Raw genomic sequence first — 54,385 nt, forward strand, 5'->3', positions numbered from 1 at the left:
GTTGAAGGGGATGCGAGCGCTGTGGATGGCCAGCGAGGCCCCCAAAATACACAACACATCGGGCGGCACCTTGTCGTCCACCGAGAGGGTGGTGGCCACGATTTGCACATCGTCCCGCAGCCATTCTGGGAACAAAGGCCGCAGGGGCCGGTCTATAAGACGAGAGATCAGGGTGGCCCGCTCCGGTGGCCGACCTTCCCGCCGCAAGTAGCCTCCTGGGATCCGCCCGGCAGCGTAGAGCCGCTCCTCATAGTCCACCAGCAAAGGCAAGAAATCGACACCGGCACGACCGGCTTGTCGCGTAGCCGTGACCAAGACCGAAGTTTCCCCAGAAGTCAACCAGACTCCGCAACCTGCCTGGGGAGCCATCAACCCAATATTGATGTCAATTTCCCGCCCGTAAAAGGAAATCGACCGAGTATATTCCGCCATGTAACGCTTCGCCTTCTTTTTTCTTGCCGCTATCGTAGCATTCTCTTTTTGCTTTGTTCTCTGGTGGGAGAGAGTTGGGGCGTCGCCAAAAACTGTTCTTCTGGCTCTGGCCGGGGAGCTGCAGCAAGGCTAGGGTAGGCCAGATGCTCGCTTGCCGCCAACCCAACCGCCTCCCGTGCTGATGCTAGAGCCGCTGACGCCTGCCCAAATCAGGGCCTACCTGGAGCGCATTGGCTACGTCGGCCCCACCCAGCTCACCCCGCAAACCCTGCGCCAGATCCACCTGGCCCACCTGCTGCGGGTGCCGTTTGAAAATCTGGATATTCACTGGGGTCGCCCCATTCGCCTGGAGCGGGATTTTTTGTTCCAAAAAATCGTCCGAGAGCGGCGGGGCGGCTTTTGCTTTGAGCTGAACAGCCTGCTGGCCGCTGCTCTGCAGGGGATGGGGTTTTCGGTCCATCTGCTCTCGGGACAGGTGAGCCGGGCCGTTCACGCTACTCGGACGGAGCCTGATGGCCACTTTGGCCCCGAATGCGACCATCTGGCCCTGCAGGTGAACTGCGGCAATGAGGCGTGACATCCTCTCCCGCTAAGCCCTGACGGGCTGTAGACGGGAGCTTCCGAGAATCACTTCTCGGAGTTGCTGCTTCAACGGACTGGTAAACCAGGATCCTCCACAGCCAGAGAGCGGCAGTCCCACCGCCCCCCTATATCCCCCCGTATACGGGGGGACCTGAGTCCTCGCTTCAAAATCTCGATAGCAGCGTTCAAGTCTCTGTCCCAGGACCCACAACGAGGGCAATCATGCACCCGTTCCGACAAGGTCTTGGGAACACGCTCCTCACAAACACAACAATTTTGGGACGTACCACGGGGATCCACTCTCAACACCTGTTTGCCGCGTTTGACCGCCACTGCTGTCAGAATGTCAAGAAATTGTCCCCAAGCCGCATCCAAAATCGATTTAGCCAACCGAGTCCGTGCCAGCCCTCGGACGTTGAGATCCTCCACCACCAACAGGTCGTATTGCCCCACCAGCCAGTGCGCCACTTGGTAGTGGAACGCTTTGCGTTGTCGGGCAACGTGCAACTGCAAACAAGCAACTTTCGTGGCTTGTCTCTTCCAGTTGGCGGATCCCTTCACCTTGCGGCTCAGTTGCCGCTGCTGTCGAGCCAAGTGTTTTTGGGCTCGGCGGTAGTACCGCGGGATAGGCACCACCTCCCCATCGCTGGTGGTGAGAAACCTATCCAATCCCACATCAATGCCCACCGCCTTTTTGATCGGCACAGGCTCTGGGAGAGGAACGCTTTTGTCCTCCAAGGTGATGCAGACATACCACCCATCGGCCTTGCGCACCACTGTGCAGGTTTTGGGCACAAACCCCTCCGGCAAGGGGCGGTGCAGCACCACAGGCAGCGAGCCAATCTTGCTCAGCCGCAGAGTCTCCCCTTCCAGATGCGCTCCCGCCTTGGGGCAATTGATGCGGGGGAATGTGAAGGATCTCAACTCCCCCGCTTTTTTGAAGCGAGGCCGCCCCCGCCGCTTGCCTGTGCTATCCGGCTCCCGCCACGCTTTCCACGCCTTGTCCAGCCGCATCAAGTTTTGCTGCAGCACCTCGGCGTAAATGCCCCGGTAAGCCGGGAACAGTTGCTTGATTTGTTTGAGGGATCCCGCCTGCCGATAATAATTCGGCTCCAGCGGAGCTTCTGACACAGGCAACGGACAAGAGACAAGACTGCAGCGGTCAATTGGACAACGGGTTGCGGTCAGCCAATCCAGTCTCTGCCCCAGAGCGTCGTTCCACTGCCGCCGCAACAATTCCAGCCACTCGGTCATCAGAGCGGCTTGGTCGTCGCTGGGCAGGATCCGGTACTCGTGGGTGATAATCATGAGACGGTTCTAGCATTTAGCGCAACAAGCTACAACATAGGCCATCGTTCTGTTTACAGCCTACAAATCCACTTGGTGCTGGTGACAAAGTACCGTCGTCGGGTGATAACTGCTCCAATGTTGCAGAGGCTGGAAGATATATTTCGAGCGACCTGCCAAAAGTGGCGCTGTTCCTTGGTGGAGTTCAAGGGTGAGGCGGATCATGTGCATCTGTTGGTGAGTTTTCCACCGGATGTCCAGGTCTCGAAGCTGGTGAACAACCTGAAAACAGTCTCCAGCCGGTTGATTCGCAAAGAGTTCGCCACAGAGGTGGCACGGTTCTACAGCAAGCCTGTATTTTGGACAGGGACCTATTTTGTTGCCTCTTGTGGTGGGGTCACCGTTGAGGAGTTGAAGAAGTATGTCGAGCAGCAGGCAACGCCCAGATTGTGAGACTCAGGGGCATTGAACCCCTTCGTCTCACCGCCTATCCCCCATCCCGCCAAGCTGCGCTGTGGCGGGAGTACCCCGGAGGTTCTGATGGCTGGTGGATGTGGGCTATGGAGATGCCTTTCGGGAGCCGTTGCGGCTGGGGGATCCCGGCATCCAAGCCCAGGCGGAAGGGCGCTACCGCCTCATCCCCTGGCCCGCAGCTCCCGCACGCTACTGGCGGGTTCAACAGGAACGACCGGATCGCACCTGGAAAACCCTCTTCCTGCTGGATCGGATCCCGCGTCAACTGCAGGAGTTCGAGCCCATGTGCCGCTTCCACCAAACGTCGCCGGCATCCAGGTTGACCCGCCTGCGCCTGTGCAGCCTGGCCACCCCCAGCGGACGGATCACCCTCACCGCCTCCGCCAATGGCTCCGTTTTTAAATGGATCGAAACTACCCCAGAAGGCCGCCGGGAACGCCTGCTCAAGGACGAGAAAGAATACGAACACCTGCTCGCTTGCGCCTTCGGGATCCGCCTTCCCACAACCTCTTCTGCCCCTGAGAGAAAGATGGCAAGACCTACAGCCGCTCCGACAGAAGCCCGCCAGCTCTCTTCCAAACCCGATCCAAAACCCTATCCAGCAGTGCCAGAATAAGATGTCAAAATAAAGAACACTGTCTCGTTGTCCGACAAAGATTATGGATGCTGCGGCGGTTTCCACATTTGATGGCCAAGCCCTGGATCACGTGCTCATTTTCGACACCACCCTGCGCGACGGGGAGCAGTGCCCCGGCGCCACCCTCAACACCGAAGAAAAGCTGGCCATCGCCCGGCAACTGGCCCGGCTGGGGGTCGATATCATTGAAGCTGGGTTTGCCTATGCCAGCCCCGGGGACTTCGAGGCGGTGCAGAAGGTGGCCGAACAGGTGGGCACCCCCGATGGCCCTGTGATTTGCAGCCTGGCCCGCGCCCTCAAGGCCGACATCGAAGCGGCAGCCGAAGCCCTCAAGCCCGCCGCCAAGCCCCGCATCCACACCTTTATCTCCACCTCCGACATTCACCTCAAGTACCAGTTGCGCAAGACCCGCGCCGAAGTGCTGCAAATTGCCGAGGAGATGGTGGCCTACGCCAAGTCCTTCGTGGACGATGTGGAGTTCTCCATGATGGACGCCACCCGTTCCGATCCGGAGTTTCTCTACCAGGTGATCGAGGCAGCCATTCGGGCGGGAGCCAAAACCATCAACATCCCCGACACCGTCGGCTACAGCATGCCGGAAGAATTCGGCCAACTGATCAAGGGCATCCGCGAGAATGTGCCCAACATCAAGCAGGCCATCATCTCCGTCCACGGCCACGACGACCTGGGGGTCTCGGTGGCCAACTTTCTGGAGGCCATCAAGCAGGGGGCGCGGCAAGTGGAAGTGACCATCAACGGCATCGGCGAGCGGGCCGGCAACGCGGCGCTGGAAGAGTTGGTGATGGCCCTGCATGTGCGCCGCAGCTACTTCAACCCCTACTTTGGCCTGCCGGTCGACTCGGAAAAACCCCTCACCCACATCAAAACCCAGGAGATCTACCGCACCTCCCGCCTAGTCTCCAACCTCACCGGCATGTTGGTTCAGCCCAACAAGGCCATTGTTGGTGCCAACGCCTTTGCCCACGAATCGGGCATCCACCAGGACGGCATGCTCAAGAACCGCCAGACCTACGAGATTATGGACGCTCAGACCATCGGCCTGCAATCGAGCACGCTGGTGCTGGGCAAACACTCGGGCCGCAACGCCTTCCGTACCCGCCTCCGGGAGTTGGGCTTCGAGCTCTCAGAGCAGGATCTGAACAAAGCCTTCCTGCGCTTCAAAGAGCTGGCAGACAAGAAGAAGGAGATCACCGACCTGGATCTGGAGGCAATCGTCAACGATGAGACCCGCCCCGTGCCCGATCTCTACCGTCTGGAGCACGTGCAAGTGGTGTGCGGCAACCACGAGACCCCCACGGCCACGGTGCGCCTGATCACCCCTGAGGGCGAAGAGCGGGTGGACGCCGCCGTGGGCACAGGCCCGGTGGACGCGGTGTACAAAGCCATCAACCGCATCGTCAACATCCCCAACAAGTTGATCGAGTTTTCCGTCCAGTCGGTTACCGCCGGCATCGACGCCATGGGGGAAGTCACCATCCGCCTGCGCCACGAGGATCGCGTCTTCTCTGGCCACGCCGCGAATACGGACATCATCGTCGCCTCGGCCCAAGCCTACATGAACGCCCTCAATAAGCTTTACGCCGCTCTGCACGCAGCCCGCTCGACGGCTGAGCAACGGCAGGCCGCCACCCAGAAGATCTGATGGGCTACCGACAGGAGCGCCCCTCTAGGACCCGGCCGCAGGGATCCCTTCCGCAAACACCCGCCTGATTACTTCCTCAATCGGCGGGTCTGTTACCGTCAAGTCCAGCACCTCCAGATCTGCCAGGAGCTGGGCAACCGTTTGGGTGAGGTGTTCCCGCCGCACCCACAGCCGCACCTCACAGCCGCTGCCGGGATCCCCCTCGCTGCGCAGCTCTCCATAGACTTGCAATTGGGCGAGGGGGCAGGGGCGGGCCAATTCCAGCTTCACCTCGCGATAGGGGGCAAAGCGCTGCCGCAGCTCCTCGAGGCCGCCATCGTAAATGAGTTGCCCGGCGCTGATCACCAGCACCCGTTCACAGAGCGCCGTAATGTCGGCCATGTAGTGGCTGGTCAACAAGACTGTCGCCCCGTAGCGGCGGTTGTAATCCCGCAGAAATTGCCGCACGGCGGCCTGAGCGTTGACATCCAACCCCAAGGTCGGCTCATCCAAGAACAAGATCTGCGGCCGGTGGATCAGGGCCGCCAGCAGTTCCGCCTTCATCCGCTCCCCCAGAGAAAGCTTGCGCACCGGCTGCTTCAGCTTGCCCTGCAGGTCGAGGAGCTCCGCCAACTCCCCCACCCGCTCCCGAAACTCCTTTTCCGGGATCTCATAAACGGCGGCGTTAATCCGCAGGGAGTCCATTGCTGGCAGATCCCAGATAAGCTGTTGCTTCTGCCCCATCACCAGGGTAATCTGCTGCAGAAAAGCCCGCTCCCGCCGGTAGGGCACATGGCCGACCACCTGCAGCGTGCCCCCGGAAGGATAGATGAGACCCGCCAGCATTTTGAGGGTAGTGGTCTTGCCTGCCCCGTTCGGCCCCAAAAAACCCACCACCTCCCCCGGCTGAATCTGGAAGCTCATCGATTGCACCGCTGGGATGTAGTGATAGGTACGGCGAAAAAAGTGGCGCAATGTACCGATCACTCCCGCTTCCTTAATGGCTACCGGGTAAACCTTGCTCAGGTCGCGGGCAACGATGATCGGCTCAGGTCGGATTGGCACGTCAGACAACATAGCTCCTCACCCCCCCTAAAAAATCAGATCCGCTAGCCCAACTTCAAGGGCAAGCCTCCTGAGGCTGGGCATGTCGGATCTGGCTGGGGGTATTCTCAGGATCGGAGGAGAAACAGCGAACAGGCAGGGGAACTACAGCAGTCCTACGTCTATCCCAGGCTTGCCGGCGACCAGCTCCACCTTCAGGATGCGGCCACCCGACTTTTGGATACGCTGCTGCTCCCGAAACCAGTTGTCGTAGGGCACCAGCTTCGTGAAGTAGGTATTTTGCAGCTCCCGCTGGGTGCGAATGCGGGTTTGGCTGGGCACACAGGCCGTGATCTTAAACATGCGCATGATAAAGGATCCCTGCTGACAGCAAAATGAACTGGCTTGACCAACAAAACAGGCGACTCACCTCAGAAAGCTCGCGTACCCCAGTTAGCACACCAGATCCCTGCGGCAAATCGCCTGTCATGCTCGCTAGACAATGAACCTTAGCTCAGGCCGGAGCAGATGTAGTCGAAGTACACACCCATTTCCTTGCCAGCTTCAGGCCCCACCAGGGCGGCGGTCACTTCTTTCATGGCTTGGATGGCCTGAATGGTGGCTCCAATCGGCACCCCCAGCGAATTGTAGGTCTCCTTGAGCCCGTTCAACACCCGCTCGTCGAGGATGGAGGGATCCCCGGCCAGCATGGCGTAGGTGGCGTAGCGCAGGTAGTAGTCCATGTCGCGGATGCAAGCAGCATAGCGACGGGTGGTGTACATGTTGCCACCGGGACGGGTGAGATCGGAGTAGAGCAACGCCTTGGCCGCCGCATCTTTGACAATGGTGGAGGCGTTGGCCGCGATGGTAGCAGCTGCCCGCACCCGCAGCTCGCCCGTGGCGAAGAAAGCCTTTAACTTCTCCATGGCCGAGCTGTCGAGATACTTGCCCTGGACGTCGTAGCTATTGATCACAGCGGTAATTGCGTCTTGCATGATGAGCTTCCTAAATCTCTAATGAACGTTAAACAGTTGCGCGGTCAGAACAATGAGGGATTAACTCATTGCCCCCACCACAAAGTCAAAGTAGTAGCCGGCCTCAGCCGCGTCCTCAGGAGACAACAGACCCATGGCCACCTGCTTCATTTGGCGGATGCTCTCGGCCACCGCCGGAATAGGCGTGCCCAAAGAGTTGTACATCTCCCGCACCCCCACCAAGCCGATCTCCTCGATCGGGGTGACATCGCCAGCAACGATCCCATAGGTGATGAGGCGCAGGTAGTAGTCCATATCCCGCAGGCAAGTTGCCGTCATCTCCTCTCCGTAAGCATTGCCACCTGGGGAGACGATGTCAGGACGCTTCTGGAAGAGTTGATCGGCAGCTTGCTTGACGATGCGCTCACGAGACTCGGTCAAGACTTGAGCGATGCGCAGCCGCTTCTCGCCGGAGGTAACAAAGGACTTGATCCGATCCAGCTCCCCCGGGCTGAGGTAGCGGGCCTCTGCATCCGCATTCACAATCGATTTCGTGACAACACTCATGGACATCCATCCTCAAGTCAATTTTTTAAAGAGTATGGCGAGCATACCCGCAAGCTATTTTCCGACATGCTTGCCGTCTGCCATCTCAGATCTTCACACTTCTTAAAATGTCTCCCAGGAAAGGAGCACTCCCTTCCCGCCAAGGGGGAGGTTGGTTAAGCGTAAAACAGCCCCCCATGGTCTGGCCGGAGTAGCCCCAGGCAGCCGCAGATTGACCAACCCCTGCTCAGCTTTTCGGAGTGGTCAACAGCTTGAGGATGGGCAGTGTGGCAAGGGATGGCGGTCGGCGCTGGGGAGTTAAGTTTTGCTTTTCAGGTGTCGCTAGGGCAGATAGGGCTGAAAGTCCTGAGTGACCGTCAGGGTCAAGTTGGCGTTGGGATCGATCACCGCCACCTCTGGCGCCGTCACATTGCCGATTACAGCCCCCGCTGCCGCTCCGCCCAGCACCTTCTCCGTCGAGATCACCCGGTCGCCAAACAGGCCGCCCAAGATCGCCCCTGCCGCCGCCCCGATCAGGGCATCCTGCACAACTGCCTCTGCAGAAGTGTGGCGGGGATCCTTGCGCAGCGGGATCACCTGGCTTTGGGCGTAGAGAGGATAGGATTGGCCGTTGAAAATCAAAGCTCGCGAGACAAACTGGGTGCCGCCGCTCACCGGTTGGAATTGGCCTTCTAGGATGGCTCCCGCCGGGACGACCGTGTTGCCGTAGATGTCCCGCAGAGGAGTATCCAAGCTAAGGCTGACGGCACGGGTTTCCCCAGGGGCAATCAAGAGGGTTTCTGGAGAGCGATGCACCGCCTGGATCAGATCCCCAGAGCGCAGCAGCAGGGTGGTTTGCAGTTGAAAGGGCTGGCCAGGTTGCAGGGGTTGAGGGCCAGGGGGGAGGGGACGAGGATTCACAGGGCGCCATCCCTCGCCGGGGGGCGGTGGTGGCAAGGGCCCCATTTGCGCCAAAACCGGGCTGGCCGCCGGTAGCCAGAGAAACCCACCGAGCAGAGGAGCCAACAGACGACGGGCTGGGTTGGTCATGGTCTTACCCCCGATCTACCACTTCTACGTTAGCTGTAAGCTGGCCAAAGCTGGGAACAAAAGCCTCGTCTGGCCTTTATCCCCATCAAAGCCAGTTGGATGTAGGACGGGCTACTCTAGGCGAGCAGATTCCGCTACTCTTCAACCCAGGTAGAAGTACGGAAAAGCGCCATCGCCGCCCGTCTTGGGCTCCCTAGTGTCCATGCTAGATTAGCTCGTGGGGGTTCGGGGGGTAGATACCCCCGCGCCAGTCGCAGGCTGGTAATGATAAAACAGAGCTGGTTGTATAAAACGGCGTTGCCGGAATCTAATACAACTACGCGGTAGGGCATTCCGTGTCTGCATGCCTAAGGCACGGCACAGCCGAACGCAGAGGGTTCTTGCAATGGCTCCCCGACGAAGCGAGAAGTTCGTCCTCTAGCCAAGTTGTGTTTACTCAACAAGGTTGAGTGGCGGGAGTCTGTCATGCCCTAGGTTTCGCCCCTCGTGTGAGGGCCAAGGTATTCTTCCGATTCCAACCCCTATTCTTCTGTAGCTATGCAGCGCAGCACATCCATGCCGGGCCAGCCTTCTCCCCGTTCAGAAGCTTCTGCTCAACCTGCCCGTTCGCCTCAGCAGGACGGAGTTCGTTCTCTTTTTAAGCCTTTTGCCGTTCTCAAGTCTCTTCTCTCGCCGGTGCTGCTGGTGCTCTTGGGCATTGGGCTGGGAGCGGCTCTGGTGGGAGGCAAGGGGGTATCTGCCCAAACGACGGCAACCCCGCCCCAACTGAACCTGAATTTTATTGCCGAGGTGGCGCAAAGGGTGGGGCCGGCGGTGGTGCGCATCGATTCCGAGCGGACGGTGAGCGTCCCGGGCGCCTTCCCAGAGGAGTTTTTCAGCGATCCCTTTTTCCGGGACTTCTTTGGCCAGGTGATCCCCCCCATTCCGCGGCAGCGACGACAGCAGGGCACCGGCTCCGGCTTCATCATCAGCCCGGATGGCCAGATCATCACCAATGCCCACGTGGTCGAGGGATCCGACAAGGTGACGGTGACGCTCAAGGATACCCGCAGCTTTGACGGCAAGGTAATCGGCACCGATCCGGTGACGGATATCGCCGTGGTGAAGATCGAGGCCCAGAACCTGCCGACGGTGAAGCTGGGTCGCTCCGAGCTCCTCGAGCCGGGCCAGTGGGCCATCGCCATCGGCAACCCGCTGGGGCTGGACAACACCGTAACCGCCGGGATCATCAGCGCTTTGGGCCGCTCCAGCGGCGAGATCCGCGTGCCCGACAAGCGGGTGTCCTTTATCCAGACGGATGCGGCCATCAACCCCGGCAACTCCGGCGGCCCCCTGCTCAACGCCCAAGGGGAGGTGATCGGGGTCAACACGGCCATCATCCAAGGGGCGCAGGGGCTGGGCTTTGCCATTCCCATCGAGACGGCCCAGCGGGTGGCCAACCAGTTGATCGCCCGCGGCAAGGTGGATCACCCCTACCTGGGCATTCGTATGCTCACCCTCACCCCCGACCTGAAGGAGCGCCTCAACCAGGATCCCAACAGCCGCATCTTCGTGACGGTGGATCAGGGGGTGCTCATCGGCGAGGTGATCCAGGGATCCCCGGCAGAGCGGGCGGGCCTGCGCGCCGGAGACATCATTCTCGCCATCAATGGTCGCGCCGTCACCACCGCCGACCAAGTACAACAAGAGGTAGAGCGCACCGAGGTGGGCAGCACCCTGGAGCTGGAGATCGAGCGAGCTGGGCGGCGGCAGAAGATCCGGGCCGTTACCGGCTCCTTCCCGGCCTCCGGCAGAAGCTAAGGGGATATTGCTGGGGGTGAGGGTTGGCAGTTCCAGCTCAGGGAAATTAATGGTTTAATGGTGGCCTAACAGTCGAAACTTCCTGGCCCAGGCCGGAATGCTCTCGGCGGGGCCGCTTGTCTTGAGTTGGGGATCCCTTCTCACCTTGCCTATGCTGAAAACCACCCGTCGCCTGGCTCTGCTGGCCCTGTCGGGGCTGGCAGCCCTTGTTCTCGCCCCTCAAGCGGGCTTTGGCAAGCCGATTGTCGTTGGCTCTAAGGACTTCACCGAGCAGTTTATCTTGGGGGAAATGTACGCCTTGGCCCTGGAGGCGGCGGGGTTGGCGGTGGAGCGCAAGCTCAACTTGGGGGGAACGCCGGTGGCCCATGCCGGCCTGTTGAGCGGCGAGATCGATCTCTACCCGGAGTACACCGGCACCGGTCTGCTGACGGTGCTCAAGCTGCCCACCAGCAGCGACCCGGCCCAGGTATACGCGACGGTGGCCCGCGAGTACGAGCGTCAGTTCCAACTGATTTGGCTGGATCCGGCCCCCATGAACAACACCCAGGCCCTGGCCATGACCCGCGCCAGAGCGGCAGAGTTGGGCATCGCTACCATCTCAGACATGGTGGCCAGAGCGAGCGAGCTGGTGATGATCGGGCCGCCGGAGTTCCAGGCCCGCGAAGATGGCCTGCCGGGGCTGCAAGCAGTCTACGGCAACTTTCGCCTCAAGGCCTACAAGGCGGTGGATCCCGGCCTGCGCTACCAGGGCTTGGTCAATGGGGAGGCGGATGTGGCGGTGGCCTTTGGCACCGATGGGGAAATTGCCGCCTTTGACCTGGTGGTGCTCAAGGACGACAAGCAGCTTTTCCCCCCTTACCAGGTGGCGCCGGTAGTGCGCAAAGATACCCTGGAAGCCAACCCCGGCATCGCCACCGCTTTGAACGCCCTTTCTCCCCTGTTGACGGACGAGGTGATGCAGCGGCTGAACTACGAGGTAAGCGGCAAGCGCAGGGAGCCGGCAGAGGTGGCGAGAGCCTTCTTGGTGGAGGCCGGCATCTTGAAAGAGTAGCCCGTTGCACGAGGCCCTGGCGTGAGCACTCTTGAGTTCGAGCGGGTATCGCTGCGCTTTCCCCACAATTCCCGTCCGGCCGTGGAGGAGTGCAGTTTTTCCGTGGCCTCGGGCCAGTTGGTGGTCATCCTCGGCCCTTCCGGCTGCGGCAAAACCACCCTTCTAAAAATGGTGAACCGGCTGCTGGAGCCCACCCAAGGACAGATTCGCCTGGATGGGCAGGATATCCGCCGCTTTCCGGTGACGGCGCTGCGCCAGCGCATCGGGTATGTCATCCAGCAGGTGGGGCTGTTTCCCCACATGACGGTGGCCCAGAATGTGGCGGTGGTGCCGCGACTTTTGGGCTGGCCAAGGGAGCGCATCCGCGAGCGGGTGGACGAGCTGCTCAGCTTGGTCAACCTGCCCCCCCAAGAATACCGACGTCGCTACCCGGCTCAACTCTCGGGCGGCCAACAGCAGCGGGTGGGGCTGGCGCGGGCGCTGGCCGGGGATCCGGATCTGCTGCTGATGGACGAGCCCTTTGGTGCCCTCGACGCCATCACTCGTGGCAAGCTGCAAGACGAGATCCTACACCTGCAACGGCAACTAAAAAAGACTATCCTCTTCGTCTCCCACGACGTGGAAGAGGCGCTGCGCCTGGCAGATCGCATCCTGGTGATGCAGCAGGGGCGGGTGGTACAGTTCGACACTCCCTTGCGGCTGCTCACCCAGCCGGCCACCCCCTTTGTCCGAGAGCTGCTGGGGGCAGACGACATGGTGCGTCAGTTGAGCGTGCTGCGGGTGGAAACGGCGATGGAGCGGATCCCGCACAACCACCAGATCCAGGAGGGGGCGGTGGTGAAACCCCAGGAAACCCTGCGGCGGGCCTTGTCGCTGCTGTTGCGCACGGGGGCAGCAGCTCTCACAGTGTGGGAAGACGGGCGGGCCATTGGCATCGTTACCCTGGATCACATCCGCCATCTGGCCATGCTGGAGGGGGGATCCGCATGAGCTATCTTCTCAGCAACCCCGGCCTGGTGTGGCAGCTTACCCAAGAGCACCTGGCGATGGTGGCAACAGCCTTGGGGATTGCCCTGGTGCTGGCGCTGCCGTTGGCTTTGCTGGTGCACCAGGTGCGCTGGCTGGCCCTGCCGGTGATGGGGATCCTCAGCATCCTGTACACAGTGCCCAGCCTGGCCCTAATCATCTTGTTGGTTCCCTACTTTGGCCTCAATGCCCGCTCGGTGGTGGTGGCGATGGTGCTCTACACGCAGGTGATCTTGGTGCGCCATTTTTACGTGGGCCTGCGCTCGGTGGAGCCTGCCATTCTGGAGGCGGCCAAGGGCTTGGGGATGAACTTCTGGCAGCGGTGGTGGCAGGTGCAGGTGCCCCTCATGCTGCCGGTTGCCCTGGCCGGCTTGCGGCTGGCGGCAATTGTGGCCATTGCCATCGCCACGGTGGGGGCTAAGTTTGGGGCGGGAGGGCTGGGCACCCTGCTTTTTGAGGGCATTGCCCAGGCCGGTCGCTACGACAAGATCTGGGCCGGATCTTTGGCCGTGGGATCCTTGGCCTTGCTGGTGAACACGGCCCTGTGGGGGCTGGAGTGGGCGGCCCGCCGCGGCTAAAGAGAGCCAGAGCCTTTTTCAAGTCGCTGGAGACAGCCCCCCTCGCAAGACGGAACAACGGTCTGCCCCTGCCATTTTACGAAGAGCTATAGCATGGACGAGAAGCCAAGTACTTCTCCAGGCGAGACGATTCCAGCCTCCTGCTATTCGGTGCCGCTTGGAAAGACCGTAGCTTTATAGAGTGGGCCTGACGCAACATGGGTGAGCAACCTCCGCTAAGGGATTGGCCTTCTCGCAGCGATGGGGAACTGATGGAGGCTATCCGAGAGAGGCAAGGGGCAGCGCTGGGGGTGCTTTACGACCGCTATGCCGGCTTGGTCTATGGGCTGGCCCTCCAGATCCTGGGCCATGTGGCCGAGGCGGAAGATCTGACTCAGGCGGTGTTTGTCGAACTGTGGCGCAAAGCCAGCTATGATCCGCAGCGGGGATCGGTGAGCAGTTTTCTCTGTCTGTTGACCCGTTCGCGTGCCATCGACCGTCTGCGTTCCCAAGACAGCTCTCAACGTCTTTTGAAGCACTGGCAATCTCTGCTCGCCGCCGAGAACAGGGCGCCGGCCCCCTTTGAGCAGCTCTCCCTCGAGGAGCGACGGCAAGCCGTACAAGAGGCCCTCGGCCAACTGCCGGAAAGCCAACGGCAGGTTCTAGAGTTGATCTACTACCAGGGGCTGAGCCAGGCGGACGTTGCCCGACACCTGGGGATCCCGCCGGCAACCGTTAAAGCCCGCGCTCGCCAAGCCCTCTGCAAGTTGCGGGGATCCCTGCGCGCGCTCCTTGAGGTTTGGAGTTAGGTTCTGTTGTCGGCCTGGCCATGTTTGCATCCCATTTGCCCCTTGCATCGGAAGAACAGGAAGAACTGGCCGGCTATCTGCTGGGGGATTTATCTCCTGAGCAGGCAAGCGCCCTAGAGGCACGCCTAACCCAAGACCCACGGTTGCTGGCGGAATTGCAGGCTTTGCAAGAAACCCTGCACCTGTTGCCCTACGGCTTGCCGGGGGTGATCCCGCCGGCCAGCTTGCGGGGCAAGGTGATGGCAGAGGCGGGCATTGAGCAGGTGCCGACACCTCTTCAGCCGGCCCTGTCCTCTCTGGGGTTCGGTCGCCTCACCGCTGAGTGGCGCTGGCTGGGGGGGTTGGCGGCAGTGGTTTTGGCCCTGCTGGTTTTCGACAACTGGCGACTGCGGCAGGCGCTCCAACTGGCCCGCCTAGAATCGGTGCAGGCGCTGGCCCATTTGCTGCAACAGCCGGGATCCCGCCTGGTCAATTTGCAGGGAGAGGCGGCAGCGGCTAACCTCCTCTATCGCCCAGGAGAGTGGCAGGAGGTGGTCTTGGCGGCGAGGGATCTGCCCCAACCGGCCCCTGGGGAGCGTTACCATCTCTGGCTCAAGCTGGAGGACGGCGAGACCCTCCACTGCGGCAACTTTCAAGTGGATGCCCAGGGATCCGCGCTTGTCGCCTTACGTCCGCCGCGCCCGCTGCCAGAGGACGCTCGCCCCCAAGAGGTGCTGGTTACGGCCCAAGCCGCTGCCGTCCCTCGCAAACCCCAGGGCAAGGTTCTTCTCAAAGCCAGGGTGTTCTAGGAGAAGTGAGGGGAAAGCTAGCGCTGCGGGGATTGGCCTTATCGGTGGGGTTGGCCCTGGCCCTGCTGGCTTTGTGGTGGATGGATCCCACCCCAACCACCCTGAGCCAATACACCACTTCCTTACAGGAGCGCACTCTCCCACAGCTCCACAACATCCGCCAAGCAGTCCAAAGCCTGGATGGGGTTTACATTCAGCCGGGGGCGGTTTTTTCTTTCAACCAGGTGGTGGGGCCGCGCACCCTGGAGCGGGGCTATCTGCCTGCGCCGGTATTCATGGTGGCCGAAACCCTGGATTCGGTTGGCGGCGGGATCTGTCAAGTCTCCTCCAGCCTTTACAATGCGGCTCTGCTGGCGGGGCTGGAAGTGGTGGAAAGGCACCCCCATTACCGGCAGGTGGAGTCGGTGCCGCCAGGGCTAGATGCCACGGTTTGGTACGGCTTGGCCGATCTCAGGTTGCGCAATCCTTTCCCTTGGCCAGTACGCCTGCGCTTTCAGATCCGCGGCCAAACTCTAATCGTGTCGGTGCTGGGACGGGGATCCCACCCTGCTCCAGCCATTCCACCCATCCGCGTAGAGCAGCGGCGACTGGATCCCCAGCATTTGCAGGTAAGCGTCTATCGCGGTAACGAGCGCCTCTCCCAAGATCGCTACGTTGCTCCCTAGCTGCCAAAACCGTCTTGGCGAAGTCCGCTGCACCTTCTGGGGAACCGCATCCTAAGCTGCCTCTTTAAGGAGCAAGGGGACAAGCCGTTTGGATCATCTTCCAATCACCAGCACCCCCATCATGCCACCGGCTAGGGGATAAAACTTGGCAACAGAAAACCCTACCTGCAAGGCCATTTGCTGCTGCTCTTGGCCAGATGGGAAACCATCCAAACTGGGATCGATGTAGGCATATTCAGATGCCAATCCCAGAGCTTGCGCCCGGGCGACGACCTGGGTGTTCAGGTACCAGCGCTGGAAGTCCGCAAGGAAAGGGATCCCTGTGGGGCGATGAAAGTCCAAGAGAGCGGCGCGACAGCCGGGCTTGAGCACCCGGTAAATCTCCCGCAACGCTTGAGGGATATCGGTTACGTTGCGCAGACCGTAGCCCATTGTAACGGCATCAAAGCTGGCGTTGGGAAAAGGCAAGGCCAAAGCATCTCCCAATACCCACTCTAGGGAGTAGCCGGGGAAAAGACGGGAGCGCCGCCGAGCAATCTCCAGCATGGCCGGGGAGAAATCCAGGCCGACCACCTGTCCGCTTCGTCCCACCCGCCGGGCCAGTTGCAGCGCCAGGTCGCCGGTGCCGCAGCAGAGATCCAACACCTGCCCGCCAGGGCCGGCGCCCGACCAGCGCACAGCCATGCGCTTCCAAACCTGATGCAGGCCCAGGCTCAGGGTTTGGTTGAGGGCATCGTAGTGGGGGGCGATGCGGTCGAATAGCTCCCGAATCTGCTCAGGGCGCTCAAAGGTTGGGCTGGGCACCGCTTCTCAACTCCGCTTTGCATCAGTCGTGGCCGCAGTCACCAGACGGGACTACTGCGGCACCGGGATCCCGCTCACCCCGACTCGGTGGCGGCGGCTGGGATAATCGGCCAGGCTCAAGGACAAAGACCGGGATCCGGCCAAGCTGGAGGCGGGGATGCGAACAGTTCCCTGGAAGACTTGGCTGTTGGGAGGCAGCTCCCCAGGCAGGCCTTGGGTGAGGGCGTTGATCGACCGTCCGGTGTCGTCGGTAACGTTCAGGAAGCTGTAGAGAAAACGCACCGTCTCCGCCGAATTGTTCTGCATCGCCACGTTCAAAACCACCTGCCCTCCCTCGCGGCGAACCGAGAGCACCTGCATAGCAACCTGCCCGCCGGCAGCCACTTGCCGAGGTGGAGGAGGTGGTGTAAACACCGGTGGCGGCGAGGGGCGCGGCGGTTGGGGAGAGGGAGAAGCAGGCCGCGGGGTGGGGGATGGGGCTGCCGCCAACTCAGGAGACAAGCGGGGGGTGGGCGTCGGGGTAGGTCTAGCCACGGGAACGGATGTAGGAGTGGAGAGAGGGGCGGGGGTGGGGGGTGGGCGCAGGCTCGCTTCCGCTGCTGCAATCACCGCGGCCTCGTTCAAGAGGGGCACGGTGCGGGGATCGCGAACGCCACGGGAGGAGGAAGCATTGCCGGCTGTGGTGACGGGAGAGGAGACCCCCGACAGGGCGCGCTGGCCGAAGAGGTAGCCCAAACAGGCGCTCAACACGGCTGTGAAGAAAAACGCACCCAGCCAAAACAGCGCTCCCAAGAATGGGGAGGTGAACTCTTGCGCTGGCCTGACCGATCTTCGCAAAGGATGCTCACTCCTGCTACCGGCTTGCTCTACCTATGATACGAAAGCGACGAGGAGCTAGGGATTCTCCGCTGGCCCAGAATCTTTGCGCTCTTGCTGCTGGGCGCAGAGAGCAGCGCTATCTAGGTTGGGCAGCCGTTCCCCCAACCACCAGCCTGGATCCTCCCAGCTCAGGGATCGCAGCCACTTGGCGGCGCGATCCGCCAAGACCAGCCCCAACAAAACAGGAGCGGTGGTGATCCCCAGCGCTAGGCTTAGCCAAAGGGGAGGAAAGGTTGGCGAGGTGGCTGAAGCAGCACTTTGGCCAGGGGAAGATGCTGGCTTGGGATCCGTCATGTCTCTTGTAAAACTGCCCTTAATTGATCCTTATCCTAGCTCCAAACTCACGGAGCCAGGAGCTTTTGCTTAAACTCAGCTAGTGCCGAAAGAGTTTCTTGGTTCAGGGGGCAACAAAGAAGAGGCGCTGCTTTACGTATGGCTTCAAGAGGCCAGTCCCACCAGCTAAGCTGGCTGAGCTGCTCGATTACCTCAGGTGAGAAGCGATAGCGAACTACTTTGGCTGGCACACCCGCAACAATCGCGTATGGTGGGACATCCCTAGTCACCACGGCACCCATTCCAACAACTGCTCCATTTCCAATTGTCACTCCTGAGCGAATCATGGCACCGTGGCCAATCCAAACGTCATGGCCAACCACAATGTCCCCGCGGGTCAGAGGGTGGCCTTCCAGGGCGCGCAGCTCGCTCCAACACTCAGGTAGATGAGTGAAGGGATAGGTAGTGGCCCAGTCAGTGTGGTGCTCATAGCCTGCAAAAAAATGCACCTCTCGCGCAATCGAGCTACAGCGGCCAATCTTTACCTGCGAAGGCTCTCCCATCCAATGGATAAAGAACTCATATCCATAGCTTAGGGAGCCAATAGTAACCAAGGGAAATGGTGCTAAGCCTCTGTAGGCAAAGTATGTTTTCTCCTCCAGTTGGGGACTATGTTCGATGCGGATGGGCATAGAACCTTAGGTCGCTAGATCGGGGCTTCACCTGCCAGAACGCAAGCCTCGGTAGAATGGGCTCAAAATCCGCCTAGGAGCTTCCAGATCTTAACCTAATTACGAACGAAGCCAGAAGAGGTAGAAGCTGCTAACCGCTAAGCTAACCTAGCGATAAACTTCTTCTTGACTGATGTCTAATGCCGATTGTACTTATCTGCGGCCCTGCCCGCTGCGGTAAAAGTCGGCTGGCGGAGAGCCTAGCTGCCGCTTCCGGCCTGCCGGTCGTCTATCTGGCCACCGGCCCCAAGCCCGATCCCCAAGCCGACCCAGAGTGGGCGGAGCGGGTTCAGCAGCACCGGCAACGGCGTCCTCCCACTTGGCAAACCTGGGAAACCGGGCCCGACCTGGGGGCCGACCTGCAAAAGCTGTCTCAGCCCTGTTGTGCCCTGGTGGACTCTCTAGGCGGCTGGGTGGCGCAGGGTCTGGAGTGTTCCCCGGAGGAGTGGGATCCCTTGGTGGACGCTTTCTTGTCGGCCTTGCAGAGCTGGGCAGGAAAGGCGATCTTGGTCTCAGAAGAGGTAGGCTGGGGAGTGGTGCCCGCCTATCCGCTGGGGCGTCGGTTTCGCGATCGGATGGGGGAGCTCACCCAGAAGCTGGCCCCGCTGGCAGACCAGGTGTTCTTGGTGGCGGCAGGCTTTGTTCTCGACCTAACTCGGCTGGGGATCCCGCTGGCAGGGGTGAATAGCCCAGAGCTGAGATAAGCTGCAAGGGGTTGATGCTATCCACAGCCCTGACCAGGATTCAAGGCGTTAAGGTAACTGCTTGTCGCCGTGCCAATTACCTTCCACCTACCTGCCAAAGCCATCCAGGCCTTGGATTTGACCCCGGGCCATGAATTGGTGAAAACCTTGATGGCGGATCCCGTTGGCGCCGCTCAGCAGGTACAGTGCGCCATCGATTGGCCGCGCAGCCCCGACGATCCGCGGGAGCTGTCGGAGATCCCAGAAGTGCGCCTGTGGTTCATCCGCTGGGATACGGTTTACCCCTGGATGCCCTACTTTCTCGATTGGCGCAGCGGCGAGCTGGCCCGCTACGCCGCTATGCTGGTGCCCCACCAATTCAACCCCCGCGAAGGGATCGTCTACAACCCGGAGGCGTTGGAGATCTTCGTCTACCAGAAGATTTTTGTGCTGATGCGCTGGTTTAAGCAGCAGAAACTGGGATCTGTCTCGATGCTGCGGGACATGGCCTTGGTGTTTGGCTTTGAGGTGCAACCCGAGTTTCTGAGCCTCTGGGAAGCCGAGACGGGGGAACCATGAGAGTGATGGTAGCAGACACCTGGCCTGGAAGTCGGGCAGCACCAGGAGTGGCAGAGGCCTGGCAGCAAGCGGTGCAAGCTCCTTGGGGCCTGCTCGAAGTGGATCCCAGACCTTCCGAAGCCCAGCTTAGAACCCTCTGGCAGCAGATTGCTGCCTGGAAGGGAGAGAAGGCCCCGCTGCTGGTGGTGCCTGGCAGCCTGGCCGATCCGATAGGGCCCGGCCAAACCTGGGCTGACCTAGCCCATGCCTGGGGGTTTGACGTGCTCTTGACGCTGCCCCAAGAGGCTGCTCTCAGCCAGGGAGCCGCTTTTGCAGCCTTGCTTCACCAAGCCAAGGCCCACTGCCTGGGATGGGTGTTGCTGGAATCTGAGTCGGCCTCCTCCCCAGAAGAAGAACCCGCTTTGATCTGGCAGTTGCAGGCCCACCTGGGGATCCCTGTCGTGGGTAGAAAAACGGCGGCGGGGCAAATTTTTTGGAGAGCGGAGATGTTGGATTTGCTTTCGGCAAGGCCCAGCTCCCGACTGGGGGCGCCCCTTGCTTGAGGTTCTCCCTTCCCAGCGAAGGGGATCCCCTTGCCCCTAGGACTCGTCGGCAGAAGGGAGCTGCCAAACCCTTGTCTGGCTTAGGCGCGGCGGCAAGCCGGGGCTTTAACCGCGGATCCCCTACCTTTTTCTTTGATAGGTGCCCATCAGTTGGGCCTGGGCAAGGAGGTGGCCTTCCATAGCCTGCAGCAGGGCTTCCTTCGTCGCCCCTGCAGCCAAAGACAGTTGCCGATCCAGGGCGTAGAGGGTGAAGAAGTAGCGGTGGGTGCCGCTGGGAGGGCAAGGGCCACCGTAGTCGTTACGCCCCCAACTGTTTTGCCCATGCACAGCCCCCTGGGGCAAATCGGCATCGCCGCGGATCCCTTCTGGCAGGCTGCTAACGCTGGTGGGCAAGTTGTAGACCACCCAGTGGACAAAGGTGCCCCTGGGCGCGTCTGGGTCATCCATGATTAGGGCAAAGCTCTGGGTTTCCGAAGGTGCCCCCGACCAGGCTAGGGGTGGAGAGAGATCTTCCCCATCACAGGTGTAGCGGGAGGGGATGGATTCTGAGTGGGAAAAAGCGGAGCTGGTGAGTTGCAAAGCCATAATTTCTTCAGGTTTCAGCAACTGGCCATATCCTGCCACACGAGGGGACTGGGGGGTGGAGGGATATAGGGGGTCTCCTGCAGCTTCTACCTGAGGCGGGCCTCGATGACGGAGAGAGTGGGATTCGAACCCACGGTGAGTTGCCCCACACAGCATTTCCAGTGCTGCGCCTTCGACCACTCGGCCATCTCTCCAGAGGAGAGAAAACGACTTTTTAGCGAGCCTAAAAAGTCAGCTTTGTAATCCTAGCAGAGGTGTGGACCGGCAGTCAGCTCATTTGGCAGCCCCGACTCCCAAAATCTGCAGCATCACCTCCCAGCGGGAGCAGCGCCAGTGGTCGATGTGGGATCCGATCAACCCTGCTTCGTTGATCTGGATTTCTGTCCAGCCGGGGACGCACAGGCGGGGACGCCAGGGCAAAAAAGCCAGGGATCCCCTCAGCGTCCACTCGCTGCGGATGTGGTTGCCGCTCTGGTGGATGTCGTGCAGCTCGAGGTGGATATCCTGCAGCCAGCGTCCCAGGCTTTCGACCATGGCCCGATAGCGATCCAGGCCGCGAAACTCGTTGAGGGGATCCCGAAAATAAACTTGGGGATCGTAGATGGAGTAGGTTTGATCGCAAGGAAAGCGGGCGTAATCGGCCCGCAGGATGGCCACGAGATCGGGGGCGGCCTGAGAAGGAGGGCTCACGTCTTAACCTCAGCGGGAAGGGATACCGTCTCCCCCGGGGCAGGGCAGCACAACTGGATGGATTGGCCGGTGGCAGCGTTCAGGGATCCCAGCTTTTCCCGGAACTCCTCTAGGCTCCCCAGGGGGCGGATCTGGGCGGCAAACCAGCCGTGGTAGTCCACCTCTCCCATAGCGGTGGGAATCACCTGCTGCGGGCGCAGGGCGGCCACCACCTGCAGGGCCCGCTGCGGCCCCATGATCACCTCGCCCAAGAAGGGAAAGATCTGCCCTACCACCGGGATCAGCAGGGTGTGGATGGGGGTGAACTCCTGCTGCAGCCGCGGGCGGACATCCGGTTGGGAAAGGTGGGGCTCGTAGTAAAGCCGCGTCTGGGTCGGCAGCTCCTCCAGCAAAAAGCCCAGTTCCCGCACCGGCCCCAGGGGGGCGCCAGGAACCGCTGTGATGCCTAGATCTCCCCACTGCACGGACTGCCAGGGATCCAGGGCCTGCACCCTCATAAAGCCAAGGCTCCGCGCCACCCTGGCGGCTGTTGGAGAAGCGAAAACCGGGATCTGCTTGTCCAGCCGCTGCAGGGTGGGGGGGTGGCAGTGGTCGGGTTGGCCTTGGCTGAGGAGGATACCGTCGATTTTGGGCAGGGTTTCCGGCGTGAACGGCGGCATCTGGCGGTGCTGCAGGCGGATGAACCAGGGCAGGCCAAAGAACACCAAGGGATCCACCAGCCACGGATCCAGCAGGAAAGTCTGGGTCTGGGTATGGACTAGCCAACTGTTGAGGTCGATGCGGGTGAGTTTCATGGGGCTATTGGCCGGTGATGGAAAGATCGGCTACCCAAATGCGGGGACACAGACCACTAGGAGTGATTTGTGGCTCCGGCTCGACGTAGAAAATGGACTGCAAGAGTGCTAGAAAATCCCCCGCTACTGTCGCCGCCTCGATGCTGATGCGCTCCCCCTGGCGCACCCACCAGCCCTGGAAGGGCAGGGAAAAGGATCCCTGCAGAGGCTTGACTCCGGCATGGAGAGCCTGCAGCTCGTCAATCCAGACCACATTCTCAGCCGTGGCCAGGTCGTAGGTGCTCTCTGGCGGAGCCCCGGCAAAGACGTGGTAGTAGTGGGCTGCCACCGTCACCTTGGCGCCGATATTGGCGTGCCCCGTGGGCTGGGCCCCCAGGCGTTTGGCGGTGCCAGCGCTGTGCAAAAAGTGGGTCAGAACTCCGTTGGTAATCAGGGAAACGCGGCGGGTGGGGGTGCCTTCGCCGTCAAAGCTAATCGCGCTTACGTTAGTCGGGTGCAAGGCATCGTCACACACCGAAAGCAGCGGCGAGGCAATCTGCTGGCCCAGCGAGTCGGGGGTGGACAGGCTTTGGTTGTCCAAGATGTTCTGGGCGTTGAAGAGATTGGAGAAAGCCCCCAACAGGCTTAAAAAAGCTTCCCCAGAAAAAACCACCGTATATTTCCCCGAAGGGATCTGCGCGTACTCCAGGTGGCTGATGAGCTTCTCGGCGGCTTCTTTTACGCACCCCTGGATATCCAGCTCCTCTAGGCTGCGGGCCACCCGCATGGCGCCGGCGCTGCGGGGCTTGCGGCCTTCTTGTTCTGCTTTGCCGTAGAGAAAGACCGAGGCCAGAGTGTGGCCCTCCTGGCGCAGAGCTTGGTCGCTGTTGAGGTAAAAGCGGTCGATCTGTCGCTGGGCCAGGCCGTTGTAGGGCACCCCCTGGATGGCGGGATGGGATCCCAGCAAAGCCTTCTCGGCAGCCACCAGCTGATCTAGGAGCTCGCTGGCCAGCGCCAGGGGCCTTTTGTCATTACAGGGCTGGAGAATGGGCAGCTTCGCTTCTGGACTGAATTGGGGCGCGTGTTCCCGCACGCCGAAGTGGCTGGCCTCAAAGGCCGTCTGCAGAGCTAGTTCCAGCCCTGCTTCGTCCACATCGGTGGTGGAGGTCACCCCTACCTGGCCCTGGTCGTTCCAGGCCCGCACCGTCACACTGCAGCGGTGAGAAGCTTTTACCTGACGGGGCTCCCCCTGCTCCACCTGCACGCTGGTCTCATCCACTGCGGCTCCGTAGAGATCAAACTGGGGGATCCCCAGGTGTTTGGCGCACCTTTGCGCCTGTTCGGCCAAGAGTTCAACTTGCAGCATGTCATTCCTTCTCTACCGACGGGCCAGCCAGGCGGTCAAGTCCTCCACGCTGTTGAAATCCAGCAGCGCTTCCCCCAGCGCCTCCAGTTGCGACGGGGGCAAGGCCCAAATCCTGTTTTCCAGGGCCGGGTCAAGGGATCCCAGCTTCCGCCGCAAAAGCCGCAAAACCAGCGTTGCTTCTCCATGCTGCAGTCCCTGTTGCAGTCCCTGTTGCAATCCCTGTTGCAATCCCTGTTGCAGCCCTTGCTGCAGGCCCAGTTGCAGACCTTCTTTGCGCCCTGCTTCCAGCCCCTCCCGCAAAGCTTCCGAGCGCCACTCCTGGTAGATCACCGATTCCCTCATATCCAAAGACCTCATGATTTGCCGAATCAAACCCCGATCCAATGCTAGTCCCGCCAAAACGGCTGTTGCTGCTGCCAGTTCTCGCTGCTTGCTGGGGTCTGGCAAGCGCTCCAGCTCGGCAACGACTTCTCGTAAGGTTTCTACAGGATCCTGATACATTTACGCTGAACACTGCTGAGCATTACTGCTCAGCGGTGAAGCGATAGCATTCTGTCCGTTTCCGTTGTCACTACGCGATGCTGACGCGACCGCGCTACTCGGACGGAGTCCAAACAGAAAGGCGGTATCCCGCAAAGCCCTGAGCATAACACCCAGGGCGCCTTGCCAATCTCGTGGTAGTCTGTGGTTGCACTTTGGGCATCTAAACACCTTTGCGCCACCCAACTTAGTGTGGATGTGCCCGCACTTGGTACAGGTTTTGCTGGTGTACGCTTCCGATACTTCCACGACAACCACGTTTTTCTTCTTGGCTTGAAACTTCAGGAGCTGCTTGAACCGATAGTGCGCCCAGGTGAGCATCGCCCTTGCTGTCTTGCTACCAAACTTCCTCCCTGCCTTGGCAACCATCTGGGCTGACTCGAAAGTGGGGAGGAATATCAATCGGTAGTTATCCGTTAGGAACGCCGCTACCTTGCGATGGCACTCGTCCACCAAGTTCCTGATTCTCTCCCGCAGACGAAACGCCGCTTGCCGCATTCGCCTACGCTTGGGTCGCGGTGCTTTACTCAGCCTAGATTGCAGATCGTCTAGGTGGTAGCACAGCCGAACGATCCTGCCAAAGTCCCCCTTGGCGATATCTACAAAGCCCGCCCCATCAAACCCTGTAAGGAAGCTTCTTACTCCAGGATCAAGTGCGATCACCCCCTTTGCTAACGAACACTGCTCGTTCACGGGCTCAGGAAAGATGGCATACCATCTGTCTTTCACCCGCATTAGCTCAGTTCCACGTGCCCATTCTCTGGGCATCTCCTCGGATGCACGGAACGCCAAACCTCGGGTGAGTTTCGGATACCACGTCCCATTGCGAAAGTTGCCGGCGTTGAATTGCAGCGTATGCGACCTGTCCCGCACACTGCGAAACCTCGCGTCTTTGCTTCGGCGAAACGCCAACCACGCCTCGACGACCGCGTTCTGCTTGATGTGGCAGGGGGCGTCCTTCACCCACCCGGGCAGGTCGGAGCGCAGGATGATGTCCCGCAGCTTTCTGGCCGTTTTTGGGGCACCATGCTGACGCTGATAGGCAATCGCTTGGTTGTAGCAGTACCGGCACGCCGCTTGCCACCGCTTCCAAACTTTAGCCAGCGCTGGCTCCGGATAAATCCGTATCTTTCTCGATTGCAGCCCGGTATTTTCTGAGTCCGTAGAGCCGACTACTGAAGCAGTGCAGGATGGTGAGGATATCCTCAACCAGTTCCTGTTGGGGAGAAAGGTGATCGTCATCGAGAACCAAGACTTCGCACCCGTATTGACGGCAGTACCACTCAACGAACTCAAATCCAAACCGGCAGAGTCGATCCCGGTGAGCGACCACAATTGTTCCGATATCTCCCGCACGGACTCGTTCCAATAAGGCAAGGAACTTTGGTCTTTTGAAGTCGAGACCGCCGCCAACCTCTCCGACCACTTCGGCTCCAGGATAGAGGTTAACCAGTCTTGCAATCTGTCTCTCCAAGTCTGGTTTCTGCCCTCGACTGCTGACTCGGGCGTACAAAACGACTCGTTTGTCCTTCTTGGGTGCTCTGTTCGCGTCAGCGGGCCGGAGGCCAATGTAGCTGTCGAGGTCATACCTTCTCGCCCTACCGGATGGTGTACGTACTGCATGGATCCAGCCCTTCTGTTCCCATCGCCTCAAGGTGTGGAGACACACCCCAAAATAATCCGCCGCTTCTCTCGGTTTTACATATCTAGCCATACCAAGCAGCCATACTGAACATACTGTACATTATTTTCAGTATAGTCCAGCATATCATTGACTAGAGTCATGCTCCACCTGGCTTAAGACCCGAAAAGGCAGCAGGGCTGGCCAATCGACGTTGGTTGGCAAGTTGCATTCCCACAGGCGAATGACCTCAAACTCGTGGCTCAGCCGTTCTAGGCGAAAGGAAGTTTGGAAAACTCGCTCCGAGGTCGTTTTGCGCAGATAAATCACCACCTGATGCACAGGTAGCTGTGGATATTTCCGGTAAAGGCGCAGCCGATAGTCGGCCATGCGAAAGGGGATTTCAGGATCTGGATCTGTTTGAAATTCCAGGTGCAAAATGCCCTGCTGCAGCCCCAGCAAAATAACAGAATCTGCTCGAACAGGTTCCTCCGAAAGTTCTGTGGGCAACATTTGCACCGGCTCAGCCACTTCTCCCACTAGCCAACGGGCAAACTGCTCCGGGAAGCGCTCTGCCAGGTACTTGCAGACGTTGTCGTAAGCCATGGGGGATCCCTGGGCCTAGCGCCCGCCCACGGTGATGGCGTCCACCTTGATGTGGGGCTGGCCGACGGTGACGTAGATGCTGCCGCTGACAGAACCACAGAAGCCAGGGGCCAGGCGGAGATCCTTGGAGCACATGGAGATCTTGGTCAGGATATCCTTGGCTTCCCCGATTAAAGTGGCTCCCTTGAGGGGCTTGGTGATCTTGCCGTTTTGGATGAGATAGGCTTCTTCCACGGCAAAGTTAAATTGGCCGGTGGGGCCGACGCTGCCGCCCCCCATGCGCTTGCAGTAGATGCCTTTGTCGATAGAGGCAAACAGGTCGTCCAGTTCGGCGTCGCCGGGGGCGATGTAGGTGTTGCGCATGCGGCTGGCGGCGGCAAAGGTGTAGTTTTGCCGGCGACCGCTGCCGGTGCGGGGATGGCCGGTGCGCATCGAGCCGGCCCGGTCGGCCAGGAAGTTCTTCAAAATGCCCTTTTCAATGAGCAAAGTGCGCTGGACGGGCATGCCCTCGTCGTCCACATCCAAGCTGCCAAAGGCCCCCTCGGAAAGCCCCTCGTCCCAGGCGGTGAGGTTTTTGTGGGCAATCTTCTGGCCTTTTTTGTCGGCAAAGGGGGTGGTTTTGCGCTCAATTTGGGTGGTTTCCAAGAGATGCCCACAGGCCTCGTGGAAGATGACGCCGCCAAAGGCGTTGGACATCACAATGGGGTAGGTGCCCGATTCCACGTAGTCGGCATAGAGCATCTGGCCGGCAGCCTCTGCCAGCTCCTGGCTGTGGGCCACAAGATCCCAGCGGCGCAAAAAGTCGGGATCCCCGGTGCCCCCCGCGCGCTGGCTAACGGAAGCGCGATGATCCCCGTCGGCACAGAGCAGGGTAGAGCTGACCGACTGGGTAAGGCGGATGTCGCGCACAAAGGTGCCGTCGCTGCAGGCTACCAGGATCTCCTGCCAGTCGCGGAAGTAGTTGGTGCGGCGGGACTGGATGTGGTGAGCTTGCCGCTTGAGCTCTGCGTTGGCCCGCCCCAAGATCTCCCCCATCTCGGCAAGGGAGCTGCATTCTTTGAGCCAGCCGTCTTTGCGGCGGCGCTCGGCGTAGTCCTGCAAGATCCCCAAGTTGACAGGGGAGACCAAGGCGGCAGGGCCTGGGGGGGTAAGGCCCATCAAGAGCAGGCCTTTTTCCAGGGCGGCTTTGAGGCCGGCAAAGGAGAGATCGTTGGTGCTGACGTAGCAGTCGGCCAGGCCGCGGAACACCCGCACGCCGGCGCCAGTGGCAAGCCGAGGGGTGATGCTGGTGATGGCGTCGTCTTCGGCCAGGCAGCTGATGGAGTTAACCCGCTCCAGGAAGATCTCCACCAGGTCGGCGCCAGCAGCCCGCCCCCAGCCTAAGAGAGTTGCAAGGGGATCCCGCCAGTCTTCGTCGAAGCGCTGCAGGGTGGGACGATAGTCGAGGTTGGGCAGTTCTTTGGACAAAAGCAGCATAGGAGGCCGAGAGCACTCAAAAGAGGGAAAGGGCAGGCTGAGATGCCGCCACCTTTTGTTCCCTCAGTTTAACAAGACGTAAAGGCTGCCCTTTTGGGGAAAGAGACTCCAAGCTTGACAAGGGCAGAGGAGCAGCCGAAGATCGCTGCACAAGGATCCCTCACCTTGCAATGGCTGCCAAGAAAAGATCCTCGGAGCTTCAGCCCAGCCTATTTGACGATCCCCTAGAGCCACCTGCCCCCGCTGCGGAGACGCTTCCCCAATGGGATCAGATCCCGCTCTCGGCCCAGGTGCCCATTCCCCCCGGTACCTATCGAGAACTAGAACAACTGGAGCAGCACTGCCGAGTCTGCCAGCGCTGCGAGTTGGCGGCCAACCGTACCCATGTGGTGGTGCACCGAGGCAACCCCAAGGCGAGGATTCTCATCATCGGCGAGGGGCCGGGGGAACAGGAAGATCTGCAAGGGCTGCCCTTCGTGGGCAAGTCGGGGCAGTTGCTCGATAAGATCTTGGCCTCCGTGGGGCTAGATTCCGAACGGGACACCTACATTTGCAATGTCGTCAAGTGCCGTCCCCCCAACAACCGCGTGCCCACCCAGGAGGAGATGGACGCCTGCCGGCCCTACTTGTTGGAGCAGATCCGCCTGGTGGATCCCTGGATCATTTTGTTGACCGGCGCCACCTCGGTGCGCTCCCTTCTGGGGGATAAGCGCGGCATCACCAAGATCCGCGGCGAGTGGATCCAGTGGCAGGGGCGCTGGTGTATGCCGATTTTCCACCCGGCCTATTTGCTGCGCAACCCCGACCGCACCCCCGGCAGCCCCAAGTGGCTGATGTGGCAGGATATTCAGGCGGTGAAGCAAAAGTACCTAGAACTTGCCGGCGCAACGCCGCCCCAGCCGGACTTCTGAGCTACTTTCCCTGGTATTTGGCCAGCGCCGCTACCCTCACCCCCAGCCCCTCTCCCAAGGGAGAGGGGGGTATGGGATCCCTAACTTGCAGGCTTGAAGCCGCTCAGCAGGCCGAAGCGCAGCAAGCCGCTGGCATAGGCCCGCCGCATCAGGCCCAGCCCCAGCGCCCCACGGACGGTGACCCAGCCGCTGCGCAGCAAAGCCGGGATCCACCGCCAATCGCGAGCCGAGGCGATCACCTCGTCCCAAAAGGGGGCCACCCGCTCCGACCAGTCGGCGGTGCGCAACCGCTCGAACCCCACCTGGTGGGCCAGCGCTTCATACTCCGACAAGCTGATGACATAGGGCAGGCAGTACACGTCGTAGATCTGCTGCAAAAGGCGCTCATCCTGGCGGCTCAGGGATCCCTCGCGGTGGCACCAGGTAACCACCATCATCTGCCCGCCCGGCTGCAAGACCCGCCAGCACTCGGCCAGAAACCGCCGCTTATCCGGCATGTGCTCGCCGCTTTCCAGAGCCCAGACCAGATCGAAGGTGTTGTCGGCAAAGGGCATGTCCAGGGCATCGGCCACCCAAAAGCGCACCCTGTTGCTCAGGCCGGCTGCTTGAGCGCGCTCCTCGGCCCGCTGGGCCTGGACAGGGCTGAGGGTAATGCCTGTTACCTCGGCGCCAAAGCGCCGCGCCAGCTCCAGGCTGCTCCCCCCAATGCCACAGCCGAGATCGAGGATGTGCCGGGGGGGCTTGGGATCCCCGATCTGGCCCCATTGAATGACTCGGTCGATGAGATCGATCTGGGCTTGGCGGCGATCCTTGCCGGTCTGGCCCGGCTCGTAGTAGCCGTGGTGCATGTGCTCTCCCCACACCTGCTCCCAAAGGCCAGAGGAAGCATCGTAGAAGCGGCGGATGCGTTGGTTGAGGGGAGAGGTCATCGGCAGGTGCAGGTCGGGATCCCTCTTATTCTGGACGATCTTGCCGTCCTTCCTGGCCCTGGGGGCGGGCTGGCAAAACCCCGATTAAGCTGGGAAAGTAGGCTCTTGTTGCCGCTGGGATCTTGGCCACCTCAGACTTTGCCCTCGAGCAGCTTCTCTTCACCCCGGCCACGCCCGAGCCCGACGCGGTGCGGCTGATCTACGCTTTCCCCAACACCTACTCGGTGGGGATCACCAGCCTCGGCTACCAGGTCATCTGGAGCCTGCTGGCCAGCCGCCGTGATGTGTCGGTCGCCCGCCTGTTTACCGACCTGGCCGAGCCGCTGCCGCGGGATCCTGAGCTGCTGGGCTTTTCCCTCTCCTGGGAGCTGGACTACGTCCACATCCTGGATCTGCTGGAACGACAGAGGATCCCCCTCCAGGCCGAGGCGCGGGAAGAAGCGCACCCCCTGGTTTTCGGCGGCGGCCCGGTGTTGACGGCCAACCCTGAGCCCTTTGCTGCGTTCTTTGACTTGATCCTGCTGGGGGACGGGGAGGGGCTGGTGGAGCAGATGATCCAGACCTATCGGCAGGTACGGCGGGGATCCCGCGCCGAAAAGCTGCAGGCGCTGGCCCAGGTGCCGGGGATCTACGTGCCCAGCCTCTACGAGGTGCGCTACCGCGGGCCCGACGGCCCAGTGGAGAAGGTGATCCCCAAGCTGGACGGGATCCCCAGCTCCATCCGCAAGCACACCTTCCGCGGCAACACCCTCTCGGTGTCCACCGTGGTTACCCCCAAGGCGGCCTGGGAGAGCATTTACATGGTGGAGGTGGTGCGCAGTTGTCCGGAGATGTGCCGCTTTTGCCTGGCCAGCTATCTAACATTGCCTTTTCGGGCAGCGGATGTGGAGGGACATCTGATCCCGGCGGTGGAGCGGGGGCTGCAGGTTACCCAGCGGATTGGCCTTTTGGGGGCTTCGGTAACCCAGCACCCCCAGTTTGAGGAATTGCTGGAGTACCTGGCGCAGGATCGCTTTGAGCAGGTGCGCCTTAGCCTGGCCTCGGTGCGCACGGGCACGGTTACGCCTCGCTTGGCGCAAGTGCTTTCCCGCCGCGGCAGCCAGTCCATTACCGTGGCCATCGAAAGCGGCTCGGAGCGGCTGCGCCGGGTCATCAACAAAAAGCTGGCCAACGAAGAGATCCTGGCGGCGGCTGCCCACGCCCAGGCCGGCGGCCTGAAGGGGATCAAGTTCTACGGCATGGTGGGGATCCCGGCGGAAACCCAGGCCGACCTGGAGGCCACGGTTGCTCTTTTCAAGGAGCTCAAGAAGGTGGCTCCCCGCCTGCGCTTCACCCTGGGCTGCAGCACCTTTGTGCCCAAGGCCCACACCCCCTTCCAGTGGCAGGGGGTGGATCCCCAGGCGGAGAAAAAGCTGCAGTGGTATCAAAAACACCTGCGCCCCCTGGGCGTGGAGTTCCGCCCGGAAAGCTACAGTTGGTCGGTCATCCAGGCCTTGATCTCAAGAGGGGATCGGCGGGTGGCCCAGGTTTTGCAGCTAGCACGGCAGTGGGGCGATTCCCTGGGCAGCTACCGCCGCGCCTTCAAAGAGCTCAAAGGGCAACTGCCGCCCCTGGACTTCTACGTGTACCACAACTGGGATCCGGCGGATCCCCTTCCCTGGCAACACATCGAAGGCCCTCTCAGCCTGGAGCGGCTGCAGCAGCACCGCCAAGAGGCCTTTTCCGTGTAGCATGTCGTGCCTAAAATCCCCTAGGAAGGGGATTGACGGTGAGAGCCTGAAGCGGCCAGAAACGCCTCGATCTCGGCGCGGTGGGGCAAACTGGGCTGAGCGCCAGGGCGGGTTACACACAAGGCCGCAGCGGCATTGGCAAACCGCAGGGCTTCCCTCAGGGATTTGCCAGCAGCCAGGCAAGCGGCCAAAGCACCGCAGAAGCTGTCGCCGGCAGCAGTGGTATCCACCACCAACACGGGGTGGGCTGGCAGATGGCCCCTTTCCTCCCCATCGGCCCAGACCAAGCCCGCTCCCCCCAAGGTGATGATCACTGTCGGGATCCCCTGCTGTTGCAAGGCTTGGGCCACTTTTTCGGCTTGCGCTGGCGTCTCCACTGGAGATTGGGCAAGGGCAGCGGCTTCGCTTTCATTGAGCACCAAGTAGCGCACCTGGCGCAACAGGGATCCCGGCAGGGGCACCACAGGGGCTGGATTGAGCAGGACGGGGATCCCTTGGGCAAAGGCTTGCTCTGCCACCGCCTGCACCGTGGCCAGGGGGATTTCCAGTTGCAGCAGAACCATCGCTGCCGGCGTCCAAGGAGGCAGCTGGGCGGGGGTGTAGCGACCGTTAGCGCCGGGGCTGACCACAATCCGGTTTTGCCCTGCTGGATCCACAGTGATCAGAGCGATGCCGCTGGGCCCTTCCAGCTCCCGCAGGTGGTGGGTATCGACGCCGTTCTGCTCCAGGTTCTCTTTCAGCAGGCGGCCAAAGCTGTCAGATCCCACTGCCCCCCACATCTCCACCTGGGCTCCCGCCCGTGCCGCTGCCACCGCTTGGTTGGCCCCCTTGCCGCCAGGGTAGGTGGCGTAGTCGGATCCCAGCACCGTTTCCCCAGGCCCAGGATGGCGTGGTACCTGCACCACCAAGTCCAGATTCAAGCTCCCCACTACGCGAACTAGGGCTGTCATTGGCTAGCTGAAAAACGGTGCCCTAGAGGTAGCTCATTCTAGCTCCCACCACTGGGTTGGAGAGCTTTCCACCTTGGAGAGGATTGGCTAGCTTGTGAGGGGGTGACGCGGAAACAAGCCATGCTGCTGACCACTACAGACGTGCTCCAAGGTAGAGAGGTTGAGCGTTACTTGGGCATTGTTACCGCCGAGGTAGTTTATGGCACCAATGTTCTACGGGACTTCCTTGCTAGCCTCCGCAACATCATCGGGGGACGCACAAGAACCTATGAAGAAGTTCTCGAGAATGCCCAGAAAAAGGTTTTGGAAGAGTTGGAGCAGCGAGCCAAACGTTTGGGAGCAAATGGCATCCTAGGCGTTAGCATTCATACCAACATGAGCGCGACAATGATCCTCGTTACCGCCGCCGGCACCGCCGTCAAGCTGCGCTAGAACCTTTAGGCCAGGCTCTCCATCAATGCCTCGTCGATCTCAAAGTTGGCGTAGACATTTTGCACATCATCCAAGTGGTCCAGCCGCTCCATGAGGGTCAGTACCAGCTTGGCTGTCTCGGGGTCCTCCACATGCACCTCCGTAGAGGGGATCCAGCGGATGGCCGCCTCTTGCACCTGGTAGCCTTCTTTTTTGAGGTAGGTGGCCACCTGCTCCAGCAGGGTGTAATCGCAGTAGACTTCTGCGTCGGTTCCCTCGACCTTGAGATCCTCCCCGCCTGCTTCGGCTACCGCTAGCAGCAGAGCTTCGGGATCTGTCACCCCCTCTAGGCTAATCACCCCTTTTTGCCGGAACAGCCAGCTCACGCAGCCACTTTCCCCCAGGCTGCCGCCGACTTTGCTGAAGGCCTCCCGCACCTCGGCAGCCGTGCGGTTACGGTTGTCGGTCATCGCCTCGATCAAGACAGCTACCCCCCCAGGGCCGTAGCCTTCGTAGCGAATTTCCTCCAGGGGGCTGTCGTCGGCCCAGTTGCCGGATCCCTTGGCGATGGCCCGCTCGATGGTCTCAGCAGGCATGCCTGCCGCTTTGGCTTTCTCCACGGCCGAGCGCAGCCGAAAGTTGGCGTCAGGATCGGGCAGGCCGTTGCGCGCTGCCACGATGATGGCCCGGGAAAGTTTGGTAAATAGGCTGCCCTTTTTGGCATCTACACGGGCTTTTTGCCGCTTAATGTTGGCCCATTTGCTGTGTCCTGCCATGCTGTGCACACCAGTCAAGCAACCTAAGGGAAGGGATCCCCTAACTTTGAAGCCTAAATCACCACCTGCTTAGGTCTCAACCCCAGAGGTGCAGGTCAAGGCTGGATGGGTTGCCGCTCGATTACACCCCCTGGTGGCGGTGGAGCTTCTGGCGTTGCTTGAGGCGCAGGCGTTGGTGTCTCTATAGGAGCTGGCGTGGGAGGCAAAGGAGGTACAGGCTCTTCAGGCACAGCCTCAGGCGGAGGGGTCGGGGTTGGCGGCTGAGTTAAAAAGGGCGTTACCTGTTCCAGCAGCTCGGCATAGAAGATTCCGTCCTGCTCCGGCCCAAAGCGGCCCACCGCCCAGCGGTGACGGGGCACAAACAGGGTTTGCAGCAGCACTTCCCGACTGGCGAAAGAGGGAGTGCCCACAAAGACGTAGCCATCGACAATGACACGGTTCAAGTCAGGCCGAGTTTGAAACACCCGGTCCACCTCCCGCAGCATCTCCGCATCCAGCCGCTCCAGCAGAGTTCCCAGAGTGTCTTCAGGCCTGACCAAAACCCGCACTGGAAAGCGATAGCTTTCGCATCGATACTCTCCGCAGAGCTTAACCAGCTCGTTCCGAACTCGGATCTGCACCGCCGGATCGATGTCTCTCACCGGCAGGGAGACTTCTGGCTCTGGCTGCTGTTCCGCTTCCTGGGCCCAAGTCAAGAGGTGGCCACCCCAAGCTCCCAATAGCAGCGATCCGCACAACAAGGCGAGTTCCCAACCTCCAAGGGGAAGGCTCCAGCCTGGGCTGCCTCGCTCAGGGCGTTGTGAAAGCAGGAGATTGGGATCCCGATTCTTACTCAGCGGGCTGTTCATAGGTTAACCACTACGGCGTCGATAGCTACCGCCAACTCTACCCGACATGGGCCTAGGAGGCACTAGGCTAAAACGGAGCCGCTCCTGCTGGATGTCGCTGCTCAAAGGATCAGGGGGAGGGATCGATGGATCGCCAAATCCGTTCGCTGCAGCTTGCCGAAATGGCTGTAGTCTAATCTGGAGAAGCTAATGATCCTGCAAGAGGTATCTATGGCAGCGCCAACATCAAAGGTTTGGGGATCCCCTCTGAAGCTTTTTTGGGGCTTCCTAGCCTCGGCTGTCCTCCTGGCAGGCTGTGGGGGAGCTGGAGGGACGGTGCCACCTCCAGTCAATGTTTGCGCGCAAGCCTTTCCAGCGATTTTCGAGGCCAAGAGCTTGCGCCCAGGAGCAAGGCGCAGTGGAACCTTGGGGCCAAATAGCGACTTGGAGATCTACTTTGATGAGAAGGACAATGTCATAAATGCCCGGGAAGTCCCACCTCCCCCTGGCACGTTTACCTTTTATGTCGATGGATTCCTTTACTTTCCTTCTGCAGCCAATGTTACGGGAGTTACTATCCGCCTAACCAGTCCAGTCTTCGACCCTCTGCTGGTCATCTTTGGTCTTGATGCCAACGGGAGGGCTGATCCAGAACTCTTCTTCATCAACGATGACGCAAAGCCTGGTGATTTCACCACCTCCGAGCTGACGATCCCAGTACGGCAAGACCGCTGTTACCTAGTGCTAGTGCAGAGCTACTGGGCCCAGAATTCCCGCAGCGTTGCTCCAGGTAGCCCAGGCCGAGGTCCCTATACCCTCGAGGTGGTGAGGGAAACCTCTGCCGCGCCTCCTCCTCCCCCTCCCATCCAGCAGAAGCCTGACGACAGGGAAAACGGCGGTGGCGGTGACCGAGGCGGTGTGGGTATTTAGCTCTGGCGGGTAAGCCTAATGGCAAAGCTTGCGCTGCCACAGGTGGCTGTGCCGCGAATCAAACGCCCGTCAGAGCTGACGGTACCGCTCCACGTGACAGTTGGAGTACCGCTACCCCCTATCCTGCCGCTAACAGAAAGTTGGTTGCCGATGAGCTGGCCACTGCGCTCAGAAAAGCTGGGTGAGGAAATGATAATCTGATCGCCGTTTTGCTGAATGGAAACGGTTTCCTGGATGCCAGTTGCAACATTGATCTTACACAGGGATCCCTGCCAGACAAAGGATCCTCCCTCATAGAGCCACTGACCGCTCAAGGCAAACTCTGGCGCAGGCGTTGGTGTTGCTGGGGCTGGCGTCGAGGTGGGCGTCGGGATCGGGGTGGGGGTAGGGGTAGGAGTACGGGGGACGAGCGGGGTAAAGCGAGGGATAGGGGTAAGCGTTGGTGTTGGCACCGGGGTGGGAGTGGGTGTTGGTGCCGGAGTTGGAGTGGGTGGCGGTGTCGGAGTTAGAGTGGGTGGCGGTGTCGGAGTTGGAGTGGGTGGCGGTGTCGGAGTCGGGGTGGGTGGCGGTGTCGGAGTCGGGGTGGGTGGCGGTGTCGGAGTCGGGGTGGGTGGCGGTGTCGGAGTCGGGGTGGGCTCGGGGGTAGGTGTTGGGGTGACTTCAGCGGTAGAAATCGGCTCCGGCTCTTCCTGAGTATCGCGGATTGTTGGGCGCGGCCAGAGCAAAAAGGCGGCTAGCAAAGCCACAGCGCCTCCCCCGGCCAAGACCCACTTTAGGCTGCTGCCGGAAGGCTGGAGAACCGTTGGGGGGGCGGCTTGCGGCAGGGGACGGGTAGGGGGAGTATCCGTTCGTGGTGGGACGGGGGGATCCTGAGGGGGAGCAGCCGGAAGCGTGTTGCTGGCCTGGATGACTGTAGAGGGCGTTTCGGCAGTTTCGCCTTCAACTTTGGGGGAGGGATCCGGCGCAGCTTCTGCCGAGGGATCTGAGGGGAGAGGTTCCCGCTCGGCGATGTAATAGGGGATCCCTGCACCTGCAGGCGGGATGGGGTCATCTTCGACAAGATCCAGATCTTCATCGCGGATGTCTTCAAAGGCTCCAGAAGCCGATCCTGTATTGCCGGTGGTTTTGATCGGCGGTCTGGGATCGGAAGAGGGTGGAGCCTCGTTTTGAGCCTTGGCACCGCCGGTGGGAAGAATCACGGTACTGGCCTGGCTGCTGGGGAGTTGAGTGGCCACCGTCAGCTCATAAGCCTGCAGCAGCCGCTCCCCCAGCTCCTGCATCGTCTGCGGGCGTTCGTCCGGGTTTTTCTTCAGGCAATCCATCACCACCGCTGCCAAGGCGGGCGGGATCGGCTGCGGAGTTGTCTCCGGGTTGATCTCAAGGGGGCTTTCGTAGCAATGGGCGTGGATCCAACTGTGCAATGAGTCGGTTTCCAAGCGAAAGGGCATGGATCCCGTCAGCATCTCGTAGAGCACCACCCCAAACGAGTAGATATCCGAGCGGGCATCCAGAGACTTGCCCCGTATCTGTTCAGGAGAGGCGTAACGGGCCGTGCCGATAAATCCGCCCCCTTTGTGGGTGCCTAGGCTGAGGGTGTGATCCGCCAGGGTCTTGGCCACGCCGAAGTCGAGGATTTTCAGTTGAGACGTGAGTTGGCCCTCTTGCAAGACTTGCTCGAGAAACAGGTTGCTGGGCTTGATGTCGCGGTGAATCACGCCCCGAATCTCGCGGCCATCTACCTTGGCGCGGAACGTGTGGGCAAAGTGCAGCCCTTCACAAGCCTGCAGGGCCAACCGAATGACTTGCCGAAGCGGCAGAGCCCCTTTTTCCCGCATCAGCTTGCCCAGATCCTGCCCCTTGAGGTACTCCATCACCAGGTAGGCTTGCTCGCCCTCTTGGCCGTGATCCAAAACTTTGACGATGCGGGGATGCTGTCCCAGAAGGATGCTGATGCGGATCTCTTCGGCAAAGCGGCGGCGCAAATCGATCTGGGCGTCGCCCCGGCTCAGCAGCAAGGGCGCGTGCAGGATCTTGACCGCCACCTCTTGGTGGTTGTTGTGTAAGTCCAAGGCGCGAAAGACGGATCCCATGCCGCCACCACCGATTTCTTGAATTAGCCGGTAGCGACCGCCCAAAATGCGATTGGTGAGATCAAAAGACATAGGTTTGCAGGCGCAAGAAAAGGCAGCTCAGGCCAAGATGTCCATACGATAAACCAATTGCTGGAATTCATACCCGCCCATTGCTCAGTCCAACTTCAGGGATCCCAATCTTTGACTCTCTGGAGGCCCAAGCGCTCCGCGCCGCCGGCGCGACCACCTCCAGCCCCTCTCCCAGCCCCCCTCACCCCCAGCCCCTCTCCCAAAGGGAGAGGGGAGTTAGGGATAGCGCTTTGCGCCGCCAGCGCGTGCGCGACAGCGTTGCGACAAGCCGTTTTTTATTACCATTTGGAATGACTATTTAGAGATTTTTTTAAGGATCTCCAGTAAATGTGAAAAAAGCGCAAGGGAATGCTGGGGGAAATTCAGCCTTCTGGGCAACCTTCAGCCCAAAGGGGGATGATCGGAAGGGATCCCTGCGCGAGGGCTTATGGACTTGGGCTTGGTGGTGATTGCCTACAAAGAGGGGGATCGGGAGAGCAAGGCCGCCTGTCAACTGTGTGCGGAGCAGTTGCGCCGGCGCGGCGTTACGGTGCTAACAGCCCCCACCGGCTTGCACCACAACCCCTACCCGGTCTTCCTGGAGGCCACTTCCGATCCCATCGACCTAGCTGTGGTACTGGGGGGAGATGGGTCGGTGTTGGCGGCGGCCCGCCACCTGGCCCCCCATGGGATCCCCATTTTGCCCATTCAGTCGGGGGGCAGGCTGGGGTTTTTGGCCCAGTCAGAGCGGGTGCTGCACCAGGATCCCTGGGATCGCATCCAGGCCGGAGACTTCGTCCTGCAAGCCCGGATGATGTTGCAGGCCCAGATTTGGGAGCAAGTGCAACTGGGGCAGGGGGCTATTCCTGGCGAGGGCAAGCGGCAGGGCCGCCCGGTCAGTGACGTGTACTACGCCCTCAACGAAATGTGCCTCAAGCCCATCAACCGGGAACGCCTGCCCGCCGCCATCCTGGAAATCGAAGTCAATGGCGAGATTTTGGATCAGTACCACGGGGATGGTGTGCTGGTGGCTACACCGACGGGATCCACCTCCTACACCCTGGCAGCCAACGGCCCCATTCTGGAGCCCAGCTTTGAGGCCATCATCATCACCCCCATCTGTCCCCTCAGCTTGTCCAGCCGTCCCATCGTCATCGGCGGCACGGCTACGGTGGAGATCTGGCCCCTTGCCGATCCGGAAGGGCTGACCCGCCTCTGGAGCGATGGCGTCTTGGCCCAATCGGTCAACCCCGGCCAGTGGGTACAAATTCAACGGGCTCACCTGCCGGCCAAGCTGCTGATCCTAGAAAAAGACCTCTCCTACTTCCGCACCCTGCGAGAAAAACTGCAGTGGGCCGGCAGCCGCATCTACATCCCCACCACCAACCACCGCCCGGAAGGGGGATAAAGGGATCCTAAAGTTGGGGAGCTAGAGTAGCGGAGTTTGACTCCCCTGGAATCCTCTCCCATAAGCCTCAGACTTTACCTACTCAGACACTTTTCCAGCAGTTCAACCTAAAGCTTTAAAGAGATCCGCGACTCAAGCTTTCCAAACGCTCCCCGACGGATTCCGCTATCAAAATGAGTCTGAGGTTCACTCAATTGGGATAAATTGCAGCAGGGATCCCGTGTGGATGAGATGGGCCGGGGCAGATTTTCCATCCTGGCCGGGATGGGCCAGCAGCACACAGCGATCTTGGGGGGTGAGGTTAAACCCGACAGAGGGATCAGGCTCTCTTTTCAGTTGAAAATTGAGTTGCGGATCCCCGACAAACGTCAGTTGAGCCAAGAGGGCCAATAGGCAATCTAGATGGGCCAAATCCGTTCCGAAAGGAGTCCGCTCCTGCAAGGTGGCCAACGCCACCGGGTGGCCTTCCCGGATGAGATAGGTGAGGATCCCGGCACAGCGCTCTACGGCCCGCTCCAGCTTGTTGCGATGCGCTTCAGGGCCTTCTCCCCGCGGCTGCCAGCGGTTTTCAAAACAGAGGACAATGGCCTGGGAACGGGGACGCTCCAGCTCGCGCACGACCAGTTGATCCCGTTTGGCCGAGATCTTCCAGTGCACCGAGCGCACATCATCTTGGGGACGATAAGGCCGCAAGCTGAGATAGTCCCCCTCCTGGCCCGGCTGAGGGCGCAACCGGCTGCCGCCGCTGAACTGATCCGGCAGCAGCAAACCCTGCACAGGGGCAGGCCGAGGAAACACGATCACCGTCTGCGCATCCTCAATTTCCACTGCCTTGCGGAAGAGTTCAAAGGGAAAGCTGGTGGCAATTTCAAAGCCCTGCAGCCGCCACGCCCCTCGCCGTGAAAAAGTGTGCTGATAGAAGGTATCTAGCTTGGCGCCGGGATCCAAGCGCAAAACGTAGCTGGAAGGCCAATCGGCCCGCCTGAGCCCCTCAATGCGCTCGCTGACCTGTAGGGAAAAACTGGGCAGGCGCCGTTTGCGGTTGACCAGCGTCAGCCCCACCAAGACCGGCTGGCCGGCAAAAATGCGGCTGGGCAACTGCCGGCTCACCTCCAGATCTTTGAGGGTAAGCTCGGAGAGCATGCCGCTGAGGAGAATGAGGCTGAGCAGCATCCCCAGCACCAAGTAAAGGGGATTGTTGCCGGTGTTGAAGGCGGCAATGCTTACCAAGAGGGTGATCCCAACAAACCGCCCCCCGATGCGGGTAAAGCAGAAGCGGCGCAGAAAACGAACCCGCTGCCTTGAGGACAACTGGGGAGGGCGGATCCCCAACTTCCGCGGCCACTGCAACGATTGCAGGAGTTGAAGTGCCGTTTGGCTAAGTTTCAATAACATTTGCCTGCCTCCTCTGCAGCCCTGTACCGCTAATTCTTGCTCCCCAACCCTCCGCGCAAGAATACCCGTATCTTGCAGCGTAAAGGGATCAGGCACTAGGAGCAGGTTTGTTCGGTGAGGATTTGGGCAATGGCCGCAGCCACCCGCTCCTGTTGTTGGAGAGTCAACTCAGGAAAACAGGGCAAGGACAACACTTGAGCAGCACAGAGCTCAGCATTGGGCAGATCCCCAGGTTTGTACCCCAACTTTTTGCGGTACACCGGCTGCAGATGCAGCGGGATGGGGTAGTAAACGCGGCTGGCAATGCCCCGCTCCTGCAACTGCTTTTGCAACCGGTCGCGCCGCCGCGAGTCCGTCGAGTCGGAACCAGGCACCCGCACCGTGTACTGGTGCCACACCGAGTTGCCCCCCACCGCCACCTGGGGCAGGATCAGCCCAGGGATCCCCTGCAACAGGCGGTGATAGGACTCGGCAATCCCCTGCCGCCGCCAGTTCCACTCCCGCAGGTGGGTCAACTTAACCGACAGGATCACGGCTTGCAGCGCGTCGAGGCGGCTGTTGAGGCCGATGTGCTCGTGCTGGTATTGGCGAGTCTGGCCGTGTTCTTTAAGAATGCGAACCTTGCGGGCCAATTGTGGATCCCGGGTCACCACCGCCCCACCATCCCCTGCTGCCCCCAAGTTTTTGGTGGGAAAAAAGCTGAAGCAGCCGATATCTCCCCAGGTTCCCACCGGCCTGCCCCCCCAACAGGCCCCCACCGCCTGGGCGCAATCTTCTATCACGGCCAACCCATGTCGCCGCGCGATGGCCAGAATCTCGGTCATGTTGGCCGCCTGGCCGAACAGATGCACCGGGATCACCGCCTTGGTGCGGGGGGAAATGCTCTTTTCCAGAAGCTGGGGATCCAGGTTAAAAGTGCAGGGATCCACATCCACAAACACCGGCCGTGCCCCCACCAAGTCGATAGCCTCGGCGGAGGCAAAAAAGCTAAAGGCAGTGGTGATCACCTCGTCACCTGCTTGGATCCCAAGGGCGCGCAAGGCCAGCACCAAAGCATCGGTGCCGGAATTGCAGCCAACAGCCTCCAGGTCCCCGCCGCCAAGAAACCGAGAGAATAGCTCCTCAAAACGCCGCACCGCCTCTCCCCCGATGTACTGGCCTGAGGCCAGCAACGCCTCCACCTCGGGCAGAAGGGTTTCAGCCAGAGCGCGGTATTGCAAGGTCAAGTCCAGCAGCGGAATAGGCTCATCCGTCACGGTGCTGCCTTTTGGGAAGGTAGCGGCCACAGCCGATTATCGAGGATGAGAGCTTTCGACACTCCCACCAACTAAAGAAAGCTGGAGAATTCTTACCCAGTCCGTTGCTGGACTCGTAAAGGCGTTGTCAAGCCGCCTCTAGACAGCTCTCACGGCCCTGTCCCGCTAGCGCAAGCAAGGACATAATGCCAAGGCTCTGCTTGGTTTGTCTTGCTTAGCTGCCGGCTAGGTTTTTCACGAAGGTAGGTCAGTATGTACAGTGTAGCAGAGAGAGAAATCAGCGATTAAAATCGCCTATGCCTCTTCCCTGAGGCGGAAAAGCTGATTTTCGGCGTCCACAACGCTCTGGCCCCAAGTGATTCTTCCCTTATCTTCGCTACAAGTGGACTGCTGGGATCCCAGCCCACTCCGAATCTATCCCAATCTGAGATAGAGTAAACGCGGTACGTCCCTGGCCAGGGATTCCCTAGGTCGGCTACAGCTATCGACAGGATGTTCTATGCAGGTTGCTTCTCAAGCAGTTCTCGGCAAAGCCCCTTTGGCCCCCCGAATTCTAGCTTTGGTGCCGGGAGGGATTGGCGACCAAATTCTTTTTTTTCCCACCCTGGCAAGTTTGCGGCAGCGCTTTCCAGAAGCGGAGCTAGAGGTGTTGGTGGAGCCGCGGGCGGCAGCTGCCTACGAGGTTTGTCCCTCGGTGAATCGGGTGCTAACCTTTCCGTTTAAAGAGCAGCTCTCGTTGGGAGATATCAGCGATCTGCTGGGGCGAATCCGGGAACGGCAGTACGATGCGGTGCTGAGCCTGGGCAGAAGCTTAGGGGTCAAGCTGCTGCTTTGGCTAACTGGGATCCCGAAGCGGGTTGGCTATGCTCCACCAGGGCCTGGGCGACCTTGGCTGACCGACCCGGTGCCCCTGAAGCCGGCCCAATATGCAGCGAGCATGTATCACGACCTGCTGCAGGGGTTTGGCATCACTGCGACGGCAGGCCTGCCTCAGGTTCGCCTAAAGAAGACAGACCTGGAGTGGGCCGAGCAGGAACGCAAGCGCCTGCTGGGGGATGCTGCCCAAGATTACGTGCTGTTACATCCCGGCGCCAGCCAACTGTCCCAGGAGAAGGGAATTCAGAAAATCTACCCCCCCGCCAGCTGGGTCAAGGTCATCAAGGGCTTCCGGGAAAAGCGGCCGGAGCTGCCGCTGGTGCTGCTGCTGGGGCCAGAAGATGAGCAGCTGGCGGAGGGCTTTCTGTCGCAACTGCCGGATCTGCCGGTGAGCCGCCCTCCCCACCTGGGCCAACTGGCGGCCTTGATTGCTGGCTCCACCCTGCTGTTGTGTACCGACAGCGCCCCCATGCACCTAGCAGTAGCCACCCAAACTCCCCTGGTGGCTGTGTTTGGCCCCACTGAGCCGGAGCGGCTGCTGCCTTCCGAAGGGCCGTTCCGCGCCGTTAAGGCTGCCAACGGGGTGATCGACTCGATTGCTCCTGAGCAAATCCTGCAAGTGATCTTCCCCGGCTAGCGGCAGAAGACTTTCCCCAAGACCAGCCCAAAAGGTTATGGGATCCTGCAGCCACTTCGGACAAGTTTGAAACCATTCCCTCACCCCAACTCCTCTCCCAGGACACTGCGCTCCTCGCCCCAGGGAGAGCTTGTCCCGCTATACCGGCTGTCCCAGCCTGGAAAGGGAGTAGCACAGTTTTCTCCTTCTCCCTCTAGGAAAAAGGCCGGGAATGAGGAGCTTGTTTGGCCATGCGGACGAAGGGACTTGAACCCTTACGCCTTGCGGCACTAGATCCTAAGTCTAGCGCGTCTGCCATTCCGCCACGTCCGCAAAAGCTGGCCCCGTAGGCCGGTTGTCAGCCGACTCGAATCCCGCTCAATTATGCTAACCCAAGCCGGCTCTGGCTAACCCGGCAACTGGGCAACGGCGACCTTCAGCTCCTCTGTGGCGTCCAAAACCACCCAGCCTTGCCCCCCTGCCCGCTTCCACAGCTCAAAGTGCAGGTGTGGCCCGGTTACCGCCCCGGTTGCCCCCACATAGCCGATCACGGATCCCTGTTCCACCACTTCCCCGGCTCTTACCGCGACTTCGGACATGTGGCCGTAGCGGGTGCGCCGACTGCCGCCATGGTCCAGCACAACCGTAATTCCCAGGCCTCCCAAGGATCCCGCGCTCACCACCTTGCCGCTCAACGCAGCCAGGATTGGCGTGCCCAGGCTGGCCCCCAGATCCACGCCGGCATGGAACTCTGGCTGGCCGCGGATGGGGTGAATTCGCATGCCAAACCCAGAGGTAATCGGCACGGGGTGGGGCAAAGGATAGAGCAACTGTTCTTCACCTGTCGCCAATTCGGGCAATGCCGGCGCTGGCGGCTTAGGCGTTTGGGGTTGGCTGGGATCCTCAATACGAATCTCTTCGCCTGGCATGAGGATGATGCGGCGACCGGAGCTGCGCTCCATCAGCACCACCGGCACCCCACTTTCCGGCTGAGCATCGACGGCCAAGTTCTGGGTTGCTGGCGGCTCCATAATAATTTCCCGCCCCACCACCGTCTCTGCGCGGGTTTCTGCCTCCAGGGTTGGAGAGCTGCCAGGTTTGGACGCCAAGCCTGGAGACTCTGGGCTGCCCGCCGGCAGGGGAATGGCACCATCCAACAGCAGGGCTTCTGCTCCAGGGGTGTCCAGAGCCGGGCCTATTGAGGGAGGAGGGGGCAGAGGATGGAGTTGCGTCTGCGCCAGCAGAGCGGTGGAAGAGAAGCAGAGCAGCAGGCCCAGTCCCAACCCTAAGCCCAGGCCCAGCCGCCGCAGCAGCCGCGCCCTTCTCGCCAACCGGCTGCCTGGCCGGGAGAGAAGACGCAGCCAAAAAGACTTTGCCGACATGCGCAAGGGATCCAACACGGGTCACTCAGGAGGAAACGAAGGGCCACTGGCAAGAGACGCTTGATAGCTCAGGCGCACCTGGTCGGGAGAAAGGACGAGGATCTGTCCTCCTGGAGTTTGTACCCGCAGCCTGCCATCCTCGGCAAGGCCCAAAACCGTAGCCGACGCCTCACCAGGGAGCCATTGGACTTGCGGCTTCACCGTCCAGGCTTCGTACCTGGAGCGCACAGGGGCAAACCCCTCCTGCAGCCAGATCTGAAACCCGCGCTCCATCCCCTGCAAAACCCAGGCGGCAACTGCGGTGCTGTCCTGCCGGGATCCCAGAATTTCTGCCAAGGCAATCCCGCCAGCGGGCACGGGATTGTTGACATTGACCCCAACGCCGGCCACCAGCCCCAGCAGTTGCCCTCTCTCCCCAAAGCGGCTCTGCACCAAGAGGCCACCCAGCTTGCGCAGAGAACCCGGACACTGCTCATCCACCACCACCAGGTCGTTGGGCCATTTCAGCCGCAGCGGGATCCCCAGTTTCTGTCGTAGGCTATCCACAACACCCCAGGCCAGCGTCAGGGTCAACTCCAGCAGCGAATGCCGCAGAGGCGGGGATCCCAGCCAGACCGACAGGTACAACCCCCCTGGCTGCGAGTGCCATACTCGCCCGTGCTGGCCCTGGCCTGCCCGCTGGCGAGTGCTGACCAGAACGGTGCCCAGGGGCAGAGGTTGAGGGAAGCGGCGACCCCAGTCCAAGAGCAGCCGGTTGGTGGAATCGGTTACTGCCACTTGGAGGAGGTGATGCCCCCATCCCCCTCGACCCACCAGGGATCCCAGCCGCGAGGGGGAGAGCATGGCTAAGTCCCCCCAGCCCTAGCTCAACACGATATCTTCTGCCGGGCGTTGGGCCAACCGCTTCAGATTTTGATAGCGCAACATGTCCAGCAGGTCGTTGCCGGAGCGCCCCTCCAGACGGGCCTCCACGTGCAGCGCCTGCCCCAGCGCCTCCACCGCCTGCAGCCGTGGGATCCCGCGCAACACCAGGCGATCCACGGCGTAGGCATCGGCAGCCAGAAGACGGCGGTCGTTGGTCTGGTCGCGGCGCAACTGCCAAAGCGCCAAGCCGCTCAACCCTCCCGAAACCGTCGCCCCCACCGGGTCTTGCTGCACGACCTCGAAGATCAGGCTCAGCCCTCCCAGAGCCGCTATGGCCAGGTAAAAGTCGATCTGCCGCGAGGCTGCCCGGCTGTAGTAGCCCACCTTGTGGAGAAACAGCCCTGCCCGCTGCAGGGGAGTGAACTGTCGCCACTCGTAGGGTTTGATGAACAGCCGCATCTGCCGTTCCCAGGGCATCTGTCGGCGGCCCTTGATCACCACCGTCTGCCGCTCCGAGGCCGGCAAGATCTTCACGCTCTCCCGCATGCTGGCGGGCAGCAGATCCAGCAGGCGATCGATCTCAGCCTGGTCGAGAACGTAGTTGTCGTAGCTGTAGTACTCCGAGTTCATGCCGGGCCTACTCCTGAGCTTAATCCCATCGCCTGACGCATCTCTCGCACTGCCCGCTCCAATCCCACCAGCACCGCTCGACTGATGATGCTATGGCCGATGTTCAGCTCTTCCATGCCAGGGATCCGGGCCACCGGGCCGACGTTCCAGTAGGTGAGGCCGTGTCCGGCGTTCACCCGCAAGCCCAGTTGAATCGCCTGTTGGCTGGCCTGCCGCAGTTGGGCCAACTCCGCCTCTTGCTGCGCCTCCGAGGATGCCTCCGCATAGCGTCCCGTGTGCAGTTCCACCCAGCGGGCCCCCACCTGGGCAGCGGCGGCAATTTGGATGGGATCGGGATCGACAAACAAGCTGACGGGAATGCCGGATCCCTGCAGTTGGCTTACCACCTCGCTAAGACGCGACACCTGCCCGGCCACATCCAGACCGCCCTCGGTGGTGACCTCTTCTCGCCGCTCGGGCACTAGGGTGACATAATCGGGCTTGATCTCCAGGGCGATGGCCACCATCTCGTCGGTGGCGGCCATCTCCAAGTTGAGGTGGGTGCGCACCGTCTGGCGCAGTAGCCGCACATCCCGCTCCTGGATATGGCGGCGATCCTCGCGCAAATGCACCGTGATCCCATCTGCCCCTGCCAACTCGGCGATCACCGCCGCGGCCACCGGATCCGGCTCTACGGTGCGGCGAGCCTGGCGCAGGGTGGCGACGTGGTCGATGTTAACTCCCAGACTTAACAAGGCTCAACTTCTTTCACTGTAGCTGGTGATGAATGCTCCTAGTATTACATTATTCATTACTTGTGCCGGTCAGACGAGTCAGGGTATTGCGGGGCGCAGAGCTAAGGGGCACAGGCTTTATGATCGAGAACGACACCTCGCCCCTCCGGGATCCACTGCGGGCTTGCCATGACCAATCCAGATACCTCTTTGGCGGTGGGACAACACTCCATTGTTGACCGGGCGCGGGTGCCGGTCCTGATTGCCCAATACCTGCCGGTAGAAATCTGCATCTACTACCAGGTTGTGCCCCTCGCTCTGGACACCGACAGCTTGATCTTGGGCATGGTGGATCCCCAGGATTTGGCGGCGTTGGACTACGTGAGCAAGATGCTCGCCTATTCCCAGATCTCCGTTGAGCCGATCCCGATTACTTTTGAGCAGCAGCAGGATTTAATTGCCTACTACTTCAGCCATCCGCCGAGCCCGGCAGAGGTGGAGCAGCTACGCCTCCAGGCCCAAGCCAGCCGCGTCACCCGGGAAGTTCCTGCTCCCGTGGCCGAGCCGCCCAGCCGACTGACCCCCACCCAGCCGCTGCCGGCACGGCCAACTGCTCCGCCCCTTCCTGTTGACGAATCGGAAGAGACGGCGCAGCAGTTGCTGAACTCGATGCTGCGGCGAGCTTTGGAGGAGAAAGCGGAGCAAATTTTTGTTGAACCCCAGGAGGGGTTGGTGTGTCGGGTGCGCTACCGCCAGCAGGGGATTTTGCGGGATCTATTTAAGGATCTCTCGGAGTCGATACGGGCAAAGTTGATCGCCGCCATGAAGCGGATGATGGCCCTGGATGCAGGGCTGATCGGGGAGCCCCAGCAGGCGGAAGCAGAGCGGATGTATCGGGGGGAGCCGCTGGTGCTGCAATTGCGCATCATTCCCCAGCGCTCCAAGAGTGGCCAGGTTTCCTCCTCCAGGGAAGGCGCCATCCTCAGCATTCTGCGAGGGGAGACCCTCCACAAGTATCAGCAAGGCCAAAACCGCCTCCGCGTCTCCGAGACTGTGGCTTTGGCCCAGCAGGCCCATCAACTGCTGCAACAACTGCAAGCTGCCCTCAGCACCACAATCGAGAAGCTGAAGCAATACCCCACCCCCCCCGGCAGCGACTGGCCCCTGATGACAGAAATGCTGGCGGCCATTCAGGCCCAAGCCCAGATGATCGCCATCCGCCAGCAGGACTGGGAAAAACTCAATTCCGGCAGTTGATCTCCTATGGGCATTTGGATACAGGCCGGGCCACTGCTCTCCTGCCCCAATCCCTGCCCGTAGGAATCCAGAAGCCTCTCCTCCTCGCTCCAGGCGTCCCATTCCCACGACAACCTGAGCGGCTTCTTCCTAGCGGGATCCCTCCCGCAACAGCACCAAAATCACCCCGGCAATAATGCTGATGGTGGCCCCGGCAATCAGGCTGGTGGCCAGACGTTCCAGCCGTTCCCCAATGGTTTGGGCGGTGTCGAACTTAAAAGTGAGCTTTTCGACGTCACCCGAGAGCTTCTCGACCCGCTCCGAGAGCTTTTGGGTATCTCCTGAGAGCCGATCGATCCGATCCAGAATCTCCCCTTGTTGTTGGGTGAGGCGAGCTATTGCTTGGCTGTTGGTTTCAACCAGCCGCTCGACCCGCTCTAGGCGCTCTTCTGTCGAAATCGTCATGGGGCTTGGAAGTCACGAGCAGGGTATCTCCGCCTATTGATCCTAGGCTACTCCCGGCCTTTTGTCTCTCTAGCGTCGGCTTGACCGGACAGCCTCTGCTCCTACTGCCTCGGTTGAGTGCGATAATCTGGAGATCGTGCAGTCTTGTGCGCTAGCCGCCATGTCGTCAAAAGATCCGACGTCTTTGCCCCAGCCCAAGCTGCCGCCAGGAGAAACCTCCGCTGGCTCCAGATCCCGCGCTTGGTGGCAGGCTCAGCGGGAGAACTTGCTGACAGTGGTGCTGGCGCTGCTGTTGGCCTTCGGCATTCGCACCTTTGTGGCGGAAGCACGTTGGATCCCCTCCGATTCGATGCTGCCCACCCTAGAAGAAGGAGATCGGCTGGTGGTGGAAAAGATCAGCTACCGCTTCAGCTCCCCCAGACGGGGCGACATCATCGTCTTCTACCCGCCTGCCAAGCTGAACTTCGACGGTGCCTACATCAAGCGGGTGATCGGCCTGCCGGGGGATCGCATCCGCATTGCCGATGGCAAGGTGATCGTCAACGGCATCCCGCTCCAGGAGGACTATATCTACGCTCCCCCCAATTACTCCTGTCCGGGCGAGCGCTGCCCCGGCGTGCCCAACCAGGGATCCGAATTTCTCGTCCCCCCCGGCTCCTATTTTGTGATGGGGGACAACCGCAACGACAGCCAAGACTCCCATGTGTGGGGATTTTTGCCGGAAGAGAACATCATCGGCAACACCATCTTCCGCTTTTGGCCCCCCAATCGCCTGCACTTTTTCACCCCGCCAGAGTATCCGGAGCTCTCTTCTGAAGGGGCGCAGGCCTCGGGGAGTCGAACCTAAACCTGGGAAAACCTCTCAGCGGGCCCGCTCCAGCACATAGTCCACCATCTGAAACAAAGCTCGGCGGGCTACCGAATCGGGGAGAACTTCCAACGCCTCAGCAGCCCGACGGGCATAGTCTCGCGCCAACTCGCGGGAGCGCGGGATCCCATTGCTCTGGTAAACCCACTCCAGGGCCTGCTGGAGATCCTGGGGTTCGGCCAGCTCTCGGAGGATCAGCTCTCGCATCTGGGGAAACTCCTCCAGGGCGAACAAAACCGGTGCCGTCAAGTTGCCCTGGATGAGGTCAGATCCCACCGGCTTACCGAGCATCTCTGCCGAAGCGGTGAAATCCAGCAGGTCGTCCACGATTTGGAAGGCAATGCCCAGGTCGCGGCCAAAGTCGAAGAGGCGATCGGCCACCTCAGGACTGACCCCGCTCAGCAGCCCGGCGGCCTTAGAACTGCCGGATATGAGGGAGGCGGTTTTGTAGAAGCTCTTGGCCAGGTACTCTTCCAAGGACACATCCGGGTCGAAGCGGGTGAGGCTCTGGCGCACCTCGCCCTCCGGCAGATCCATGATCACCTTGGACAGGAGCTTCACCACTTCCAGATTGTCCAGGTTAGCCAAATACCAGGCAGCTTGGCCGAAGAGGTAGTCCCCCGCCAGCACCGCTACGCGGTTGTCGAAAAGGGTATTTACTGTGTCGATGCCCCGCCGCACATCGGCAGTGTCGATGACATCGTCGTGCACCAAGCTGGCCGTGTGGATCATCTCGGTAATTTCCGCCAGGCGCCAATGCTGCGGGGTAATCTCCCCATCCGGCGTAGTAGCCCGCGCAATCAACAGCACAATCGCCGGTCGGATCCCTTTCCCCCCCGCCGAAAACAGATGTTCGGCAGCCATGGCCAGAATTGGGTGTTTGGCGCTAACCAGCCGCGACAGGTTCTGGCGTAAACGCTCCAGATCCGCTTCTACAGGGCCAAAGGGGGAGAGCACAGAGGTCATGGAGCCAAAGTATGAGAGGTTTTACAAAATTTCATATCTCCCCTTATTGTAGAGCACCCCAACGTTCTCGGGGAAAAGCGAGCGGTATCATGCAAACAGTCCTCTGCTTTTTTATGTCGGATCCCGTTCCCCCAGTGCCAACCGGCTCTGTCCCCCCCCTCCCTGCAGAACCCGATTGGGAGGAGGAGTGGGAGCTTGCACTGGAGCGGCCACCTCTATCGGGGCGAGCCCAGCCTCACCACCATGACCCGCAGTCGCGGCGCAAGCTGATCCATCGTCTGGCTCGCATCGAGGGGCATGTGCGCGGGATCCGCTCCATGATCGAGCAGGATCAGCCCTGTCCGGATGTGCTGCTGCAGATTGCCGCTGTCAAGGGGGCACTGGATCGGGTGGCGCGCCTTATTCTTGACGATCACATCCGTCACTGCATCCGCCACGCCATCGAAAGTGGCAACATCGAGGTGGAACTGGAAGAGCTGCAGCGGGCCCTGGATCGCTACATCAGCTAGTGGATACAAGCCTTTCCCATGGGGGTGGGCTGGGCTTTGCTCAAGCCAAGGCTAGCTGTTGCCGTCGGCAGCGTAGCGCTCCAGCAGAGCGGCGCTTTTCAGTTGCCATTGCAGGCCCATGAAGGCCCAGTCCAAGAACTCGTTGATCTCCTCCTGGCTGAACTGCATGGCTTTGCCGATCTCGAAAATCAGGGCCTCTTCTTTTTCCGCTAGCTTGTTGTTGACCACCGCCATCGCCGCCAAATCTCTCAGGATCAAGGCTCCGGCTGCATTGTGTAGAGGAGGGATCCGGCTGAGGTCTAGGGTTGCGCCTGTCTCGTCGGCCAGATAGCTTTGGGCCACCTGTTTTTCGACGCCCATCCCTTCTGCAATTTGCAGGAAAAAGTTGCTCTCCTCTTCGTCCAACTGGCCGTCCACGCGGGCCACCGCGATCAAGGCTTTGAGGTAGAGCTGGCGCTGCTCATCTGTCAAGTCGGCGTAGTTGACCATAGGGGTTGCTGCTGAGCTTGGGTTTCCTCTTCAACTTTGCCACGAAGATGCCACCTGGTGTCGATTCGACCCTTTTTCAGCCGAGGAAAAATCGATTACAATAGAGGGCCTGTGTCATAGCTAGCCGCCAAGACTTCCGCTGGGATGTGGGAAGGGGCGGCAACTTGGCTTGCTTCATCTTTTTTTCTCTTGGTAACCCTTTACAGCTTGCGGAGCACCCCCGAGGAGCAGACACCCCATGGTTAAATTGCGGCTCAAGCGCTACGGAAAAAGACGGCAACCCACTTATCGCATCGTCGCCATCGAAAGTAAGGCCCGCCGCGAGGGTCGTCCGCTGGAGGAGTTGGGCTACTACAACCCGCGCACCAAGGAGACGGTTCTGGAGACGGCAGGCCTGCTCAAGTGGTTGCGTTGTGGCGCTCAGCCTACAGATACGGTGGACAGCCTCCTCAGGAAGGCCGGCATCTACGAGATGCTCAAAGCCGGCGAGGGCGGAGTGGTTGCCGCGATTCGCATCCCGGCTATCGCCAAGCCGGAGGCTGGGATCCCTGATCCGGCGCCGTCCACAGAGGAGCCTGCCGCTGTTTGCGAGGCCTCTGCCGAGATGGCAGGGCAACCGGGGGAAGTCGAGCCGGCTGGGGCGGCAGCGGAACCGAACTCCCAGGAGCCGGAGCCTGAGGAGGAAAAGCCTCAGGTTGAGGCCTAGGGTCGGCTACGCTTTCGGTTAAGCTTGGCTCGGCAGTTGTTCTTCCCTGTCGTCTAGCTCCCCATGCCGGATTACGAGGCCCTTGTCCATCTCCTGATCGAGCCGTTGCTCAGCGGTGGCCCGCCGCAAATGGATGTGGAAACCACTTGTGGCGGGCGCAAGGTATGGCTGCGGCTGGCTTTTGACCCCAAGGATCGCGGGCGGGTGTTGGGGCGAGGCGGGCGCACCCTGCAGGCCATTCGGCAGGTAATGATGGCGGCAGCTCAGTTGGCGGGGCAATCGCTGTACATCGACATCTACGGAGAGTCTGGAGAGCGGGAATGAGCCAGATCCTTACCTTCTTGGGCAAAGGGGGCACAGGCCGGAGCACCCTGGCCGTGGCAGCGGCCCGGGCAGCAGCCCAGCAGGGGCGGCGGGTGCTGTTGGTGGGCCATCAGCCGGGGTCGGGGCTGGAGATGCTCTTGGGCGGGATCCCGCTTTCCGGCGAGCCGGTAACCATTGCCGCCAATTTAAGTGTGGTGCAGTTGCGCACAACTCAGCTCCTGGAGCAACACTGGACGGCGGCCAAGGAGCTGGAAGCCCAATACGTGCGCACTCCCTTTTTCCGGGAGATCTACGGCCAGGAGCTGGGGGTGTTGCCGGGGATGGATCAGGCCCTGGCTCTGGAAGCCCTGCGTCGCTACGATGCCAGCGGCCAGTACGACTGTATTCTCTACGATGGGCCGGGGGATCTGACCACCTTGCGGGCTTTTGGGATCCCGGAGGTGGCCAGTTGGTACTGGCGGCGGGCTTCTAAAGCTTTTTTGGGCTCCGACTTGGCCAAAACCCTGCGCCCTTTCGTCGAGCCCCTGCTGCGATCGGTCAGCACAGTGGAGTTCTCGTCTTTAGAGGATCTGTCGAATCGGCTGGGGGGGATGACCAACATTTTCGAGGAGGGACGCCAGGCCATCGCCGATCCTCGTCGCGTGTTGGCCCACCTGGTAACCACCCCGGATCCGATGGCCGTGCAGACTGCCCGCTACCTCTGGGGCAGCGCCCAGATGGTGGGGCTGACGGTGGGTGGCCTCTGGGTCATGCCGCTGGTTCCTGGGGAAGTGTCGGCTGCCGATTTTTCTCCGCTGCCTGTGCGCATCCTGCCGCGGCGCCAGGGATCCGATTGGTCGGCTTTGGAAGAGGCGGTAGGAGGGATTTTCGCGGTGCCGCAGGTGCCGCCGCCGGTGGCCATCGACGAGGGAGCCCGTACCGTCAAGCTGTTTATTCCCGGCTTCAGCAAGGCCCAGATCGAGCTGAGCCAGTCGGGGCCGGAACTGACCATCACCGCCGGGGATCAGCGGCGCAACTTGTTCTTGCCCCCCAGCTTGGCAGGCCGGCAGGTAACCGGGGCCAAGTTTCAGGAGCCTTTCTTAGTCATCACCTTTGGCTAGGCCATCGCGCCAGCGGAGGAGAAGGCGATGTTGGCCAAGCGGATCATTCCCTGCCTGGATGTGGCGGCGGGGCGGGTGGTCAAAGGGATCCGGTTTGTGCAGTTGCGCGATGCCGGGGATCCGGTGGAGCTGGCCCAGGCCTACGACCAGGCGGGAGCTGACGAGCTGGTTTTTCTAGACATCACCGCCACTCACGAAGAGCGGGAAATCTTGCTGGAGGTGGTGCGGCGCACGGCGGAGCAGGTGTTTATCCCCCTCACGGTGGGAGGTGGGATCCGCGATCTGGAAGGGATCCGGCAACTGTTGCGGGCCGGGGCCGACAAGGTGAGCCTCAATTCGGCGGCAGTCCGGGATCCGGATCTGGTCACCCAGGCCAGCCGTCGGTTTGGATCCCAGTGCATCGTGGTGGCCATCGACGCCCGTGCCAAACCTCAGGGTGGCGGTTGGGAAGTGTACGTGCGCGGGGGGAGGGAGCCGACGGGCCTGGACGCGGTGGAGTGGGCCAAAACCGTGGCCGAGCGGGGGGCGGGGGAGATCTTGTTGACCAGCATGGACGCCGACGGCACCCAAGCGGGCTACGACTTGGAGCTGACCCGCCGCGTGGCCGAGGCGGTGGCGGTGCCGGTGATCGCCTCAGGGGGGGCAGGGGAATGTGCTCACATCCGCCAGGCTCTGCAAGAGGGGGGAGCAGAAGCAGCCCTGTTGGCCTCGCTGCTCCACTACGGCCAGTTGACAATTGCCCAGATCAAAGCCGATCTGGCCGCCCACGGCATTCCGGTGCGTCGCTAAACCTGGAGAGTTTGCCCATGCAGGATCTGGCCGATCTCCTGCCCCATGTCAGCCGCCTTGCGGAAACAGCCGGGCAGGCCATTTTGGAGATCTATCGGCAAGATCAGATCCGGGTCAGGGACAAGGCCGACTCCTCCCCCCTCACCGAAGCCGATCTGGCCGCCCACCACTTGATCCTGCGGGGCCTGCAAGATCTGACCCCCGGCCTCCCCGTGCTCTCGGAAGAATCCGGCGGGATCCCGTATCCGGAGCGGCAACAGTGGCGGCAGTTCTGGCTGGTGGATCCCTTGGACGGCACGCGCGAGTTTATCGGGCGCAGCGGCCAGTTCACCGTGAACATCGCCCTCGTCGAGGCAGGGATCCCCATCTTAGGCGTCGTCCATGCCCCCGCTCTCGGCCTTACCTACAGGGCTGTGCAAAGGCTGGGGGCCTATAGAGGAGATCAGCCCATCCGGGCCCGCCCGCCCGCCCAGGCCCCTCTGCAAGTGGTGGCCAGCCGCTCCCACCGCGGCCCGGAGACGGAGCAATTTCTCGAGCGGCTGCGGCGGCGCTACGGTTCCCTCGAGGTGAAGTCGGTGGGCAGCGCCCTGAAACTCTGCCTTGTGGCCGAGGGATCCGCCCATCTCTACCCCCGCTTCGACCCAACCATGGAGTGGGATACTGCTGCTGCCCACTG

62 protein-coding genes and 2 tRNA genes (2 of these 64 cut by a window edge) are annotated in these 54,385 nt (G+C 61.0%); 28 read left to right on the forward strand and 36 right to left on the reverse strand.

Annotated elements, in window-relative coordinates; translation table 11 throughout:
• Positions 1-432, reverse strand: the 5' end (the start) of a protein-coding gene (locus CYA_RS10420; RefSeq protein WP_011431030.1) for a polyribonucleotide nucleotidyltransferase. 1,707 nt of this gene lie to the left of the window's left edge; 432 of the gene's 2,139 nt are visible here — the first part of the coding sequence; its start codon is at positions 430-432; its stop codon lies off the left edge, out of view.
• Positions 433-613: 181 nt separating this feature from the next.
• Between CYA_RS10420 and CYA_RS10425 the strand changes: the two genes are divergently transcribed.
• Positions 614-1,009: an arylamine N-acetyltransferase family protein gene (locus tag CYA_RS10425; RefSeq protein ID WP_083759193.1), complete on the forward strand. Its 396-nt coding sequence runs from the start codon at positions 614-616 to the stop codon at positions 1,007-1,009.
• A gap of 71 nt (positions 1,010-1,080) precedes the next feature.
• On the opposite strand, the gene CYA_RS10430 is transcribed toward CYA_RS10425, so the two are convergent.
• Complete coding sequence (locus CYA_RS10430) at positions 1,081-2,322, reverse strand: RNA-guided endonuclease InsQ/TnpB family protein (protein ID WP_228375277.1); 1,242 nt, start codon at positions 2,320-2,322, stop codon at positions 1,081-1,083.
• Here CYA_RS10430 and tnpA point away from each other — a divergent pair.
• The 3 genes from tnpA to CYA_RS10445 all read left to right on the forward strand — a co-directional run bounded on the left by tnpA (position 2,278) and on the right by CYA_RS10445 (position 5,075).
• Positions 2,278-2,754: an IS200/IS605 family transposase gene (tnpA, locus tag CYA_RS10435; protein WP_011431032.1), complete on the forward strand. Its 477-nt coding sequence runs from the start codon at positions 2,278-2,280 to the stop codon at positions 2,752-2,754. The two genes, CYA_RS10430 and tnpA, sit on opposite strands and share 45 nt — an antisense overlap.
• 94 nt (positions 2,755-2,848) lie before the next feature.
• Positions 2,849-3,391: an arylamine N-acetyltransferase gene (locus tag CYA_RS10440; RefSeq protein ID WP_011431033.1), complete on the forward strand. Its 543-nt coding sequence runs from the start codon at positions 2,849-2,851 to the stop codon at positions 3,389-3,391.
• A gap of 43 nt (positions 3,392-3,434) precedes the next feature.
• Positions 3,435-5,075 (forward strand): 2-isopropylmalate synthase, encoded by a 1,641-nt coding sequence (locus tag CYA_RS10445; RefSeq protein ID WP_011431034.1) that lies wholly within the window; start codon positions 3,435-3,437, stop codon positions 5,073-5,075.
• A 24-nt stretch (positions 5,076-5,099) separates the two neighbouring features.
• Here the strand turns inward: CYA_RS10445 and CYA_RS10450 are convergent, their stop codons facing one another.
• The 5 genes from CYA_RS10450 to CYA_RS10470 all read right to left on the reverse strand — a co-directional run bounded on the left by CYA_RS10450 (position 5,100) and on the right by CYA_RS10470 (position 8,668).
• Positions 5,100-6,131: an ABC transporter ATP-binding protein gene (locus CYA_RS10450; protein ID WP_011431035.1), complete on the reverse strand. Its 1,032-nt coding sequence runs from the start codon at positions 6,129-6,131 to the stop codon at positions 5,100-5,102.
• 132 nt (positions 6,132-6,263) lie between these two features.
• The gene (locus CYA_RS10455; protein WP_011431036.1) at positions 6,264-6,467 is read right to left on the reverse strand and encodes a phycobilisome linker polypeptide; all 204 of its coding nucleotides are present in this window, start codon (positions 6,465-6,467) and stop codon (positions 6,264-6,266) included.
• 140 nt (positions 6,468-6,607) lie between these two features.
• Positions 6,608-7,093 (reverse strand): allophycocyanin subunit beta, encoded by a 486-nt coding sequence (gene apcB / locus CYA_RS10460; protein WP_011431037.1) that lies wholly within the window; start codon positions 7,091-7,093, stop codon positions 6,608-6,610.
• A gap of 60 nt (positions 7,094-7,153) precedes the next feature.
• Complete coding sequence (apcA, locus tag CYA_RS10465) at positions 7,154-7,639, reverse strand: allophycocyanin subunit alpha (protein ID WP_011431038.1); 486 nt, start codon at positions 7,637-7,639, stop codon at positions 7,154-7,156.
• A gap of 321 nt (positions 7,640-7,960) precedes the next feature.
• Positions 7,961-8,668 carry a hypothetical protein gene (locus tag CYA_RS10470; protein WP_011431039.1) on the reverse strand — a complete coding sequence of 236 codons (708 nt, stop codon included), beginning with the start codon at positions 8,666-8,668 and terminating at the stop codon, positions 7,961-7,963.
• A gap of 537 nt (positions 8,669-9,205) precedes the next feature.
• Between CYA_RS10470 and CYA_RS10475 the strand changes: the two genes are divergently transcribed.
• The 7 genes from CYA_RS10475 (at position 9,206) to CYA_RS10505 (ending at position 15,364) form a co-directional block, all read left to right on the forward strand.
• Entirely contained in the window at positions 9,206-10,468 is a 1,263-nt protein-coding gene (locus CYA_RS10475; protein ID WP_011431040.1) for an HhoA/HhoB/HtrA family serine endopeptidase, read from the forward strand.
• Positions 10,469-10,565: 97 nt separating this feature from the next.
• Entirely contained in the window at positions 10,566-11,519 is a 954-nt protein-coding gene (locus tag CYA_RS10480; protein ID WP_228375278.1) for a glycine betaine ABC transporter substrate-binding protein, read from the forward strand.
• 21 nt (positions 11,520-11,540) lie between these two features.
• The gene (locus CYA_RS10485; protein ID WP_011431042.1) at positions 11,541-12,509 is read left to right on the forward strand and encodes an ABC transporter ATP-binding protein; all 969 of its coding nucleotides are present in this window, start codon (positions 11,541-11,543) and stop codon (positions 12,507-12,509) included.
• Positions 12,506-13,123, forward strand: a complete 618-nt coding sequence (locus CYA_RS10490; protein WP_011431043.1) for an ABC transporter permease — start codon at positions 12,506-12,508, stop codon at positions 13,121-13,123. The genes CYA_RS10485 and CYA_RS10490 overlap by 4 nt, the downstream gene beginning before the upstream one ends.
• Positions 13,124-13,320: 197 nt before the next feature.
• Positions 13,321-13,911, forward strand: coding sequence for a sigma-70 family RNA polymerase sigma factor (locus CYA_RS10495; protein ID WP_011431044.1), 591 nt, complete (start codon positions 13,321-13,323; stop codon positions 13,909-13,911).
• Between the two features lie 20 nt (positions 13,912-13,931).
• Positions 13,932-14,699 (forward strand): anti-sigma factor domain-containing protein, encoded by a 768-nt coding sequence (locus tag CYA_RS10500; protein ID WP_011431045.1) that lies wholly within the window; start codon positions 13,932-13,934, stop codon positions 14,697-14,699.
• Between the two features lie 5 nt (positions 14,700-14,704).
• Complete coding sequence (locus CYA_RS10505) at positions 14,705-15,364, forward strand: VanW family protein (RefSeq protein ID WP_228375280.1); 660 nt, start codon at positions 14,705-14,707, stop codon at positions 15,362-15,364.
• A gap of 93 nt (positions 15,365-15,457) precedes the next feature.
• On the opposite strand, the gene ubiE is transcribed toward CYA_RS10505, so the two are convergent.
• The 4 genes from ubiE to CYA_RS15645 all read right to left on the reverse strand — a co-directional run bounded on the left by ubiE (position 15,458) and on the right by CYA_RS15645 (position 18,012).
• Entirely contained in the window at positions 15,458-16,168 is a 711-nt protein-coding gene (gene ubiE / locus CYA_RS10510) for a bifunctional demethylmenaquinone methyltransferase/2-methoxy-6-polyprenyl-1,4-benzoquinol methylase UbiE (protein ID WP_011431047.1), read from the reverse strand.
• Positions 16,169-16,219: 51 nt separating this feature from the next.
• Positions 16,220-16,960, reverse strand: coding sequence for a hypothetical protein (locus CYA_RS15640; protein WP_099812898.1), 741 nt, complete (start codon positions 16,958-16,960; stop codon positions 16,220-16,222).
• Between the two features lie 102 nt (positions 16,961-17,062).
• Complete coding sequence (locus tag CYA_RS10520) at positions 17,063-17,341, reverse strand: hypothetical protein (RefSeq protein WP_011431049.1); 279 nt, start codon at positions 17,339-17,341, stop codon at positions 17,063-17,065.
• A 47-nt stretch (positions 17,342-17,388) separates the two neighbouring features.
• Entirely contained in the window at positions 17,389-18,012 is a 624-nt protein-coding gene (locus CYA_RS15645) for a CatB-related O-acetyltransferase (protein WP_011431050.1), read from the reverse strand.
• 179 nt (positions 18,013-18,191) lie between these two features.
• Between CYA_RS15645 and cobU the strand changes: the two genes are divergently transcribed.
• The 3 genes from cobU (at position 18,192) to CYA_RS10540 (ending at position 19,855) form a co-directional block, all read left to right on the forward strand.
• Positions 18,192-18,755 carry a bifunctional adenosylcobinamide kinase/adenosylcobinamide-phosphate guanylyltransferase gene (gene cobU, locus CYA_RS10530; RefSeq protein ID WP_011431051.1) on the forward strand — a complete coding sequence of 188 codons (564 nt, stop codon included), beginning with the start codon at positions 18,192-18,194 and terminating at the stop codon, positions 18,753-18,755.
• 69 nt (positions 18,756-18,824) lie between these two features.
• Positions 18,825-19,313 carry a CRR6 family NdhI maturation factor gene (locus CYA_RS10535; RefSeq protein ID WP_011431052.1) on the forward strand — a complete coding sequence of 163 codons (489 nt, stop codon included), beginning with the start codon at positions 18,825-18,827 and terminating at the stop codon, positions 19,311-19,313.
• Positions 19,310-19,855, forward strand: a complete 546-nt coding sequence (locus CYA_RS10540; RefSeq protein WP_099834792.1) for a hypothetical protein — start codon at positions 19,310-19,312, stop codon at positions 19,853-19,855. The genes CYA_RS10535 and CYA_RS10540 overlap by 4 nt, the downstream gene beginning before the upstream one ends.
• 120 nt (positions 19,856-19,975) lie before the next feature.
• On the opposite strand, the gene CYA_RS10545 is transcribed toward CYA_RS10540, so the two are convergent.
• The 10 genes from CYA_RS10545 to CYA_RS10585 form a co-directional block, all read right to left on the reverse strand.
• The gene (locus tag CYA_RS10545; protein WP_041439166.1) at positions 19,976-20,440 is read right to left on the reverse strand and encodes a YbhB/YbcL family Raf kinase inhibitor-like protein; all 465 of its coding nucleotides are present in this window, start codon (positions 20,438-20,440) and stop codon (positions 19,976-19,978) included.
• 109 nt (positions 20,441-20,549) lie between these two features.
• Positions 20,550-20,634, reverse strand: a tRNA-Ser gene (locus CYA_RS10550).
• 79 nt (positions 20,635-20,713) lie between these two features.
• Positions 20,714-21,130: a DUF2358 domain-containing protein gene (locus CYA_RS10555; protein ID WP_011431055.1), complete on the reverse strand. Its 417-nt coding sequence runs from the start codon at positions 21,128-21,130 to the stop codon at positions 20,714-20,716.
• The gene (locus CYA_RS10560) at positions 21,127-21,924 is read right to left on the reverse strand and encodes an MBL fold metallo-hydrolase (RefSeq protein ID WP_011431056.1); all 798 of its coding nucleotides are present in this window, start codon (positions 21,922-21,924) and stop codon (positions 21,127-21,129) included. The genes CYA_RS10555 and CYA_RS10560 overlap by 4 nt, the downstream gene beginning before the upstream one ends.
• 4 nt (positions 21,925-21,928) lie before the next feature.
• Positions 21,929-23,269, reverse strand: coding sequence for a TldD/PmbA family protein (locus tag CYA_RS10565; protein ID WP_011431057.1), 1,341 nt, complete (start codon positions 23,267-23,269; stop codon positions 21,929-21,931).
• A gap of 12 nt (positions 23,270-23,281) precedes the next feature.
• Positions 23,282-23,770 carry a DUF4351 domain-containing protein gene (locus CYA_RS10570; RefSeq protein ID WP_011431058.1) on the reverse strand — a complete coding sequence of 163 codons (489 nt, stop codon included), beginning with the start codon at positions 23,768-23,770 and terminating at the stop codon, positions 23,282-23,284.
• Positions 23,771-25,018: an RNA-guided endonuclease InsQ/TnpB family protein gene (locus CYA_RS10575; protein WP_148203207.1), complete on the reverse strand. Its 1,248-nt coding sequence runs from the start codon at positions 25,016-25,018 to the stop codon at positions 23,771-23,773.
• Positions 24,906-25,523 carry an IS607-like element ISSoc2 family transposase gene (locus CYA_RS14185; protein WP_011431060.1) on the reverse strand — a complete coding sequence of 206 codons (618 nt, stop codon included), beginning with the start codon at positions 25,521-25,523 and terminating at the stop codon, positions 24,906-24,908. Before CYA_RS14185 ends, CYA_RS10575 begins: the two co-directional genes overlap by 113 nt.
• A gap of 54 nt (positions 25,524-25,577) precedes the next feature.
• A complete protein-coding gene (locus CYA_RS10580) occupies positions 25,578-26,036 on the reverse strand; it encodes a hypothetical protein (protein ID WP_011431061.1) in 459 nt (152 codons plus the stop codon).
• A 15-nt stretch (positions 26,037-26,051) separates the two neighbouring features.
• On the reverse strand, positions 26,052-27,512 hold the full coding sequence (locus CYA_RS10585) for a TldD/PmbA family protein (RefSeq protein WP_011431062.1): 1,461 nt from the start codon (positions 27,510-27,512) through the stop codon (positions 26,052-26,054).
• Positions 27,513-27,802: 290 nt separating this feature from the next.
• Here CYA_RS10585 and CYA_RS10590 point away from each other — a divergent pair, with 290 nt between their 5' ends.
• Entirely contained in the window at positions 27,803-28,423 is a 621-nt protein-coding gene (locus tag CYA_RS10590; RefSeq protein ID WP_011431063.1) for a uracil-DNA glycosylase, read from the forward strand.
• Positions 28,424-28,503: 80 nt separating this feature from the next.
• On the opposite strand, the gene CYA_RS10595 is transcribed toward CYA_RS10590, so the two are convergent.
• Positions 28,504-29,352: a methyltransferase domain-containing protein gene (locus CYA_RS10595; protein WP_011431064.1), complete on the reverse strand. Its 849-nt coding sequence runs from the start codon at positions 29,350-29,352 to the stop codon at positions 28,504-28,506.
• Between the two features lie 122 nt (positions 29,353-29,474).
• Here CYA_RS10595 and CYA_RS10600 point away from each other — a divergent pair, with 122 nt between their 5' ends.
• Positions 29,475-31,082, forward strand: coding sequence for a B12-binding domain-containing radical SAM protein (locus CYA_RS10600; protein ID WP_011431066.1), 1,608 nt, complete (start codon positions 29,475-29,477; stop codon positions 31,080-31,082).
• A gap of 20 nt (positions 31,083-31,102) precedes the next feature.
• On the opposite strand, the gene rbsK is transcribed toward CYA_RS10600, so the two are convergent.
• Positions 31,103-32,032 carry a ribokinase gene (gene rbsK / locus CYA_RS10605; RefSeq protein ID WP_011431067.1) on the reverse strand — a complete coding sequence of 310 codons (930 nt, stop codon included), beginning with the start codon at positions 32,030-32,032 and terminating at the stop codon, positions 31,103-31,105.
• A 120-nt stretch (positions 32,033-32,152) separates the two neighbouring features.
• Between rbsK and CYA_RS10610 the strand changes: the two genes are divergently transcribed.
• Positions 32,153-32,464: a YbjQ family protein gene (locus tag CYA_RS10610; RefSeq protein WP_011431068.1), complete on the forward strand. Its 312-nt coding sequence runs from the start codon at positions 32,153-32,155 to the stop codon at positions 32,462-32,464.
• A 5-nt stretch (positions 32,465-32,469) separates the two neighbouring features.
• On the opposite strand, the gene CYA_RS10615 is transcribed toward CYA_RS10610, so the two are convergent.
• Together CYA_RS10615 and CYA_RS10620 are read right to left on the reverse strand one after the other, a co-directional pair.
• The gene (locus tag CYA_RS10615; RefSeq protein ID WP_011431069.1) at positions 32,470-33,219 is read right to left on the reverse strand and encodes a YebC/PmpR family DNA-binding transcriptional regulator; all 750 of its coding nucleotides are present in this window, start codon (positions 33,217-33,219) and stop codon (positions 32,470-32,472) included.
• Between the two features lie 95 nt (positions 33,220-33,314).
• On the reverse strand, positions 33,315-33,914 hold the full coding sequence (locus CYA_RS10620; protein ID WP_228375282.1) for a hypothetical protein: 600 nt from the start codon (positions 33,912-33,914) through the stop codon (positions 33,315-33,317).
• A 576-nt stretch (positions 33,915-34,490) separates the two neighbouring features.
• On the opposite strand from CYA_RS10620, the gene CYA_RS10625 reads away from it, so the two are divergent.
• On the forward strand, positions 34,491-34,976 hold the full coding sequence (locus CYA_RS10625; RefSeq protein WP_041438516.1) for a hypothetical protein: 486 nt from the start codon (positions 34,491-34,493) through the stop codon (positions 34,974-34,976).
• Here the strand turns inward: CYA_RS10625 and CYA_RS10630 are convergent.
• A complete protein-coding gene (locus tag CYA_RS10630) occupies positions 34,973-37,138 on the reverse strand; it encodes a serine/threonine protein kinase (protein ID WP_011431073.1) in 2,166 nt (721 codons plus the stop codon). The two genes, CYA_RS10625 and CYA_RS10630, sit on opposite strands and share 4 nt — an antisense overlap.
• 427 nt (positions 37,139-37,565) lie before the next feature.
• Between CYA_RS10630 and CYA_RS10635 the strand changes: the two genes are divergently transcribed.
• On the forward strand, positions 37,566-38,525 hold the full coding sequence (locus CYA_RS10635; protein ID WP_011431074.1) for an NAD(+) kinase: 960 nt from the start codon (positions 37,566-37,568) through the stop codon (positions 38,523-38,525).
• A gap of 186 nt (positions 38,526-38,711) precedes the next feature.
• On the opposite strand, the gene CYA_RS10640 is transcribed toward CYA_RS10635, so the two are convergent.
• Together CYA_RS10640 and CYA_RS10645 are read right to left on the reverse strand one after the other, a co-directional pair.
• Positions 38,712-39,920, reverse strand: a complete 1,209-nt coding sequence (locus CYA_RS10640; protein WP_011431075.1) for a DUF58 domain-containing protein — start codon at positions 39,918-39,920, stop codon at positions 38,712-38,714.
• Positions 39,921-40,015: 95 nt separating this feature from the next.
• Positions 40,016-41,176, reverse strand: coding sequence for a DegT/DnrJ/EryC1/StrS family aminotransferase (locus CYA_RS10645; RefSeq protein WP_011431076.1), 1,161 nt, complete (start codon positions 41,174-41,176; stop codon positions 40,016-40,018).
• A 499-nt stretch (positions 41,177-41,675) separates the two neighbouring features.
• On the opposite strand from CYA_RS10645, the gene CYA_RS10650 reads away from it, so the two are divergent.
• Positions 41,676-42,689, forward strand: coding sequence for a glycosyltransferase family 9 protein (locus CYA_RS10650; protein ID WP_049749781.1), 1,014 nt, complete (start codon positions 41,676-41,678; stop codon positions 42,687-42,689).
• Between the two features lie 231 nt (positions 42,690-42,920).
• On the opposite strand, the gene CYA_RS10655 is transcribed toward CYA_RS10650, so the two are convergent.
• The 5 genes from CYA_RS10655 to CYA_RS10675 all read right to left on the reverse strand — a co-directional run bounded on the left by CYA_RS10655 (position 42,921) and on the right by CYA_RS10675 (position 46,278).
• A tRNA-Leu gene (locus CYA_RS10655) sits at positions 42,921-43,001 on the reverse strand.
• A gap of 74 nt (positions 43,002-43,075) precedes the next feature.
• On the reverse strand, positions 43,076-44,068 hold the full coding sequence (locus tag CYA_RS10660; RefSeq protein WP_011431078.1) for a M23 family metallopeptidase: 993 nt from the start codon (positions 44,066-44,068) through the stop codon (positions 43,076-43,078).
• Positions 44,069-44,071: 3 nt separating this feature from the next.
• Positions 44,072-44,893, reverse strand: a complete 822-nt coding sequence (locus CYA_RS10665; RefSeq protein ID WP_011431079.1) for a biotin--[acetyl-CoA-carboxylase] ligase — start codon at positions 44,891-44,893, stop codon at positions 44,072-44,074.
• Positions 44,894-44,911: 18 nt separating this feature from the next.
• On the reverse strand, positions 44,912-45,544 hold the full coding sequence (locus CYA_RS10670; RefSeq protein WP_011431080.1) for a DUF3318 domain-containing protein: 633 nt from the start codon (positions 45,542-45,544) through the stop codon (positions 44,912-44,914).
• A complete protein-coding gene (locus tag CYA_RS10675) occupies positions 45,541-46,278 on the reverse strand; it encodes a pyridoxine 5'-phosphate synthase (protein ID WP_011431081.1) in 738 nt (245 codons plus the stop codon). The genes CYA_RS10670 and CYA_RS10675 overlap by 4 nt, the downstream gene beginning before the upstream one ends.
• A 168-nt stretch (positions 46,279-46,446) precedes the next feature.
• Here CYA_RS10675 and CYA_RS10680 point away from each other — a divergent pair, with 168 nt between their 5' ends.
• On the forward strand, positions 46,447-47,514 hold the full coding sequence (locus tag CYA_RS10680) for a general secretion pathway protein (RefSeq protein ID WP_011431082.1): 1,068 nt from the start codon (positions 46,447-46,449) through the stop codon (positions 47,512-47,514).
• Positions 47,515-47,643: 129 nt separating this feature from the next.
• Here the strand turns inward: CYA_RS10680 and CYA_RS10685 are convergent, their stop codons facing one another.
• A complete protein-coding gene (locus CYA_RS10685; RefSeq protein WP_011431083.1) occupies positions 47,644-47,958 on the reverse strand; it encodes a hypothetical protein in 315 nt (104 codons plus the stop codon).
• A gap of 160 nt (positions 47,959-48,118) precedes the next feature.
• Here CYA_RS10685 and lepB point away from each other — a divergent pair, with 160 nt between their 5' ends.
• The gene (gene lepB / locus CYA_RS10690) at positions 48,119-48,805 is read left to right on the forward strand and encodes a signal peptidase I (protein ID WP_011431084.1); all 687 of its coding nucleotides are present in this window, start codon (positions 48,119-48,121) and stop codon (positions 48,803-48,805) included.
• Positions 48,806-48,820: 15 nt separating this feature from the next.
• Here lepB and sds read toward each other — a convergent pair whose 3' ends face one another.
• The gene (sds, locus tag CYA_RS10695; protein ID WP_011431085.1) at positions 48,821-49,792 is read right to left on the reverse strand and encodes a solanesyl diphosphate synthase; all 972 of its coding nucleotides are present in this window, start codon (positions 49,790-49,792) and stop codon (positions 48,821-48,823) included.
• Positions 49,793-49,881: 89 nt separating this feature from the next.
• Between sds and CYA_RS10700 the strand changes: the two genes are divergently transcribed.
• Positions 49,882-50,301, forward strand: coding sequence for a metal-sensing transcriptional repressor (locus CYA_RS10700; RefSeq protein ID WP_228375284.1), 420 nt, complete (start codon positions 49,882-49,884; stop codon positions 50,299-50,301).
• A 51-nt stretch (positions 50,302-50,352) separates the two neighbouring features.
• Here the strand turns inward: CYA_RS10700 and CYA_RS10705 are convergent, their stop codons facing one another.
• Positions 50,353-50,790 carry a TerB family tellurite resistance protein gene (locus CYA_RS10705; protein ID WP_011431087.1) on the reverse strand — a complete coding sequence of 146 codons (438 nt, stop codon included), beginning with the start codon at positions 50,788-50,790 and terminating at the stop codon, positions 50,353-50,355.
• A gap of 238 nt (positions 50,791-51,028) precedes the next feature.
• On the opposite strand from CYA_RS10705, the gene rpsP reads away from it, so the two are divergent.
• The 5 genes from rpsP to cysQ form a co-directional block, all read left to right on the forward strand.
• On the forward strand, positions 51,029-51,496 hold the full coding sequence (gene rpsP, locus CYA_RS10710) for a 30S ribosomal protein S16 (RefSeq protein WP_011431088.1): 468 nt from the start codon (positions 51,029-51,031) through the stop codon (positions 51,494-51,496).
• 63 nt (positions 51,497-51,559) lie between these two features.
• Entirely contained in the window at positions 51,560-51,820 is a 261-nt protein-coding gene (locus CYA_RS10715) for a KH domain-containing protein (RefSeq protein WP_011431089.1), read from the forward strand.
• Positions 51,817-52,920, forward strand: a complete 1,104-nt coding sequence (locus CYA_RS10720) for a Get3/ArsA fold putative tail anchor-mediating ATPase NosAFP (RefSeq protein ID WP_011431090.1) — start codon at positions 51,817-51,819, stop codon at positions 52,918-52,920. The genes CYA_RS10715 and CYA_RS10720 overlap by 4 nt, the downstream gene beginning before the upstream one ends.
• Positions 52,921-52,947: 27 nt before the next feature.
• A complete protein-coding gene (gene hisF, locus CYA_RS10725; protein ID WP_011431091.1) occupies positions 52,948-53,709 on the forward strand; it encodes an imidazole glycerol phosphate synthase subunit HisF in 762 nt (253 codons plus the stop codon).
• Positions 53,710-53,726: 17 nt separating this feature from the next.
• Positions 53,727-54,385: the 5' portion of a 3'(2'),5'-bisphosphate nucleotidase CysQ gene (gene cysQ, locus CYA_RS10730; protein WP_011431092.1), read on the forward strand. The gene runs 139 nt beyond the window's last position; 659 of the gene's 798 nt are visible here — the first part of the coding sequence; the start codon lies at positions 53,727-53,729; the stop codon falls past the right edge of the window.

The organism is Synechococcus sp. JA-3-3Ab (assembly GCF_000013205.1).
Lineage (GTDB): Bacteria > Cyanobacteriota > Cyanobacteriia > Thermostichales > Thermostichaceae > Thermostichus.

Coding starts and splice junctions, on each gene's coding strand:
- CYA_RS10425 (WP_083759193.1), top strand. CDS start 614: ATGCTAGAGCCGCTGACGCCTGCCCAAATCAGGGCCTACCTGGAGCGC.
- CYA_RS10430 (WP_228375277.1), bottom strand. CDS start 2,322: ATGATTATCACCCACGAGTACCGGATCCTGCCCAGCGACGACCAAGCC.
- CYA_RS10445 (WP_011431034.1), top strand. CDS start 3,435: ATGGATGCTGCGGCGGTTTCCACATTTGATGGCCAAGCCCTGGATCAC.
- CYA_RS10450 (WP_011431035.1), bottom strand. CDS start 6,131: ATGTTGTCTGACGTGCCAATCCGACCTGAGCCGATCATCGTTGCCCGC.
- CYA_RS10455 (WP_011431036.1), bottom strand. CDS start 6,467: ATGCGCATGTTTAAGATCACGGCCTGTGTGCCCAGCCAAACCCGCATT.
- apcB (WP_011431037.1), bottom strand. CDS start 7,093: ATGCAAGACGCAATTACCGCTGTGATCAATAGCTACGACGTCCAGGGC.
- apcA (WP_011431038.1), bottom strand. CDS start 7,639: ATGAGTGTTGTCACGAAATCGATTGTGAATGCGGATGCAGAGGCCCGC.
- CYA_RS10470 (WP_011431039.1), bottom strand. CDS start 8,668: ATGACCAACCCAGCCCGTCGTCTGTTGGCTCCTCTGCTCGGTGGGTTT.
- CYA_RS10475 (WP_011431040.1), top strand. CDS start 9,206: ATGCAGCGCAGCACATCCATGCCGGGCCAGCCTTCTCCCCGTTCAGAA.
- CYA_RS10480 (WP_228375278.1), top strand. CDS start 10,566: ATGCTCTCGGCGGGGCCGCTTGTCTTGAGTTGGGGATCCCTTCTCACC.
- CYA_RS10490 (WP_011431043.1), top strand. CDS start 12,506: ATGAGCTATCTTCTCAGCAACCCCGGCCTGGTGTGGCAGCTTACCCAA.
- CYA_RS10495 (WP_011431044.1), top strand. CDS start 13,321: ATGGGTGAGCAACCTCCGCTAAGGGATTGGCCTTCTCGCAGCGATGGG.
- CYA_RS10500 (WP_011431045.1), top strand. CDS start 13,932: ATGTTTGCATCCCATTTGCCCCTTGCATCGGAAGAACAGGAAGAACTG.
- CYA_RS10520 (WP_011431049.1), bottom strand. CDS start 17,341: ATGACGGATCCCAAGCCAGCATCTTCCCCTGGCCAAAGTGCTGCTTCA.
- CYA_RS15645 (WP_011431050.1), bottom strand. CDS start 18,012: ATGCCCATCCGCATCGAACATAGTCCCCAACTGGAGGAGAAAACATAC.
- cobU (WP_011431051.1), top strand. CDS start 18,192: ATGCCGATTGTACTTATCTGCGGCCCTGCCCGCTGCGGTAAAAGTCGG.
- CYA_RS10540 (WP_099834792.1), top strand. CDS start 19,310: ATGAGAGTGATGGTAGCAGACACCTGGCCTGGAAGTCGGGCAGCACCA.
- CYA_RS10545 (WP_041439166.1), bottom strand. CDS start 20,440: ATGGCTTTGCAACTCACCAGCTCCGCTTTTTCCCACTCAGAATCCATC.
- CYA_RS10560 (WP_011431056.1), bottom strand. CDS start 21,924: ATGAAACTCACCCGCATCGACCTCAACAGTTGGCTAGTCCATACCCAG.
- CYA_RS10565 (WP_011431057.1), bottom strand. CDS start 23,269: ATGCTGCAAGTTGAACTCTTGGCCGAACAGGCGCAAAGGTGCGCCAAA.
- CYA_RS10570 (WP_011431058.1), bottom strand. CDS start 23,770: ATGTATCAGGATCCTGTAGAAACCTTACGAGAAGTCGTTGCCGAGCTG.
- CYA_RS14185 (WP_011431060.1), bottom strand. CDS start 25,523: ATGGCTAGATATGTAAAACCGAGAGAAGCGGCGGATTATTTTGGGGTG.
- CYA_RS10580 (WP_011431061.1), bottom strand. CDS start 26,036: ATGGCTTACGACAACGTCTGCAAGTACCTGGCAGAGCGCTTCCCGGAG.
- CYA_RS10585 (WP_011431062.1), bottom strand. CDS start 27,512: ATGCTGCTTTTGTCCAAAGAACTGCCCAACCTCGACTATCGTCCCACC.
- CYA_RS10595 (WP_011431064.1), bottom strand. CDS start 29,352: ATGACCTCTCCCCTCAACCAACGCATCCGCCGCTTCTACGATGCTTCC.
- rbsK (WP_011431067.1), bottom strand. CDS start 32,032: ATGACAGCCCTAGTTCGCGTAGTGGGGAGCTTGAATCTGGACTTGGTG.
- CYA_RS10610 (WP_011431068.1), top strand. CDS start 32,153: ATGCTGCTGACCACTACAGACGTGCTCCAAGGTAGAGAGGTTGAGCGT.
- CYA_RS10615 (WP_011431069.1), bottom strand. CDS start 33,219: ATGGCAGGACACAGCAAATGGGCCAACATTAAGCGGCAAAAAGCCCGT.
- CYA_RS10630 (WP_011431073.1), bottom strand. CDS start 37,138: ATGTCTTTTGATCTCACCAATCGCATTTTGGGCGGTCGCTACCGGCTA.
- CYA_RS10635 (WP_011431074.1), top strand. CDS start 37,566: ATGGACTTGGGCTTGGTGGTGATTGCCTACAAAGAGGGGGATCGGGAG.
- CYA_RS10640 (WP_011431075.1), bottom strand. CDS start 39,920: ATGTTATTGAAACTTAGCCAAACGGCACTTCAACTCCTGCAATCGTTG.
- CYA_RS10650 (WP_049749781.1), top strand. CDS start 41,676: ATGCAGGTTGCTTCTCAAGCAGTTCTCGGCAAAGCCCCTTTGGCCCCC.
- CYA_RS10665 (WP_011431079.1), bottom strand. CDS start 44,893: ATGCTCTCCCCCTCGCGGCTGGGATCCCTGGTGGGTCGAGGGGGATGG.
- CYA_RS10670 (WP_011431080.1), bottom strand. CDS start 45,544: ATGAACTCGGAGTACTACAGCTACGACAACTACGTTCTCGACCAGGCT.
- CYA_RS10680 (WP_011431082.1), top strand. CDS start 46,447: ATGACCAATCCAGATACCTCTTTGGCGGTGGGACAACACTCCATTGTT.
- CYA_RS10685 (WP_011431083.1), bottom strand. CDS start 47,958: ATGACGATTTCGACAGAAGAGCGCCTAGAGCGGGTCGAGCGGCTGGTT.
- lepB (WP_011431084.1), top strand. CDS start 48,119: ATGTCGTCAAAAGATCCGACGTCTTTGCCCCAGCCCAAGCTGCCGCCA.
- sds (WP_011431085.1), bottom strand. CDS start 49,792: ATGACCTCTGTGCTCTCCCCCTTTGGCCCTGTAGAAGCGGATCTGGAG.
- CYA_RS10700 (WP_228375284.1), top strand. CDS start 49,882: ATGCAAACAGTCCTCTGCTTTTTTATGTCGGATCCCGTTCCCCCAGTG.
- CYA_RS10705 (WP_011431087.1), bottom strand. CDS start 50,790: ATGGTCAACTACGCCGACTTGACAGATGAGCAGCGCCAGCTCTACCTC.
- rpsP (WP_011431088.1), top strand. CDS start 51,029: ATGGTTAAATTGCGGCTCAAGCGCTACGGAAAAAGACGGCAACCCACT.
- CYA_RS10715 (WP_011431089.1), top strand. CDS start 51,560: ATGCCGGATTACGAGGCCCTTGTCCATCTCCTGATCGAGCCGTTGCTC.
- CYA_RS10720 (WP_011431090.1), top strand. CDS start 51,817: ATGAGCCAGATCCTTACCTTCTTGGGCAAAGGGGGCACAGGCCGGAGC.
- hisF (WP_011431091.1), top strand. CDS start 52,948: ATGTTGGCCAAGCGGATCATTCCCTGCCTGGATGTGGCGGCGGGGCGG.